This window comes from Yersinia similis, assembly GCF_001053095.1.
Lineage (GTDB): Bacteria > Pseudomonadota > Gammaproteobacteria > Enterobacterales > Enterobacteriaceae > Yersinia > Yersinia similis.
In genome coordinates, this window is sequence record NZ_CGBP01000019.1 from 1 (window position 1) to 57,671 (window position 57,671).

The following is a 57,671-nucleotide window of genomic DNA, read 5'->3' on the forward strand; positions in this document are numbered from 1 at the left end:
GGGTCATAAGGCAGGGGCGCGAACCGACTCAGGCCGTAAGCGTTCAGAAACCCTTCCCTGTGTCGCAGATACAGCCCATTGCCATCTGCCCGGCTTTCAAATCGTTCTCCGGCCTTTATCCAAGCCCGAATCTACATGTCTGTGAGTTTTGCCATAACGACTACCTGAACATTGAATAGAAGGGTGTACCCAAAATGATGTACACAAAACGCATTGGGTACACCTTTGTGTACACGGTAATCATGCGCTTTAATGCGTCTTTATGATAGCTCATGATAATAAAAAAGCCCGTCTATATGCGGGCTTTGCTGGTTTTTTGCGTTCTAGTGATAGCTTGTGAAACCTTACTCGATATTTTGAATCTGTTCCCGCATCTGCTCAATCAACACTTTCAACTCAATGGCGGAGTTAGTGACCTCGGCATTGATGGATTTTGATGCCAGCGTATTCGACTCGCGGTTGAATTCTTGCATCATAAAATCAAGGCGGCGGCCAACGGCTTCTTTCTTCTTCAGAATGTTGTATGTTTCTTTGACGTGCGCTTCCAAACGATCTAGCTCTTCGGCCACATCGACACGCTGTGCCATTAACACCAACTCCTGCTCCAAGCGGGTATTTTCCAACTGAACTTGCGCTTCTTCCAGTTTGTTCAGTAAGCGCTCACGTTGCCACTGCAAGATATTTGGCATATGAGCGCGGACTTTAACCACTTCAGCGCTGACACCCTCTAAACGCTGCTCGATAAGCGTTTTTAGTGCTGCACCTTCGGTTTCCCGGGAAACAATAAAATCGTCTAGTACGGCATCCAGCGACTGCATTAACTCGGTGCTGATCGCATCCAAATCTTGTTCTTCAGCAGACATTACCCCTGGCCAGCGCAGGATATCTACTGGGTTGATTTCGCCTTCATCACTTTGCATCTTGACCCAGTTACCGGCTTCAACTAACTGCTTCGCCAGTTTTTCATTGAGGATCAAAGAGCTTTGTGCGTTGGCATCCAGCTCAAAACGTAAATGACATTCAATTTTTCCGCGTGTCAGACGGCTGCGAATACGTTCGCGGATCACCGGTTCCAGACTCCGGAATTGTTCTGGTAAGCGAATGTACGTCTCTAAATAGCGTTGGTTAACGGAGCGCAGCTCCCAGGCTGCGTTGCCCCATTCACCCTTAATATCACGTCGAGCGTAGGCGGTCATGCTGCGGATCATCGTTGCGTACTCGTTTTAAAGAAAAGATGGGGGGATTATAGCTTCGCAGGTGCGGGCAGGATAGGCATTACATCACGAAGGCCGTATAATGCGCGACCAATATAGATTTCAAGCCGGAGAAAGCCCATGCGTCCAGCAGACCGAGCAGCTCAACAAGTCCGCCCACTGACTTTGACCCGTAATTATACGAAACACGCTGAAGGTTCAGTGTTGGTTGAATTCGGCGATACCAAAGTATTGTGTACCGCCACGGTTGAAGAGGGTGTTCCACGCTTTCTGAAAGGCCAGGGCCAAGGGTGGATAACGGCAGAATATGGCATGTTGCCCCGTTCGACCCATAGCCGTAATGCGCGCGAAGCCGCAAAAGGTAAACAAGGTGGGCGTACTCTTGAAATCCAACGTCTGATTGCCCGTTCTTTACGTGCTGCGGTTGATTTGAAGAAGTTAGGTGAATTTACCATCACCTTAGACTGCGATGTATTGCAAGCGGATGGTGGTACCCGTACCGCCTCAATCAGTGGTGCTTGTGTGGCATTGGCTGACGCGCTGAACAAACTGGTTGCTAATGGTAAATTGAAAGCTAACCCAATGAAAGGTCTGGTTGCTGCAGTATCTGTCGGGATAGTTAAAGGTGAGGCTCTTTGCGATCTGGAATACGTGGAAGACTCTGCGGCAGAAACAGATATGAATGTGGTGATGATGGAAGATGGCCGGATGATTGAGGTGCAAGGCACCGCTGAAGGTGAGCCGTTCAGTCACGAAGAGTTATTGGCGTTGCTGGACCTGGCCCGGGGGGGGATAGAAACCATCTTCCAGGCGCAGAAGGTGGCATTGGAATCATAAATTTATTAGGCGACGGATAGTCGCCTTTTTTTTACCCGCTAACCTGGAATGTCAAGCATTCGCGCATTTATTTCAGTGATGAATCACGTTAGCCATTGGGTAATAAACCAAATTTACACATAACGTTATTAACGAAAGTAGTCACAATCTGGAGAGGAGAGGTACCAATGAAAGCCTATCAGCGCGAGTTTATCGAGTTTGCGCTTAACAAGCAGGTGTTGAAATTTGGTGAATTTACCCTGAAGTCTGGGCGTATTAGCCCTTACTTCTTCAATGCCGGGTTGTTTAACACCGGGCTGGATCTGGCAAAACTGGGGCGTTTTTATGCTGCCGCTTTAATGGATTGTGGCGTCGAGTTCGATCTGCTGTTCGGGCCAGCATACAAAGGTATTCCTATTGCGACAACGGCCGCCGTAGCATTGGCGGAGCATCATGAGCGTGACGTGCCTTACTGTTTTAACCGTAAAGAAGCGAAAACTCACGGTGAAGGTGGCAATCTTGTCGGTAGCCCATTACAAGGGCGGGTGATGCTAGTGGATGATGTGATAACCGCCGGTACCGCTATTCGTGAATCAATGGAGATTATTAATGCGCAGGGTGCGATCCTCGCAGGTGTGATGATTTCACTGGATCGCCAGGAACGTGGGCGTGGTGAGATTTCAGCGATTCAGGAAGTTGAACATGATTATCACTGTAAGGTCGTTGCTATCGTGACGCTGAATGATGTGATTCGCTATCTGGAAGATAAGCCAGAGATGGCTGAGCATTTGGTAGCGGTGCGGCAGTATCGCGAGCAATATGGGGTTACCCTTTAGCTGTAACGCCGCTAATGACATTGGATAATCTCGAATAAAAATACGCCAAGAGGGCGGTTTGCCCTTTTGGCGTAGCTTGATTCGCTATTCTCTCTATGTCTTACGGAAAAGAGGAAAGAGAGCGTTGTGATCCTGCGTTTTATTGCAACTGGGCGACAATCAACGGCCAGCGGGAATCAAACTCTTGTGTTGGACAGTAACGGAATTCAGAACGAACGAAACGTGAAAGCATCCCTTCGCAAAATGCCAACAATTGGGTGGCCAGTAGCGCTTCATCATGGATAAAGCCTTGTCCATCACGCAGCTTTTTCTCACGCAGGACTTGGCGCAACTGCATTTCAATTCGTTCAAATAGCTGGTTAATCCGCCCTTGTAAGCGATCCTGCTCAAACATGAGCGCATGCCCGGTCATGATTCGGGTCAGTCCAGGGTTACGCTCTGCAAACCCTAATACCAACAGCAGGATCAAGCGGAGGCGATTAAATGTCTCTTTTTCATCTTGCAGAATCAAATTAATGCGGGACATTAGACTATCTTCAATAAACTCGATCAGGCTATCAAACATCCGCGTTTTACTGGGGAAATGCCGATAAAGCGCTGCTTCAGAAACCCCCACATTAGCGGCGAGTTTCGCGGTAGTAATGCGTTGGCTGCCATCGCTGGATTCCAGCATTTGTGCTAAAGCCTGCAATATTTCCTCGCGCCTGTTCCTTTTCGTATTTTCTTTTTCTGCCATGTCCGAGTAGACCCTTGCTAAAAATGACTTAATAACAAAAACCCAAACACCGGCCGCTCTGGGAACAATGCCCAGGCGACTTATGTGATAGCTTTTTTACGGTATTGGGGTCTAGGGTTGGTTATTGGCGTCCAGAATGACCAAAACCACCGGTACCACGTACACTGTCGGTAAAGTCTTCAACCAGGTTGAACTCTGCTTGTACCACAGGAACAAATACCATCTGAGCGATACGCTCACCGGGTTCGATGGTGAAAGGCTGCTGGCCACGGTTCCATACGGATACCATCAATTGCCCCTGATAGTCGGAATCTATAAGGCCCACTAAATTACCTAATACGATCCCGTGTTTATGCCCCAGACCTGAACGAGGTAAAATAACCGCGGCAAGTGCACTATCACCAATGTGGATAGCCAAACCGGTTGGCAACAATGTTGTTTGCCCAGGCTGTAGCTCTACTGCGTGATCCAAACAGGCACGTAAATCCAGCCCGGCAGAACCTTCTGTGGCATACGTGGGTAATGGAAATTCGTTGCCAACACGTGGGTCCAGAATTTTAATGTCGATTTTTTTCATCATAACGGCTGACAATCTCGTCTATTAAATGCTGACTGAGAAGATATTTATCACTGAGTGGTAAATGTTTCTCTCCAGTCGACCAAAAAAGGTGCAAGGCATTGGTATCACTGTTAAAACCATGCTCTGCGAGTGATACATCATTAGCGCAAATCAGATCTAAATTTTTTCGCGCTAGCTTTTGTCGTGCGTATTCTTCCACATTCTGGGTTTCAGCCGCAAATCCAACAACAAATGGGCGATTTTTAGTCATTGAGGCCACGCCTGCAACAATATCTTTATTTTTCACCAACTTAAGTGTGATTTCGTCTCCTTGTTTTTTTATTTTCTCGTCAGAAACATGTTCAGCACGGTAATCCGCTACTGCGGCACAAGAAATAAAAATATTCTGCTGCTGTGCTATTTTTTGAACAGCATGTTGCATCTCAAGAGCAGTAATCACATCAATGCGTTTTACACCTTCAGGTGTTGATAAATTCACAGGACCAGCTATCAGCGTGACGTTAGCCCCTCTTGCAGCCAATGCCTGGGCAATCGCGAAGCCCATCTTGCCCGAACTTTGATTGCTGATAAAGCGTACAGGATCAAGTGGTTCGCGTGTTGGCCCGGCGGTAATCATGACACTCAAATGTTGCAGATCTTGCTTTGCAGAGAAATGATTGTGCACTAAGGCCACGATTTCTTGTGGATCTAACATTCTACCCGGACCGATATCGCCACAAGCCTGGCTACCGTTGTCTGGCCCCCACAGTAATACACCCCGTTGGGACAAGATTTGTAAGTTCTCCTGCGTGGCTGGTGCACGGTACATTTGCTGATTCATTGCCGGTACTGCTGCAATAGGTGCAGCGGTTGCCAGACAAACGGTTGTCAGCAGATCGTTGGCCATTCCAACTGCCATTCTGGCCAGTAAATCCGCCGTAGCGGGGGCAATAATGACTAAGTCAGCCCATTTACCCAGTTCAATATGCCCCATAGCAGCTTCTGCCGCGGGATCGAGCAAATCATCAGAAACAGGGTAACTCGAGACTGCCTGTAGCGTGAGTGGCGTAATGAACGCTTTAGCTGCGTGGGTCATCACTACTCGCACATCTGCACCTTTGTCGCGCAAACGGCGTACTAACTCAGGAGATTTATACGCGGCAATACCCCCGCTTATCCCGAGCACAATATGCTTGCCGGAAAGTCCCGTCATCATGATTGTCCGAATGAAAGCTGTAAGAAGCGATATTTTAGCATAACCGTTGAACAGATTAGCTATCAGGGCACTCTCTGAAGCGACCAATCGTAAAATTTGCGAGACCTCACGCATGCCGTCAAGCGCGAGATCGTGGTGTGTGAAACCCTATGTCATGCTACTTGCCTAGTTCAGGGATAACAGGAGCTAAGGAATGGATGAGTGGTATGGGCAGGTGGCCCCAAGGGAGAAATTACTGAAATATGGTGCTGCGGTACTGACAGATGCTGAGCTACTCGCTATTTTTTTGCGTACGGGTATGCCTGGGATGCATGTAATGAAGATGGCAGAGCACTTAATTGAGACATTTGGCTCACTGCATGGGTTGATATCTGCAGATTATCAAACGTTATGTACCCATAAAGGGATTGGTGTATCCAAATATAGTCAGATTCAGGCCATTGGTGAGCTGGCCTGTCGTTGTTTTTCATCTCACCTGATGCGGGAAAGTGTCCTGCTTAACCCCGGTATCACACAAAAGTTTCTGCAAAATATACTGTCTCACCGTGAACGAGAGGTCTTTTTAGTAGTATTTTTGGATAACCAGCATCGTGTTATTCGCCATGAGGAGATGTTTACTGGTACCATCAGCAGCGTTGAGGTCCATCCGAGAGAAATTGTGCGTGAAGCGCTGAAGGTTAATGCCGCCGCGCTGATTCTGGCGCATAATCATCCCTCTGGTAAGGCTGAACCGAGCCAAGCTGACCGTTTAATAACGACACAGGTGATAAAAGCCTGTTCATTATTAGATATTCGGGTGCTCGATCATTTAGTAGTTGGCCGGGGTGAATGTGTCTCATTTGCTGAACGAGGATGGCTTTAGAGCAATATTTATTGATCCTTTTCGGGATCTTTAGCTGTTCGGGACTTGAGCACTTACGCTTCAGAGCGTATACTACGCCACCTTTGAGAATCTTGGGTTTGGCGTGAAGAGCCTATCTCAGCAGGTTTCTAGCCTGGTGACAGGGGTTTCTGACCTGATGACAGTGAGTCTTCTCAGTGAATTTGCTGAGATGGGCTCTAAAGCCTGACGAGGCGGCCATACCCTATACGAAGCTCGAGCTGATTTGATTTTTGGAGAATAGACATGTCCCGAGTCTGCCAAGTTACTGGCAAGCGCCCGATGAGCGGTAACAACCGTTCTCACGCAATGAACGCGACCAAACGCCGTTTTCTGCCGAACCTGCACTCTCACCGTTTTTGGGTTGAGGGCGAGAAGCGCTTTGTAACTCTGCGTGTATCTGCTAAAGGTATGCGTGTTATTGATAAAAAGGGTATTGAAACGGTCTTGGCCGAAATTCGTGCCCGCGGTGAGAAGTATTAAGGAACTGAATCATGGCTAAAGGTGTTCGCGAGAAGATTAAGCTGGTTTCTTCTGCTGGTACTGGTCACTTCTATACCACTACGAAGAACAAGCGTACTAAGCCGGAAAAATTGGAATTGAAGAAATTTGATCCAGTTGTCCGTCAACACGTACTCTATAAAGAAGCTAAAATTAAGTAATTTTAGCTGACTAAGAAAACCCGGCCTCGGCCGGGTTTTTTATTATATAAAGTACAGTGAGATACGTTGAGAGGAGGTGAAATGCCTGAATTGCCAGAAGTTGAAACCAGCCGCCGCGGGATCGAACCTTATCTTGTCGGCCAGACAATCCTTTATGCCGTGGTCAGAAATGCCCGTTTACGCTGGCCGGTATCCGATGAAATTCTAACACTTAGCGATCAACCAGTACTGAGTGTTCAACGCCGAGCAAAGTATTTACTGTTAGAGCTGCCTAAAGGTTGGATCATCATACATTTGGGCATGTCAGGTAGCCTGCGCGTATTATCTGAAGAAACTGTGGCTGCAAAACACGATCATGTCGATTTGGTGGTCAATAACGGCAAAATATTACGTTATACCGATCCACGACGTTTTGGTGCCTGGTTGTGGGCAAAAGACCTTGAAACTAGTAACGTATTAGCCCATTTAGGGCCAGAACCACTAAGTAATGAATTTACTGCGCAATATCTGTTCGATAGATCGCGTAATAAGCGCACATTGATTAAACCGTGGTTGATGGATAACAAAGTGGTTGTCGGAGTGGGTAACATTTACGCGAGCGAATCACTGTTTGCTGCTGGGATTTTGCCAGACCGCGCTGCGGGTTCATTGGCTGACGCTGAAATCGCATTGCTGGTAGCAACGATAAAAGCCGTGTTATTGCATTCTATTGAGCAGGGCGGCACCACATTACGTGATTTTCTGCAGTCGGATGGTAAGCCAGGGTACTTTGCGCAAGAGTTGCAGGTATATGGGCGGGCGGGTGAACCATGTCGGCAGTGTGGGCATCCCATTGAAATAGCGAAACACGGGCAGCGCAGTACGTTCTTTTGCCGCCACTGCCAGCATTGAGAGGTTTAGGCCAATTTGGCTAATAATGCCTTGGTAACCGGTTTTGGCAGGAATGGCGTGATATCCCCACCGTGGCGCGCCACTTCTTTCACCAATGAGGAAGAGATAAACGACCATTTCTCTGATGGCATCAGAAATACGCTTTCCAATTTTGGCATTAAGTGGCGGTTCATATTGGCCAGTTGCCATTCATATTCAAAATCTGATACTGAACGCAAACCCCGTACCAAAATATTCGCATTGTGCTTTTTGGCAAACTCAGCCATCAGTTCACTGAATCCCAGAACCTCAACATTCTTTAGCGGTGCAGTCACCTTTTTAGCGAGTGCTACACGCTCATCCAAAGTAAACATTGGCTTTTTGCTGGAACTGTCCGCAATGGCCAAGATCACATGACTGAACATCGCTGATGCGCGCGTCACTAAATCCAAATGCCCATTAGTGATGGGATCAAATGTCCCCGGATAGATGGCTTTGGTGCTCATGAGTTCTCGCTTTTCTGATATTGGTGGCTCAATGCCCACAGCGCTGCATATTTATTAAAGGTATATTGCGCGTTGACTACTGCCAGTAATAGTCCTTGCTTACCATCAAGGAAGCCAGCACGTAGTAACCACGTTTTACTGAATGCCCCAAGAGTATGGCTGATAATGGAAAAATAACTGCAACTTTTGCCTTGCTGATGGCGTTGGATGGCCCACGCCTCGGCATAACGGAGCTGTTTACGTTGAAAGGCAAAAAAATCGCGGCAAGTCAGATGTAATAAATCACCATCCAGTGGGATGACTTTTGCGGAGCCGCTATCGAGTGATTCATGGACTAAATTATCGTTGTAGCGATATTGGTGATGAGGATATAACCGAGTCACCCTATCTGGATACCAGCCACTGTGGCGCATAAAGCGCCCTAAAAAGAGATTCCGGCGCGAACAGCTATAAACGGCACCCTCTTCTGGTGCTAGCAGGACAGATTCAATCGCAGTTTTAAGCTCTGGGGTCACCCGCTCATCAGCATCTAACATCAAAATATAGTCGCCGCTGGCATATTGTTGAGCGAGTTGCCGCTGTTTACCATAACCGGGCCAGTCGACGTTGCTGTAAATTTTAGCCCCGTATTGCTGAGCTAATGTCAGTGTTTCATCTTCACTGCCAGAATCTAACACGATTATTTCATCCGCCCAGGCCACGGATGCCAAACAGTCCGTCAGCAGAGAGGCTTCATTCTTGGTTATCATTACCACCGACAGACGTTTTTTTGTACCCATTTAGTGGCTCCGTTGTGGCAGATAAGGCTCCAACAAATGTAATAACCGTTGCAGTGCACCCTGATTTTCATGTAAGACATCAACCGCGTGGCGGCCATAGTAGAGGCGGCAATCTTCATCAGTCAGTAACATCGTGATTTCTTTTACCAGCGACAGAGTATCTGTCACGGTAATTAACCCTTCAGCTTGCTCCAGCTTGGCGCAAATATCTTTAAAATTAAAGGTATGTGGGCCCATCAACACGGGAATAGCATGAGCCGCAGCTTCCAGCGGGTTATGACCACCACGTTCAACCAAACTACCGCCAACAAAGGCCAGATCGGCAATACCGTACAGCAGCATCAGCTCGCCCATAGTGTCGCCAATGACGACTTGGGTGCTACTCGAGGGTACTTCACCTTTACTACGTAATGTATAACTCAAGCCTATCTTCTGTGTTAATTCAACAGCCTTTCCGAATCGTTCAGGATGGCGAGGTACCAGAATCAGTAACAAGGTTGGGAATTGTTGTAGTAACTGCCGATGGGCTTCCAACAAGATAGTTTCTTCACCGTCATGAGTACTAGTCGCAATCCAAACGGGGCGATGCGGTGCCCATTGGCGGCGTAGTGTCACAGCTCTGGCTGCCAACTCCGGTGTGACAGAAATATCAAACTTCAGACTACCAGTCACGGTGAGCTGGGAACGTTTAAGTCCCAGTTCGATGAAGCGATCGCCATCCTCTTGATTCTGTGCCGCAATCAACGTGATACGTTGCAGCATATTGCGGATAAAACTGCCAATCTTCTTGTAACCTGCCGCAGAGCGGGCAGAAAGCCGTGCGTTGGCAATAACCAGTGGGATCTTACGGCGATGCAGTGTGTTGATCAGATTAGGCCAAAGTTCAGTTTCCATGATGATAACCAGTTTGGGATTGACCTGGTCAAGGAAACGGTTCACAGAACCGGGGAGATCATAAGGTAAATAAACGTGATGAACGTCTTTACCAAATGCAGACTGGACGCGCTCTGAGCCAGTAGGCGTCATTGTGGTCACCGTGATAGGCAACGACGGGTAACGGTGGCGTAATGCTCTGACCAATGGGATTGCAGCCAGTGTTTCTCCGACTGAAACGGAATGCAGCATGATGCCGCCAGCGACGACTTTACCGGCACAAAAACCATAGCGTTCCCCCCAACGCTTGCGATAAGCGGGGGCTTTACGGCTACGTAACAGTAAACGTAGCCAAATCAGGGGTTGAATAAGGTAGAGGAGTACCTGGTATAAACGCAGCAGCATTCTATCAATTTCATTTATATGGATTATTAAGAATAATACCATATCTGAGCAAGAAAGGCTCTTTCCAGCTAGGAGGGAGGATCACCACATTGGGCCGTGGTTATTCATCGGAAGAATATAATATCTTGTTCTGAGTGATAAAAGAGAGGCTATTTATTGAATTTTCTCATTAAAAATGAGAATCATTTTCATTTCCTGTTGATTTGGCTAAAAAATTGGCCGGGTATGGGATTAAAATAGTTAATTGTGCTGTGTTAAATTGATAAGTAAATTTTCTCTGAAATCTTATCTTTAGAGCTGCGGTGGTGCTATTTATTGGAATAATATCTCTTAATTTCATCGACTCTGATAATTATCAGAGTCGATGAAAGTTTTATATCGGATGTTTATTAACTCACTCTTTCAGCAACAATAAAGCACCGCAAATAAATAATGGTACCTTATGAAATGAGTGTTTCTAATCGCGCCATAATAGTGGCCGCAGAGAGGGTATCCATTCTTTTTTGCTCGGAAATCATGGCAATTTGGTTTTTCCCATAGCCGCCAATTAAACCGGGGTCAGTGGGGCCAAACAGTGTGATGTTCGGGCGATCCAGTGCGGCGGTCAGATGGCTGAGGCCAGTATCGACAGAGACTACCGCTTTTGCCCCCGCCAGAACCTCGGCGACCTGTTGAAGACTGAGCTTAGGCAGAACCTCTACGTATGGAAAATGTTCAGCTAATCGTAAAGCGCGCTGATGCTCATGTTCTGCGCCCCATGGCAGTTTGATTTTTAAACCTGTGGGTTGCACTAACTCAATCAATTGTACCCAATGACTTTCGGGCCAGTGCTTGTTGTCACGGGTCGTCGCATGAAGGAAAACCAAGTACTGACCGGCATCAGCCGGTAACTTTTTTAAAAAGCGTTGTGCGATGGCATAGTCGCCTTCACTTTCCGGTTTGTCATAGCCGAGGCTTTTAGCGAACAGTTGGCGTATACGTTCTACAGCATGTTGTTTGGTATCAATTTCATGACGGCAGTTATAAAACCAGCTGGCAAACGGCTCACGGGCACTTTTACAATCCGGCCCGTGCTTCGTGCCTTTCGCCATCCGGGTTATCAGCGCAGCGCTTTTAATCAGCCCTTGGGCATCAATGACCAGATCATAACTGCGTTGTTGTACCACACGTTTAAAATCACAGCGTTCCTGCCGGGTATCACTACCAAACCAGTTTTTACGCCAACGGCGGATGGCCACCGGGATCACTTTATCCACCGCCGGATGCCAACTGGGGATTTGGCTGAACCCTTCTTCTACCACCCAATCGAAGCGAATACCGGGTATGGCATTCATGGCATCAGTCAGCGCGGGTAAGGTATGTAAAACATCGCCCATTGAAGAGGTTTTAACGATCAATACGTGCATTAATCGCCCCCTTTGGCTGAGCATTTTTGCGTGACTAATTGCTTCTCAAGAGCGGCCATCACTTGTTCGGGTTGGATATCAATCAAACTTTGATGATAGCCCTGTGCAGAATCGCCCTTGCGGACTTTGTGATAGCCGGTAATCAGGCGGATTACCGTGGCTTTCTCTGATAGTGGTGGCGTGAAGTCTGGGCTGCTCGGGCCGTACAATGCCACTAATGGTTTGTTGAGTGCTGCCGCGACATGCATTAAACCAGAATCGTTACTCACAACAGCACTACAGGCGGCGATGAGAACGACAGCTTGTTCCAGTGAGGTTTGCCCCGCCAGATTGAGGCAATATTCGCGATCTGTATCGCTCAATGCCAGACGTATATCTTCACCAGCTTCATTGTCTTTCGCAGAGCCAAATAAGACGACCTGATAGCCATCATCAATCAATTTTTGCGCCAGCGTGGCGTAGTGATAATGTGGCCAACGTTTCGCTGGCCCAAATTCTGCACCGGGGCAGAATCCAATAATGGGCCGGTTATCCGTCAGGTTGAATGAGGCAGTCGTCTCTGCAATTTCTTCGTCGCGTACTTGCAATTGCGGCCACAACAACGGTTGTGGTAAATCTGCCGCTGAACGAATACGTTCTTTATCATAGGCCAATGCGACGTAGCGCTGGACCATCATCGGGAAGGCTTGCTTATCCAGAATACGGAGGTCATTGAGCAGGAAGTAACGCATTTCGCCGCGCCAGCCAATACGTCGTTTGATCCCTGAAAAGTAAGGGATCAGCGCAGATTTAAATGAGTTGGGCAACACGTAAGCACGATCATACTCGGTTTCACGTAAGGCCAGACCCAAACGGCGACGCTCCTCAAAGGCAAATGTCCCATGGCCTAATGGCATTGGGATTGCGTGACGGACTTCTGGCATTCTGGTCAGAAGCGGGCGGCACCATGCGGGTGCCATCACATCAATGTCTGCTGCCGGATATTCGGCCTTCAGGGTACGGTAAAGACTTTGCGACATCATCATATCGCCAACCCATGAAGGGCCGATGACCAGTATTTTCATACCGTTTATCAATTCCTTGCAGCAAGTGATTTAGACTGAGCGATTGAGCCAGACCAGATATTCTTTGACGCCTTCAGCGACCGTTTTAAACGGCTTACCATAACCGGCAGCCCGTAATTTAGTGAGATCGGCTTGCGTGTATGCCTGATAGCGGCCTTTCAGTTTTTCAGGAAACTCGATGTATTCTACTGGCCCACTTTGGTGATAATCCACCACTGCATCAGCGACAGCCTGGAAGGATTCCGCCCGGCCAGTACCGCAGTTGAAAATACCCGATACGCCGTTTTGCCAGAACCACAGATTAACGTCAGCAACATCACCCACATAGATGAAATCACGTTTAAAGTTTTCGCTGCCCGCGAATAACTTAGGCCTTTCTCCCGCATTAATCTGGTTATTTAGATGGAAAGCGACACTGGCCATGCTGCCCTTATGGCCTTCACGTGGACCATAAACATTAAAATAACGGAATCCACAAATCTGTGAGTCTGCTTGTGGCAGAATTTCACGCACATACTGATCAAACAAGAATTTGGAATAGCCATAAACGTTAAGTGGCTGTTCGTACTGACGGTCTTCAATAAAGTTGTCAGTGCGCCCACCGTAAGTGGCGGCAGAAGAGGCATATAAGAAAGGAATACCACGGTCCAGACAGAAGTGAAGGATATCTTTAGAATACTGATAGTTGTTATCCATCATGTACTTGCCATCCCACTCAGTGGTGGAAGAACAAGCGCCTTCGTGGAAAATAGCATCGATATCGCCCATGTCATCACCAGCAACAATACTGGCGACAAAATCTTCTTTATCCATGTAATCCGCGATATCCAGATCAACCAGATTGACGAATTTAGTGCCGTCTTTGAGGTTATCAACTACCAGAATATCTTTGTAGCCAATATTATTCAGAGACTTAACTATATTGCTGCCAATAAAACCTGCGCCGCCTGTGACGATAATCATCGTATTCACCCTTGCTAATTTTCTTGGTTGGGCACAATACCCCACACTCTATTTGGCACTATCATAACATTTCATAGGATAGCGCACAGCGGGAAGGGGGCTAATCTCGCTGTTTTCTAGCCACTTTAGGATAGTTTGCCGTGATATATGCTACATTTTTGACAATATAAGATAAGGTTTCTCGTCAGTTTGCCCACCAAGCAGTAAAATATTGTGTGCAATTGCCAATCTTGGAGATAACCGAAATGTCCCTACCTTGTAACAAGCACCCCTTTTATCAGCAATTAGAACAACAACTCGAAACGACTCGTGCTGAAGGGTTGTATAAAAACGAACGCATTATTACTTCTGCACAGCAAGCTAATATCGCTGTTGCTGATGGCAGCTGGGTGATTAACTTTTGCGCTAATAACTATCTGGGGCTGGCAAACCATCCAAAACTTATTGCAGCCGCTAAAGCCGGCATGGATACCCATGGGTTTGGCATGGCTTCAGTCCGTTTTATCTGTGGTACCCAAGACATACATAAAGAGCTGGAGCATAAGCTCGCCAATTTCCTTGGGATGGAAGACGCTATCCTGTACTCCTCTTGCTTTGATGCTAACGGCGGGCTATTTGAAACCCTGTTAGGGCCTGAAGATGCCATTATTTCCGATGCGTTGAATCATGCCTCAATCATTGATGGCGTACGGCTATGTAAAGCCAAGCGTTATCGTTATGCCAACAATGATATGACAGAGCTGGAAGCGCAGCTAAAACAAGCGAAAGCGGAAGGGGCCCGCCATATCATGATTGCCACCGATGGTGTGTTCTCCATGGATGGTGTGATTGCTAACTTAAAAAGGGTGTGTGACCTTGCTGATGAATATCAGGCGCTGGTTATGGTCGATGATTCACATGCTGTGGGGGTGATTGGTGCGAATGGGCGGGGGACTCATGAATACTGCGAAGTGATGGATCGCGTTGATATTATCACTGGTACCTTGGGCAAAGCACTCGGCGGTGCATCCGGCGGTTATACTGCCGGGCGCAAAGAGTTGGTTGAGTGGCTGCGCCAGCGTTCACGGCCTTATCTATTTTCAAACTCACTGGCTCCAGCGATTGTAGCCGCGTCCATTGAAGTCTTGTTACTGCTGGAAGAGGGAGGCGCATTGCGTGATCGTCTATGGGCTAATGCGCGCTTATTCCGTGAGAAGATGAGTGCTGCTGGTTTCACTTTGGCAGGTGCTGATCATGCCATTATTCCTGTCATGTTGGGTGAGGCTAAACTGGCGCAGGATTTTGCCAATGCCTTGCTGAAAGAAGGCATTTATGTCACCGGTTTCTTCTTTCCGGTCGTGCCGAAGGGGCAGGCCCGTATTCGTACCCAGATGTCTGCGGGCCATACCACTGAGCAAGTTGAACGTGCTATCGAGGCATTTGTGCGTATTGGTAAGCAACTTAATGTTATTGCGTAAGGGATTTTCATGAAAGCACTTTCTAAACTGAAAGCAGAAGAAGGCATTTGGATGACCGATGTGCCACAGCCAGAGCTGGGTCACAACGATATCATGATCAAAATTCGCAAAACGGCTATCTGTGGTACTGACGTACATATCTATAACTGGGATGAATGGTCACAAAAAACCATCCCCGTTCCAATGGTCGTTGGTCATGAATATGTCGGTGAAGTTGTGGCCATTGGGCAGGAAGTTAAAGGTTTTAATATTGGTGACCGGGTGTCTGGTGAAGGCCATATTACATGCGGTCACTGCCGTAACTGCCGTGGTGGTCGTACCCACCTTTGTCGTAATACGGTGGGTGTTGGCGTGAATCGCCCTGGTTCGTTTGCCGAGTATTTGGTGATCCCTGCTTTTAACGCGTTCAAGATCCCAGACAATATTTCTGATGAGCTTGCGGCTATTTTTGACCCCTTCGGCAATGCGGTTCATACCGCGTTATCTTTTGATTTAGTCGGCGAAGATGTGTTGGTCTCCGGCGCTGGCCCAATTGGTATCATGGCCGCCGCAGTCTGTAAGCATGTGGGCGCTCGCCATGTTGTCATCACCGATGTGAATGAATATCGCCTTGATCTGGCCCGTAAAATGGGCGTGACCCGTGCCGTTAACGTCAGCAAAGAGAATCTGAATGACGTTATGACGGAATTGGGCATGACCGAAGGGTTTGATGTGGGCTTGGAGATGTCAGGTGCTCCCCCAGCTTTCCGTTCATTACTTAATTCAATGAATCATGGCGGTCGTATAGCGATGCTGGGAATACCGCCGTCCGATATGTCGATAGACTGGAATCAGGTTATCTTTAAAGGGCTGTTTATCAAGGGGATTTATGGCCGTGAGATGTTCGAAACCTGGTACAAAATGGCCGCGCTGATTCAGTCTGGTTTGGACCTAACCCCAATTATTACCCACCGTTTTCCTATTGATGAATTCCAGCAAGGGTTTGACGCCATGCGTTCGGGTAAATCGGGCAAAGTGGTATTAAGCTGGGATTAGTTATACCCTTCGGACTTGGCGTTAAAGGTGGACTTGGCGTGGCAAAATTGCCAGATATGACATCAAGTCCTTGTCATGATTAAGTTTTTTGTGCGCCGTACGCCTTCCCGCCACTTGATATTTATATCAGTGATTAAAATAAAGCGAGCTACCGATTATTGTGCTGCCTTAGTGGGTGGCACTTTTTCCGTATTTTTAATCGCTTTCGGTTCATCAACAGGTGCTGCCGGTTGCGCTGGCGTAAAATATTGTTGCCAATGTTGCTGAATAAATATGACCGCCGGGTTTTGCATCAGGCTTTCGCCCAATAAGATAAACAGCTTATCAGCGTAGACTTTCTCAGGCACATAGCTGGCTTTCGCTTTACATAGCTTGATGGCTTGCAGACGTTGACCTTCCGCTGGCTCACGTGGTTTTGTTTTGCCCGAAGAGACGACGCCACTGTTATTTTGCACCGATTCATTCAGCAGCGCACTGGGTCTGACTAAGACGATATCGGCAGGTAACTGAGGCAACATTTGTTGCAATACTTTAATGGTCGCTGGGTGGGGGTGCCCGATAGCAATCGCTGAGCCATTACGGCGTGCCAATTCTACCGCCCGGTTAAATTGTTGACGGATCGCCGCTTCATTTTGTGAGTCATCTAAAAAAATTTTTCGCTTGATCACTTTGACACCGGTGCCTTCGGCGGCTTTACTCGCCTGGCTATTACTAATAGTCACACTGTCGAGGAAATAGAACTGGTAACTTTCCAACGCCTGCATCACTTTCTGCATACCCGGTAAACTTGAGGTCATCGCACTGCCCATATGGTTATTCATGCCTTTCGCATAAGGGACGTTATTCACTGCCTGGCGGATGATGCGCTGAATTTCCTCGCTGCTCATTGAAGGCTGCAAGGTATCACGCTCCAGTGGCTGTTTACTCTGCGGGGCCATCGGCAAATGGATCAGGATTTCACGCCCCTGATTATGGGCTTTGGTTGCCATCTCTCTGGCATAAGGAGCATTAGGCAGAATAGCCACTGAAATGGGCAGGGGCATCTGTAAAATCTTATTTTCGTTTTGGGGGCGATAACCAAAATCGTCAATAACAATAGAGAGTTTGCCGGCCTGTGCTGCGCTGGCGATGAATAGAGTGCTTACGATGATAAATTGGCGTGTGTTGACGTAGCGCAATACGTGTTCCCTAACGTTGTTCCCTATCTTCCTAACCAGGGTTGTGGGTTAACGGCTTGTCCCTGACGGCGGATTTCGAAATAGAGCGATGGCTCGCCCTGCCCACCGCTGGTACCAACGAGTGCGATAGGCTGGCCCGCTTTAACCTGAGCGCCAACATTGACTAAGGCACTTTGGTTGTAGCCATACAAACTCATATCCCCTTTCCCATGCTCAATAACCACCACCAAGCCATAACCTTGTAACCAGTCAGCCAGTAAAACACGGCCATCTGCGATGGCTTTTACTTCGCTGCCTTCTGGTGCGGTGATAACCATCCCTTTCCAGCGTAGTTCGCCTTGTAAGGGGTCGCCGAAACGGTGGGACACGTTACCACGAACGGGCCATAGGGCCTGACCACCAGGACGGCCCAAGCCACCGGTGCGCGCCATCAATGAGCGCTCACTTTCACTAGGTTTATAACTGGTACCGGTCTTCTTCGCTTGCTGCTCTTTTACTTTTATCTTTTCACGCACACGGGCCGCTTCTTTGGCCTCCCGTTCCGCCCGAGCTTTGGCTTCCCGTTCCGCTTTGGCGATTTGGTCGCGTAAACGGCTTTCGTTCAATTTTAACTCCGCCAGACTCTGCTGATCTTTCTCCAGCGAAGCTTCCAGCGATGTCAGGGTTTTTTGGCGGGCAATACGCGCTTGTTCCAGCTTCTGTTGCTGCGCTTTTTGTTCATCCAGCAATGCCTTGTGTTGATTCTGTTTTTGCTCCAGTGTTTTTTTCTCCGCGGACAGCGTGGTACGTGTCTGCTTCAACTCTTCAATGGCTTTTTGCCTGGCTTCATTCAGGTAACTGAAATAAGCCAGAATACGCTCACTGCGCTGACTCTCTTCGCCACTTAAAATAAGTTGTAAGCTACTGTGCTGACCTTGTTTAAACGCCGCTGCAAGTTGTTTAGAAAGAATATTTTGCTGTTGCGACTGCTGATTTTGCAGTTTTTCAATCGAGGTAGTGAGACTGGAAACATCTTTACTCAGTTCAGCCAGGGTAGCCTGGGTCTCGTGCAGGCTGCGGCTGGTCTGAGCAATTGTATTTTCTTGCTGTTTTAGTTGATCCAACAATGAATTGCGTTGCTGTTTTTGCTGCTGAACACTTTTTTCTTTTTCAGCGATATCCTGCTGAAGGGTTTTGAGTTGGTTTTTATTATCTGATGCTTTGGCCGCGACAGGTGTTTCGGCAGCCAGACCAGAAAATGGCAATAACAGTACGCCAGCACAAAAAGCGCTGGCATAGAGTGTTGACCACGGCAGACGGCCCAACTTATCTGACAGCAGAGAGGGAGACTCTCTACTGTCAGAGACGGCATCTTTCGTAGTTATTGATTTTGCCAATAACTCTCTATCCTTCATAGCGAAGGATTATTCCACGATGAACAGCGGCTTACCAGTCATCTCTTGTGGGATTTCCATTTCCATCAGTGACAACATGGTTGGTGCGATATCAGAAAGCTTACCACCTTCAACAGCTTTAACGGCTTTGTTACCTACGTAAATCAGGGGTACAGGCAGGCTGGTATGGGCGGTGTGCGCCTGGCCAGTTTCCGGGTCACGCATTTGCTCGGCGTTGCCGTGGTCAGCGGTGATCAACAATTGACCATCGGCTGCTTTCACTGCTGCAACCACTTGTTCGATGCATTTATCCAGTGTTTCAACCGCTTTCACTGCCGCATCGTAATCACCGGTATGGCCGACCATGTCGCCATTCGGATAGTTACAAATGATCACATCATATTTACCGCTACCGATGGCGCTGACCAGTTTTTCCGTCAGTTCTGCTGAACTCATCTCGGGTTGCAGGTCATAGGTGGCTACTTTCGGTGAGTTGATCAGAATACGGTCTTCGCCTTTAAATGGTTCTTCAACGCCGCCGTTATAGAAGAAGGTAACGTGAGCATATTTTTCAGTTTCGGAAATGCGTAACTGGGTTTTGTCATGCTTCATCAACCATTCACCGAATGTATTTGTTAGTGATGCGGATGGATAAGCACAGGCGACTTTAATATCCGCAGCATATTCGGTTAGCATGATGAAATCGCCGAAGTTAACCACTTTATCTCGCTTGAAACCATCAAAGTCAGCATTAACAAAGGTGCGCGTAATTTGGCGGGCGCGGTCAGCACGGAAATTCATAAAGATTAATGCATCACCATCGTTCATGGCAGCATCGGTTTCGCCAGTTGCTTGAATCACGGTTGGTTTAACAAATTCATCATTTTCACCACGGGCATAGGCCGCTTGCAGGCCCGCAACCGCGTTATCTGCAGTAAATTCGCCTTTCGCTTGGGTCAGTAAATCGTATGCCAGTTGCACGCGATCCCAACGGTTATCACGGTCCATGGCATAGTAACGGCCAATAATCGACGCGATACGGCCATGACCCAGTTCAGCAAACTTGGCTGTGAATCGTTCCAGTGATGACTCGGCACTGCGTGGTGGGGTATCACGTCCATCGAGGAAGGCGTGCAGATAAATGGCAGCTGCACCGCGTTTAGCGGCCAACTCAACCATTGCCATAATGTGGTCTTCATGACTGTGTACGCCACCGGCAGATAATAACCCCATAATATGAACAGCTTTACCTGCTTTAACGGCTTTATCAACTGCAGCAGTCAGGGTTGGATTCGTGAAGAAGTCACCGTCTTCGATCTCTTTGTCGAGGCGGGTCAGATCCTGATAAACAATGCGCCCAGCGCCCAGATTGACGTGACCGACTTCAGAGTTACCCATTTGCCCATCAGGCAGGCCTACATCCAGACCAGAAGCGGCGATCAACGTGTGAGGCTGTTGCTGCCATAACACGTCTATTACCGGGGTTTTGGCATTCAAAATAGCATTATCCTGCTGTTCTTCACGGTGACCGTAACCATCAAGAATCGTCAGAACCAGTGGTTTTTTAGTGCTCGACATTGCATAACCTCTTTCTTATAAGTCCAAGTGTTAAATAGCAGCGAACATCACCCTGTAAAGGAAGGAGAATGATATGCGCGGCTATGTACACTCGGTATCCCCTTTGTACTTGGCATGACAACATTGCTGGGATACCAATGACTTTAGGGATGTGTACCGAGGCGGTAATTTACTACAAAACGGGTTAAAAATAGCCCAGAGAGATCAACATTGATGTGGGGTTTTGTGCAATTGTCATCATTTAACCAACAAAACTTCCCGAGATTGTTCGCAGTTTCTGCAATAGCGTTTGCTTATTGGCTGTATTTGCCGCAACGCGCAGGTATACTCTGTGACCTTGAATATTATCCCCTAACTAACGGGAGTTTTTACCCCCATGTTGCAAGAAATTATGCAATTCATTAGCCAGAATCTAGTTTTGAGTCTGGCTTGGGTGTTGTTGTTCGGTGCTGTAATTTTCACCAGCTTCAAAAGTTCTTTCTCTAAAGTTAAAGAGGTCACCCGTGGTGAAGCGACGCGCCTGATTAATAAAGAAGATGCGGTTGTGGTTGATATCCGCACACGTGAAGATTATCGCAAGGGCCATATCGCCAGCTCAATTAACCTGATCCCGAGTGACATTAAAAATGGTAATTTGGGCGAGTTGGAAAAGCACAAAACACAGCCTATTATTGTGGTTTGTGCGATGGGAACAACGTCCCGTGCCTCGGCAGATATACTGAGTAAAGCCGGTTTTGAGCGGGTATTCACCTTGAAAGAGGGTATTTCCGGCTGGAGTGGTGAGAACTTACCACTGGCGCGTGGTAAATAAACATAAAAGCTTGTGCGTCTGCTATATCGATATTCAGTATATCGGTATTCAGTTGTATAAATGTTTGTTATAAAAATTCGCTATATCAATAGATTGTAAATTTAACTGAGGTGTATCCATGGCGAAGATTGAGATGTATACCAAAGCAACATGCCCGTTCTGTCATCGTGCTAAAGCACTGCTGAACGCCAAAGGTGCTGCTTTCCATGAAATCGCAATAGATAATGACCTGGTCAAACGTGAAGAGATGATTGCTCGTAGCGGGCGGACGACGGTGCCTCAGATATTTATTGATGGGCAGCATATCGGTGGCTGTGATGATTTACATGCCCTGGATGCGCGCGGTGGGCTAGATCCACTGCTTTAACTCGTCAGTGGGCCCCATGACATCAATGGTGGGAAAAGTCCACGACGGAAGAGCTGTTTAATAAGGACGTCTAACTAAGGGTATTTATACACATGTCAGAACAAAACAACACCGAGATGGCTTTTCAGATCCAACGTATCTACACCAAAGACATCTCCTTCGAAGCACCTAATGCTCCGCAGGTTTTCCAGCAGGATTGGCAGCCAGAAGTTAAACTTGATCTAGATACGGCTTCCAGCCAACTGGCAGAAGATGTATATGAAGTGGTACTGCGTGTGACTGTAACAGCTTCTTTGGGTGAAGAAACGGCCTTCCTATGTGAAGTTCAGCAGGGTGGCATCTTCTCCGTTGCAGGCATCGAAGGCACTCAACTGGCGCATTGTTTAGGGGCATATTGTCCGAATATTTTGTTCCCGTATGCTCGCGAATGTATCACCAGCTTGGTCTCCCGCGGTACTTTCCCACAGCTGAATTTGGCACCTGTTAACTTTGATGCTCTGTTCATGAATTATCTGCAACAGCAGGCTGAAGGTGAAGTTGAAGGTGTTGAACAACGTCAGGATGCCTGATGAACACCAACCATGCTTCAATGGCTGTTATCGGTGCCGGATCTTACGGCACCGCATTAGCTATCACACTGGCGCGTAATGGCCATCAAGTCGTGTTATGGGGCCATGACCCTAAACATATTCAACAGTTGCAACAAGACCGCTGTAACCATGCTTTCCTGCCTGATGCTTCTTTCCCAGATACATTGCGATTGGAAACTGACTTAGCATGTGCGTTAGCTGCCAGCCGCGATGTGTTGGTCGTCGTGCCTAGCCATGTCTTTGGTGCTGTTTTACATCAGTTGAAGCCTCTTCTGCGTAAAGATGCACGTATCGTCTGGGCAACCAAAGGGTTGGAAGCTGAAACCGGCCGTCTGCTACAGGATGTGGCCCGCGAAGTCTTGGGCGAGGCCATTCCGCTTGCCGTGATTTCTGGTCCAACGTTTGCCAAAGAATTGGCCGCGGGCTTGCCTACGGCGATTGCGTTGGCATCGATCGATATGCAATTTAGCGAAGATCTGCAACAGTTATTGCACTGTGGAAAAAGCTTCCGAGTTTACAGTAATCCTGATTTTATCGGGGTACAGCTTGGTGGCGCAGTGAAGAACGTGATTGCTATCGGTGCCGGTATGTCTGATGGCATTGGTTTTGGTGCGAATGCCCGTACTGCTCTAATAACCCGCGGGTTAGCGGAGATGACGCGCTTAGGTACTGCGTTAGGTGCTGATCCTTCCACTTTTATGGGCATGGCAGGATTAGGCGATTTGGTGCTAACCTGCACAGATAACCAATCCCGTAACCGCCGATTTGGCATTATGCTGGGTCAGGGGTTGGGGGTGCAGGAGGCGCAGGACAACATTGGTCAGGTGGTTGAAGGTTACCGTAATACCAAGGAAGTTCTGGCATTAGCACAGCGTCATGGCGTCGAAATGCCAATAACTGAACAAATTTATCAGGTGTTGTATTGTCATAAAAATGCTCGTGAGGCGGCTCTGACGTTGTTGGGGCGGACCAAAAAAGATGAAAAAATCGGCATTTGATAGATTAGAAGAGTAGGTTAGCTGGCTGAAATAAAATAATTGCTACGTGCCCAACGTCATTGGAGTTGCAGCAAGGCAGCAAACGAGCCGAACCCGATGAACTGATCTAAGTCAGTGATTCGGGTGAGCGGGAGCCGCTAACGTTAATTATAACCAAATCAAGAGTAACTATAATTAATCGTAACAGTGCTACAGCTTGAAGGAATAAGGGCATAGACACTTCGGTCGTTCCCCGGAGTGACTTGTTTATGGGCAGGGGTACATGATGTCGTCAGAAGAGTTAGAACAGGTCTGGAGCAACATTAAATCAGAAGCAAGGGCACTGGCTGAATGTGAACCGATGCTGGCTAGCTTTTTTCATGCAACATTATTGAAGCATGAAAATTTGGGCAGTGCGCTGAGTTATATTCTCGCTAATAAGTTAGCTAATCCTATCATGCCAGCGATAGCCATCCGCGAAGTGGTTGAAGATGCTTATCGTTCGGATGCACATATGATTGTTTCCGCTGCCCGCGATATTCTGGCCGTACGGTTACGCGACCCGGCCGTTGATAAATACTCCACACCGCTACTGTATCTCAAAGGTTTTCACGCTTTGCAGGCTTATCGTATCGGCCATTGGTTGTGGGCACAGGATCGTAAAGCGCTGGCGATTTATCTGCAAAATCAAGTCTCTGTCGCGTTTGGTGTGGATATCCACCCTGCGGCAACCATTGGTTGTGGCATCATGCTGGACCACGCTACCGGTATCGTTATCGGTGAAACGGCTGTGGTTGAGAATGACGTGTCTATTCTGCAATCTGTCACGCTTGGGGGGACGGGCAAAACCAGTGGCGACCGCCATCCAAAGATCCGTGAAGGTGTCATGATTGGCGCAGGAGCGAAAATTCTCGGCAATATTGAGGTGGGCCGTGGCGCGAAGATTGGTGCCGGTTCAGTTGTACTACAATCGGTACCTGCTCACACGACGGCGGCGGGTGTGCCTGCCCGTATTGTCGGTAAACCAGAGAGTGATAAACCCTCTTTGGATATGGATCAGCATTTTAATGGCATCATTCAGGGCTTTGAATACGGCGATGGTATTTAACCGTATATCCTTCCTGTTTTGCTGTAACGCCAATTGCACTGGAGATGCCCCTAATATGGGGCTGATTAGCAACTCCAGCTACGGCTGACACTTTCTCTCTGCGTAAGAAAAATCACTCTTTCAGTAATGCACCTGGATAGCCCAATTGACGCCAGGCCTCATACACTACGACTGAAACGGCATTTGACAGATTCATGCTCCGGCTATCGGCTTGCATGGGGATTCTAATTTTCTGCTGAGCGGGTAACGCGTCCAGAATATAAGCCGGTAAGCCGCGGGTTTCTGGGCCAAATAACAGGTAATCATTCGCCTGATAATTCACTGCACTATGAGCAGGAGTCCCCTTAGTCGTCAGCGCAAATAAGCGGGCCGGTTGTGTGCCATCGAGTTTTTCACTGTCCAGGAAGGCTTGATAATCATGATGATGTTTGATGTCGGCAAACTCATGGTAATCGAGGCCCGCACGGCGTAAGCGTTTATCGTCCCAAGTGAAACCCAAAGGTTTAATCAGATGAAGCTGACAGCCGGTATTCGCACATAACCGGATAATATTGCCGGTATTTGGCGGAATTTCGGGTTCAAATAAAACAATGTTAAGCATATGTCCCCCAATAATGAGGGGCGCAGGATACCAGAAACACCCGTTCAGTGCAGCGGTTGCCCATAACGGTGGTGTAAAACAAAAATTTAAAAGCAAGAAGCGGAGTGTATGAACAGTTGCATCTTTTATATGCTGGTTGCCACAGCCAATAGTAATGGGGTATTTATCATGACATCAGTGGGGTATTCATGAATAACGTAAAAGACCCTCGCTGGGCCGCGATTATCAACCGGGATAAAACCGCCGATGGCCAGTTTGTGTACGCGGTAAAAACGACGGGTATATATTGCCGCCCCTCTTGCCCATCCCGTCGAGCCAAAGCAGAACACATTGAATTTTTTATCAATAATACGGCAGCAGAGCAAGTGGGTTATCGGCCTTGTAAGCGTTGTCAGCCAACTCAATTATCGCGGGCGCAACAACATGTAGAAAAAATCAGTCAGGCATGTCGATTGATTGAACAGGCCGAAACACCCCCTAAGCTGAATGAATTAGCAACACAACTGGGCCTCAGTGCTTTTCATTTTCACCGGCTGTTTAAAGCTATCACTGGTCTGACTCCCAAAGGATATGCCAGCGCGACCCGCAGTGAGCGTATTCGAGCACAACTGCCTCATGGCGGCCGTGGCTCGGTCACTGACGCTATCTTTGAGGCCGGTTATAACTCAAGTAGCCGATTCTATGCGCAATCACGGCAATTGCTGGGTATGACACCAACCCGTTACCGCAAAGGGGGTTGTGATGTCAGGCTGCATTTTGCCGTTGGGGAGAGTTCTCTGGGCGCGATTTTAGTGGCGAAAAGTGAGTTGGGCGTCTGTGCTATTTTGCTGGGTGATGATCCAGCGCGGTTAGTGCAGCAGTTACAGGATAAATTTCCACAGGCAAATTTAGTCGGCGGTGATACCGAGTTTGAGCAATGGGTGGCGCAGGTTGTGGGGTTCGTTGAGGCACCCAAACTTGGATTGGACCTACCGTTGGATATCCGTGGCACTGCATTCCAGCAGCGGGTATGGCAGGCTTTGCGGGAGATACCGATAGGTGAAACCGCCAGTTATGCAGATATCGCGAGCAGAATCGGTTCACCTACTGCGGTACGTGCTGTCGCAGGCGCTTGTGCTGCCAACATATTGGCAGTTGCTATCCCCTGTCATCGAGTCATTCGTCAGGATGGGGCGTTATCGGGTTACCGTTGGGGCGTAGAGCGCAAGAGGCTTTTGCTGGAAAGAGAGGAAAAAGAGGCGGATGACCATTGATTATCGTTTATCTACCCGATCCACATTGATCAGGCAGATAAACGAGATCGGGCAGATAGATGACAGATTAAGATTTAAGCGGATGCAGTGGTAGCCAAACTGTCAGACGTAAGCCACCTAATGGGCTATCTTCGGCCTTTACCCACCCTCGATGCTGACTCACCGCGGTTTCAACAATTGCCAGGCCCAATCCAGTTCCTCCCGACGCCCGATCTCGGGCTTCATCAGTACGATAAAATGGCCGGAATATCTGCTCACGGTCTTCTGGGCTAACGCCTGGACCATCATCATCAACAATGATAGTGACGCCCTGATTATCTGAGCTGAATGCCACCTCAATGTGATGATGGGAGTAACGCAGTGCATTACGCACGATATTTTCCAGCGCACTGTCAAGGGCCGCAGGATTGCAAAATAAGGTCCATGGCCCCGGTGGTGCCGTTACTGCCAGCGTTTTACCCATCTGGTCAGCTTCGAACTGTGCATTCTCCAGCACATCGGACCAAAGCTCATCGGCCTTAATGGGTTCGCGGTGTAATTCATTTTTATGCTGGCTACGTGATAACACCAGCAGGTCATTAATCATGCTATCTAAGCGCTGTGCTTCCATTTCGATACGCTCTAACTCTTTCCCTTCACCATGACGGCGGCGCATTAACGCGGTGGCCAGTTGCAGCCGGGTCAGTGGTGTGCGCAACTCATGGGAAATATCTGAAATCAGCCGTTGCTGTGCGACGACCATTCTGTCTAACGCACTGATCATCTGGTTGAAACTGGCACCTGTGGCTAAAAATTCCTGTGGACCGGATTCCAGTTCAGGATGCTGTTTCAGGTTGCCTCGGGCCACATCATCAGCCGCATTTTTCAGCTTGCGGGCGGGTTTCGCCAGACTCCATGCCAACCAAAGCAGCAGCGGTGCACTGATCAACATGGTCGCAATCAAGAGCAGCAGCGGGCGGTCAAACATCAGATTAATAAAATCAGATTGAGGGCTATTGGCGGGGCGTATTAGATAAAGCTGATAGTTATCTTCACCGTCCCTGATGGAAAAGGGGCCGACCATTTCTACCCGGCCATATTTTTTCTTTTTCGGCTGATCGGCGTTATCCGACTGACCGATAAAATTACGCACAATTTGCATTTCTTGGCGCTGCGCGCCAATGACACGGCCTTCTGAGGTTACCAAAACCAAATGTTGCCCAGGCGGCGCCCATTTTTCAATGGCGCGGTATAGCCTACGCCACCACATGAGGTCATTGGCAGGATCGCTGGCCAGTTCAGCTTCAATATGTTGCTCCAGCATCGTTCCTTGACGCTGTTCGCTGTCGAGTAAAATAGTCAGTTGACGCGAATCAAGCTTTGGCACCATGAGTACCAGCATGAGTACCAACGCTAAGGTAAACCAGAAAATGGCAAAAATTCGCGTCGTTAAACTGTTTATCATGTTTCTGATACCATCAAGTAGCCGCGGCCACGCAATGTTTTAAACCACGGTAGCCCATCTTTGCGGTCCGGTAACTTACGGCGTAAGTTCGAGATGTGCATATCAATAGCGCGGTCAAAGGGGGTCAATCGTTTCCCCAGAACCTCTTGGCTAAGGTGCTCCCGCGACACCACTTGACCAAGGTGTTGAGCCAACAGATAGAGTAGGGTGAACTCAGTACCGGTTAGTTCCAGTGGTTGGCCTTCAAAGCTGGCTTCCTGACGACCCGGATTCAATTGCAGGTAATCAACTTCCAGTGTAGGTGCGCCTTGCTCGGCATTTTGTTGCTGTTCACTCCAATTGGAGCGGCGTAAAATAGCGCGGATACGAGCAACCAGCTCACGGTCATTAAACGGTTTTGCCAGATAATCATCGGCCCCCAATTCCAAGCCAAGCACCCGATCCAACTCACTACCACGGGCAGTCAGCATAATCACCGGGGTCTGATGGTGTTGGCGTAATTCTTTCAAGGTTTCGATACCGTTTTTACGCGGCATCATAATATCAAGCAATAACAAATCGATAGAGCTATCCAGCTGGCTTAATGCTTGTTCGCCATCATAGGCAACCACAACATTGAAACCCTCCATTTCCAGTAATTCTTTCAACAGAGACGTCAGTTCACGGTCATCATCAACTAATAGGATTTTATGCATGGTTATTTCTCCTCTCTGACGCAAAATACGTTATCAACTGCCGGTATTCCATGACTTTACTCAGCTTTACATGCCCTGACCCCAGTTTTACATCCACTGACGCTTGTTTGCAGGTAGGCCGATAGAATGCCTCCCATTGAATCACATAGCATATTGAACTCTGGGAGTTAACGATGCGTAAAGTTATAACATTAGTTATGGCGTCAATGTTCGTTCTTGGTTCTTCAGCCGCCTTTGCTGCCGACAATACTAAGGCCACTGAGGATTACCACGGTGACGGTAAGATGATGAACAAGAAAGGCGACCGCGGTCACCATAACATGTTTGATGGCATCAACCTCACTGAACAGCAGCGTCAGCAAATGCGTGATTTGATGCGTCAGTCTCACCAAAGTCAGCCGCGCCTTGATCTTGAAGATCGCGAGGCAATGCACAAATTGATTACTGCCGATAAATTCGACGAAGCTGCTGTAAGAGCTCAGGCTGAGAAAATGTCTCAGAACCAGATTGAGCGCCATGTCGAAATGGCCAAAGTTCGTAACCAAATGTATAACTTGCTCACACCAGAGCAAAAGGAAGCATTGAACAAAAAGCATCAGGAACGTATTGAGAAATTGCAGCAAACACCAGCAGCACAACCTTCTTCTGCCCAGAAGTAAGTAGTACTAGTAACACCCTGTTTTCCTTGCCATAGACACCATCCCTGTCTTTCGCCCTCCATGATGGAGGGCTTTTTTTATCAGTAAATTAGAAAATTCTTTTAAATCCTTCCCCCCTTGTAGCCGCCAGAAGCGGCTACAAGGGGGGAAGGATTATCAGCGTAGTCAACGTGTAGTCAAATTGCTACTCCTCCCCCCAACAGATTTAACGTTATTGCATGTTGCAGATAATCAGGTACCAAGTGAGCATAAGCCATGGCCTGTTGTATGCTGGCATGACCTAAAATTTGCTGCAATGCAATGCAATGCAATGCAATGCAATGCAATGATGTGATGTGGTGTTTCTTTCTGCGGCTCCAGTCCTTAGTTATCGCCATAAACTGAATTATTGTGTCTCTGGAGCTACAAATGACGACTCTCTATCGTTTGAAAATATCGCTCATTGTACAATTCTGTTAGACAACTGGGTGAAAAACTAAACTAGCATGACTTAACGGAGCGCTAGTGTCTTTCTTAGAGAGACTTAAATAGCTAAAGTGAATCAATAAAAATCTCACAATTTATATATCAATACGCCCTCTTAAATTACATTTTTTTGCTTACAAACATGCCATATAGCATTGCTCTATAGCTGGGCGTTGTGTATAATTTAATCATAATTAATATAGAGGAGGCTCAACATGTCACAGGGCACCATTTTTACAAACAATCGTACTCAAAATGTACGTTTACCGGTGGATATGCGCTTTCCGGAGAATGTTAAATCAGTGACTGTCAGAGCTGTAGGGAATGAGCGTATTTTGTCACCCGTTGAAAACTCTTGGGATAGTTTTTTCTTCAGTAGTCCGCGTGTTTCAGACGATTTTCTGACAGAACGTGCAGAACAGCATCAATCAGAGCGTGAGTTATTTTAATGCATAAGTACATGCTCGATACGAATATCGTTATATATGTCATTAAATGCCGGCCTATAGAAGTGTTAGGCCGGTTTAACGCTAATACTGGCAGAATGGTTATTTCTTCCATCACACTTGCTGAGTTGTTGCATGGTGTAGAGAAAAGTACGGCACCTGAACGCAATTTGAATGTTGTAGAGGACTTTATTTCACGCCTTACTGTACTGAATTATGACGATAAAGCTGCAATTCACTATGGTTCTATACGTGCAAGTCTGGAGCAAAAAGGGACACCCATTGGTGTTAATGATTTACATATCGCAGGTCATGCCAGAAGCACTGGATTAATATTAGTGACGAATAACCGCAAAGAATTTGATCGTGTGCCTGGACTCATTGTCGACAACTGGTTAGGAGAATAATTCGAATTAGAACAAAATTGTAGTAGCTCTTACTTCTGAGTTTTGACACTCACATTTAGGCACTTTGGTGCCGTAAAAGTTGGAGTATTCATTTTATTATCCCTGGCGCGGACGCTTTACTCCCCTACCTATCCTCACCGTTTCAGATCGAGTCATCGGGGTTTGTCAGCAGTCTCGCCCATCCATGATGGAGGACTTTTTTTATTCCATTTCCGTTATACTGATAGCCCTTAAATATAATTTGGGATGAGTTATGGATCCACAATACGCGCGTTGGGTTAAAGCCGCCGCGCTCAGTGCTACCGTATTAGCATCAATCTTACTGATCATTAAAATTTTTGCCTGGTGGCATACAGGATCGGTGAGTTTGTTGGCTGCGTTAGTTGACTCTTTGGTGGATCTGGCTGCCTCTCTGACAAACTTATTTGTTGTACGTTACTCTCTGCAACCTGCTGATGAAGAACATACTTTTGGTCATGGTAAGGCGGAGTCATTGGCGGCGCTGGCCCAAAGTATGTTTATTTCCGGCTCCGCTTTATTTCTTTTCCTGACCGGTTTTCGGCATTTGGCCTCACCGGAGCCATTGCAAGATCCTGGTATAGGTATCGGGGTAACGTTAGTCGCATTGTTCAGTACACTGATATTAGTCACATTTCAGCGTTGGGTAGTACGAAAAACACATAGTCAGGCGATTCGTGCCGATATGTTGCACTATCAATCTGACGTCTTGATGAATGGTGCTATTCTTATTGCGTTGGCATTGAGTTGGTATGGTTTTCGTCGGGCGGATGCACTGTTTGCGTTGGGTATCGGTGTTTATATTCTTTATAGCGCGTTACGTATGGGCTATGAAGCGGTGCAGTCCTTGCTGGACCGTGCGCTGCCTGATGATGAGCGGCGGCAGATTATCGATATTGTGACGTCATGGCCGGGTGTGATCGGGGCGCATGACTTACGTACCCGCCGGTCAGGGCCAACACGTTTTATTCAGCTACACCTAGAGATGGACGATATGATGCCGTTGATGGAAGCGCATGTGTTAGCTGAACAAGTTGAACGCGCTTTACTGTACCGTTTCCCAGGGGCAGATGTGCTTATTCATCAAGACCCATGTTCTGTTGTACCTAAAGAGCGTCATGCACACTGGGAGTTATAATTGCTTCATCAATAGCCGATATATTGTGGTGACGTTTATGGTAGGGCAGTGAAAAAATACCGCCAAATGGCATGACTTGAATCAATTCAGCTTGGCGTTTTTGCTATAATATCCGATATTAATCCCATAAAGCTGATTTTCTGTACGGTCTCTCCGTGCAAAGATAATCGGTAGATAAAGAATTCTACAAAATCGCATTTACAAGTTCAGAGGTAGTCATGGTTAAGAAAATTGGTGTCCTAACAAGTGGTGGTGATGCACCCGGTATGAATGCTGCTATTCGTGGGGTTGTTCGTGCCGCTTTGTCAGCAGGGTTAGAAGTTTTCGGTATTGAAGATGGCTATCTTGGCTTATATGAAAATCGCATGAAGAAGCTGGATCGCTATAGCGTGTCAGATATGATTAACCGTGGAGGTACTTTCCTCGGATCTGCTCGTTTCCCAGAATTCCGTGATCCAGAAGTGCGTAAAGTTGCCCTCAAGAATATGCATGAGCGTGGTATTGATGGCTTGGTTGTTATCGGTGGTGACGGTTCTTATGCTGGTGCAGACCTGCTGACGAAAGAAGGGGGTATTCACTGTGTTGGTTTACCGGGCACTATCGATAACGATGTGGCGGGTACTGACTACACCATCGGCTTTTTCACTGCACTGGAAACGGTGGTTGAAGCTATTGACCGCTTACGTGATACCTCTTCTTCCCACCAACGTATCTCTATCGTGGAAGTGATGGGCCGCTATTGCGGTGATTTAACGTTGGCAGCCGCGATTGCCGGTGGTTGTGAGTTTATCGCGATCCCTGAAGTTGAATTTAAACGTGATGATCTGGTTGCTGAGATCAAAGCAGGCATCGCGAAAGGTAAAAAGCACGCGATTGTTGCTATTACTGAAAAGCTGGATGATATCGATTCATTGGCTAAGTACATTGAGAAAGAGACGGGCCGTGAAACTCGTGGCACCGTGTTAGGCCATATCCAACGTGGTGGTGCTCCGGTGGCTTATGACCGTATTCTTGCTTCCCGTATGGGGGCCTATGCTGTCGATCTGCTGTTACAGGACCACGATTACAAAAAAGGTGGTTTCTGCGTCGGTGTACAGAATGAGAAGATGGTGCATGAATTAATCTCTGTGTGTATCGCACCAGAGAATAAGAAAAGTAAATTTAAAGAAGATTGGTACGATACGGCGAAGAAACTGTTCTAAAACGGCAACTCGACCGTTCATCAAGCCCTCGAAATTGAACTGATCCCAAAAAGTTGGGCAGTTTACATTGCGAGGGCTTTTTACTTTTAGTCCTCATATATTTCGTATTGATATAATCAAAAATTTTTTATTCTTTAATAGGATGGAAAGTTTCTGGCACGCTCTGTATCAAGCCAACCAATTAGGTTGATTACAATAATTTTTGAGGGGTGGGTCGATGCGTAAATGGGGTGTAGGTCTGTCATTACTATTGCTGGCATCAGGTGCCATGGCAAAAGATATTCAATTATTGAATGTGTCTTATGATCCGACGCGAGAATTTTATCAGGAATATAACCAGGCATTCAGTAAGTATTGGCAACAGCAAACCGGGGACAAGGTGACAGTACGTCAATCCCATGGCGGCTCTGGCAAGCAGGCGACCTCGGTGATTAATGGTATTGAAGCTGATGTTGTGACATTAGCACTGGCTTATGATATCGATGCTATTGCTGAGCGAGGTCGAATTGATAAAAACTGGATTAAGCGCCTGCCAGATAACTCGGCACCTTATACTTCAACGATCGTTTTTCTGGTGCGTAAAGGTAATCCGAAGCAGATCCATGACTGGTCTGATTTAGTAAAACCAGGCACGTCTGTTATCACCCCCAATCCTAAAACCTCCGGTGGTGCGCGTTGGAACTATTTGGCGGCCTGGGGGTACGCACTAGAGCATAATAATAACGATCAGGCCAAGGCGCGGGAGTTCGTGAATGCTCTGTATAAGAATGTGGAAGTATTGGACTCCGGCGCTCGCGGTGCGACCAATACCTTTGTTGAACGTGGAATTGGTGATGTGTTGATTGCCTGGGAAAACGAAGCGTTGTTGGCAGTGAATGAAGTGGGTAATGGTCAATTTGATATTGTGACGCCAAGTGTGTCTATTTTGGCGGAACCGACGGTATCTGTGGTTGATAAAGTGGTCGATAAACGCAGTACCCGTGATGTTGCCGATGCTTATCTAAAGTACCTGTATTCACCGGAAGGCCAGACTATTGCAGCTAAAAATTACTATCGTCCACGTGACCCTGCAGTTGCTGCTAAATTTGCCAATGAATTCCCGCAACTGAAACTGTTTACTATTGATGAGATTTTTGGTGGTTGGACTCAAGCTCAGAAGATACATTTCGCCACCGGCGGGGTGTTTGATGAGATAAGTAAACGCTAAATTAGCGTTCTGACCGTTGCCGCTAATTCTGTGCCCATGCCTGCGAACATCATCCCGGTTGCCTGAGGTTGGATTGGTCAAGCAAGTGGTTGCAGCAAATACTGGGATTACCGGAATTATCTAGGGTATATAGAAAAACCGGCGCTTTTATTTACGCCGGTTTTTGTGTTGTACCCAGAATTAGCTTAAAGCGTGGATTACGCTTTTTTAGCTTTAGCGGCTGCTTTCACGATAACTGCGAAAGCGTCTGCTTTCAGTGATGCACCGCCAACCAGTGCGCCATCAATATCTGGCTGAGTGAACAATTCTGCTGCGTTTTTATCGTTAACAGAACCGCCGTACTGAATGATCACTTGTGCTGCAACCGTGGCGTCTTGCTTGGCGATATGGTCACGGATAAATTTGTGAACGGCCTGAGCCTGCGCTGGAGTTGCTGATTTACCGGTACCGATAGCCCAGATTGGCTCATAAGCGATAACCGCACCTTCGAACGCTTTAACGCCTAGGGTATTCAGCACTGCGTCCAGTTGTTTGGCGCATACTGCTTCAGTTTGACCCGCTTCATTTTCTGCTTCGGACTCACCGATACACAATACTGGGATCAAACCGATCTCTTTCAGTACGCCAAATTTCTTCGCGATAAATTCATCACTTTCGTTGTGATAAGTACGGCGCTCAGAGTGACCGATAATAATGTATTGCGCACCGATATCTTTCAGCATTTCAGCAGATGTTTCACCGGTAAATGCGCCAGAGAGGTTCACATCGACGTTTTGAGCACCCAGAGCAATACGGCTACCAGCAAGCTCATGTTTTGCCTGATTTAGATAGATTGCCGGTGGGGCAATGGCAACGCCACAGCCATCAACGGTGCTCAATTCTTTACGCAGGCCAGCGATAAGCTCGTTAACCATATGAGTACTACCGTTCAGCTTCCAGTTACCCATAACTAATGGATGTCGCATGTTTCTTCCTCCAACTAGGGAACGCGAGGGTCAATAATAATGACTGCCTGACAGGCAGTTTACCTGTCCAACAGTATAGAGATGATTAGTCGTCATGGCTTTGCTTTTCGTCATTAATTGCGGTGGGATTATGCTTCAGATAGCGACAGCTTAATCGGTTCAACTGCGAAGGTAAGCCCTTTTTCTCCGTTATCTGCCACCACATAGCGGATTGCGCCGATTGGATGGGCATAGAAAGGCGAGCCTTTGCCTGCTGCCAGCAGCTTTTGCACGTTGGTGAGGCTTTGCTCTACTGACAATGTCGGCTCAAATTGACGCATCAGGGCGGCCATGTAATTGACTGCCAGCAGTTTAGCGGTTTTCTCTTCATTACCTTTTATCGGTAAATAGGTAATTTGTAAGGTTTTAATCTTACCAGTACCTTTCTCCAGTGCCGTTGAGGCATAAAGGTTCTCATTAATTTTACTGGCAGCTCGCGTCAGTGGCGGTGAATCTTCTTTTACCGTGATGGCATGAAATTCGTTGATTGGTAGCGTCGGATTGGCACGATTATAGCTTTCGCGGAATTTAACCAAGGTCAAATCAAACGTTGGAGCGTTGAAAAGCAGGTAGGGCGCAATTGGCGGAGCCTCTACCGTTGGCTGGTTACTGTCATTGGCAGGATCGGCATGAGCGTGGTTGATCGTTGTTATAAACATAAATGTTATTAATAACAATGCGAGCAGCAACAATATTATTCGCATTGAAGCGATTTCTTTTCTCATGACTTAGGCCGCCGTTAGAAGTGTATAGAGAAGATTAAAGCGGTAATCAGTAGTCATTGTCAAAATTCACCGCAAAAATTATTGGTTAGTTGCGACCTTGAGTTACACTTTGCCGAAATTATGTTGGGTAAATGGATCTGTTCATCAATGACAATACAGCAGTGGTGTTTCTCATTTAAAGGCCGCATCGGACGGCGAGATTTTTGGATCTGGATGGGTCTGTGGCTACTGGCAATGTTGATTATTTTTACGTTGGCGGGGAAGGAGTGGTTACCGATTCAGTCAGCCTCGTTTGCGCTTGTTTTCTTGCTGTGGCCAACGGCTGCCGTCGTCGTCAAGCGGCTGCATGATCGTAATAAAGCAGGTTGGTGGGCATTGTTGGCGGTGCTGGCCTGGATGCTGATGGCTGGCAATTGGCAGATGCTGACACCTGTTTGGCAATGGGGGGTTGGGCGATTTATCCCTACTCTTATTTTTGTCATGATGTTTATCGACTGCGGTGCTTTTCTCGGGACGGAAGGTGAGAACCGTTTCGGCCCGGAAGCCGTACCAGTGAAATTTTTCGCTGATAAAGCGAAGTAACATTTTTAGGTTAATAACTAAATTGAAGTTAATAACTAAATTGAAGCTAATAACCCAATTGAGGTTAATGACCAAATAGTCGTGGCGTCGTGGCAGAGAGCAGGCAGTGCGTAATTGTAAAATAAGCACCCCTATCGGCTTGAACCGCGCTACTGTGGCGCGGGTGCTTTACGCTTCTGCCGCTCCTCACTGCTCGATATTGTGTCATCGAGGGCCAGGCGTTTGAGCACGCGGTGACGTTTTTTCTGTTTAAAAACAGTTTGTTACTGCAATTTATCGTCCGCTGCTAGTACTACCGCCCACCACCAATACTGTCTGTCACCAATACTGCTCGCTGGTCATATGCCCTGGTTTACGGCGCAGATGTTTACGCATTTCGCGCTGTTCTTTCAGTAATTGCTGGGTATCACGTACCATTTGTGGGTTACCACACAACATGACATGGCTATCTTTTGCATCAATTTTTAGGCCAACTGCCGCTTCCAAAGCACCATTTGCAATCAGTGCTGGTACCCGCCCAGTTAAGGAGCCGGGTGATTCTTCGCGGCTCACGACGGTCTGGATACGCAGCTTGCCGTCATAGCGTTGCTCAAGCTGTTGCATCAGAGGCAAATAGCTGAGGTCGTGGGCAAAGCGTGCGGCATGTACCAGTACCAAATGTTTGAAACGATCCAAATCTTGCCCTTCCTGTAAAATCGACAAATAAGGGCCAATGGCGGTACCAGTTGCCAGCATCCACAAGGTATCGCAGTCGGGAATTTCTTCCAGTACGAAAAAACCTGCGGCTTGCTTGGTGATCATCACTTCCCCTCCCACTGGTAGTTGATCCAGGCGTGGGCTGAGTTTTCCTTCCGGTACCGTGACCAGATAAAACTCCAGATTATGGTCACTCGGTGCATTCACGTAAGAGTAGGCACGCTGTACACGCTCACCATTAATATCCAACGCCAGTTTGGCAAACTGACCGGCGGTAAACGGATCCACGGGTGCATTGACCTGGATACTAAACAGCGCGTCAGTCCAGTGCTTGATGTGAGTAATTTTGCCACTAACCCATTCAGCCATAATTATGGTTCCCGTTATTTACATACTTGTTTTATGTACATGCTTGTTTGAAGTTATATCCGAATCATCTAACTGATGTAAACTTTACGGCGCTTTTACGAGCGCCGTGCAGGATAAAAATGATTGCTAGCCGGTTTATAGTAAGAATTCGTGCAATGCCGGGTCTTTGCGATCCAGGAAATGGGTCGAGCGAATGCGGCGGATAGTACGTGATTTACCCCGGATCAGCAGTGTTTCAGTGGTCGCCATATTCCCTTTGCGATAGATACCTTCTAGCAGGTCACCTTTAGTAATGCCAGTGGCAGAGAAGATGACATTATCATTACGGGCCATATCACCGAGTTGCAGCACGTTTCCAGCTTCAATACCCATTGATTTACAACGTAATAGCTCTTGCTCACCGATACGGCGGTTATCTTCGCTATCGCCCTTCACTTGATGGCGCGGTAACAAGCGGCCTTGCATATCGCCATCTAGCGCGCGGATCACCGCAGCAGAAATCACCCCTTCAGGTGCGCCGCCAATGCAGTACATCACGTCCACTTCGCTTTCTGGCATGCAAGTCAAAATTGACGCAGCAACGTCACCGTCTGGAATAGCAAACACTTTTACACCCAGTTGCTGCATTTCAGCGATGATGCCGTCATGGCGCGGTTTAGCTAAGGTGATAACGGTCAAATCAGCCAGCGGTTTATTGAGTGCGGTGGCGATATTGCACAGGTTCTGCTCCAAAGGTAGATTAAGGTTGATAGCCCCCTTTGCTGCCGGACCAACCACCAGTTTTTCCATATACATATCAGGTGCATGTAAGAATGTGCCTTGGTCTCCGACAGCCAGTACTGCCAGCGCATTGGCTTGGCCCATAGCCGTCATTCGGGTCCCTTCAATCGGGTCAACCGCGATATCTACCGCATCACCCTGGCCAGTACCGACATGCTCGCCAATAAACAGCATCGGGGCTTCGTCGATCTCGCCTTCACCAATAACAATCCGCCCATCAATATTGACTTGATTGAGCATAATGCGCATTGCCTGCACCGCAGCACCGTCGGCCGCATTTTTATCGCCCCGACCCAGCCACTTATAACCTGCCAATGCGGCAGCTTCAGTCACTCGGGAAAACTCGATGGCTAATTCACGTTTCATGGTTAGACCTGTTGATTGCGGAATAGAAGAACTGAATATAGGTAAGAATTCTATCACCTTTCTAACTTGAAGCCGCAAGGGTGTTAGCTGTGCTCGTTTTACCCGCATGACTGTCGGTCATATTTCTTCACAACTAAAAACGCGCCATCGGGGGACGATGGCGCGTTGGGTGGTTTAAACAGGCTCAGTTTAAAACCGGTTCTGTTTAAAACAGACTGGCTAAAACCGGCGGGCTATTTACTCGTCGTGCTCTTCCCAATCCCGGGCGCGGGCCACTGCTTTTTTCCAGCCCTTGTAACGGATATCACGCTCTGTGGTTTCAATCCCTGGACGGAATTCGCGTTCAATACTTGCTTTACTCTTCACCTCATCGAGGTCATTCCAGAAGCCGGTCGCCAGACCTGCCAAGAATGCAGCGCCCAATGCTGTACTTTCACGAATAGCAGGGCGCTCAACACGGGTACCCAGAATATCGGCCTGGAACTGCATCAGGAAGTTATTGGCTACTGCACCGCCATCAACGCGCAGTGATTTCAGCCGTGCGCCGGAGTCAGCTTGCATTGCATCCAATACATCACGGGTCTGATAAGCAATGGATTCGAGTGTTGCGCGGATAATGTGGTTGCTGTTAACACCACGGGTCAGGCCGAAAATCGCACCACGGGCATACGGGTCCCAGTAAGGGGCGCCCAGACCGGTGAAGGCAGGTACTACATATACGCCATTACTGTCTTTCACTTTGGTCGCGAAATACTCAGAATCGGTGGCATCGCCTATCAACTTTAATTCATCACGTAGCCATTGAATGGAAGCACCACCAATAAATACAGCTCCTTCCAGTGCATAATTCACTTCACCACGTGGGCCACAGGCAATGGTGGTTAGCAGGCCATGAGTGGACTGAACCGCTTCTTCACCGGTGTTCATCAACAGGAAGCAACCTGTACCGTAGGTATTTTTTGCCATACCCGGCTGTACACAAAGTTGACCAAACAGAGCGGCTTGCTGGTCACCGGCAATCCCGGCGATTGGAATACGAGTACCACCTTTACCACCGATATTGGTTTTGCCGTAGATTTCGGAGGATGGGCGAACTTCCGGTAGCATGGCGCGTGGAATATTCAGCGCTTTCAACATGCGTTCGTCCCACTCCTTGGTACGGATGTTAAACATCATGGTCCGTGATGCGTTGGTATAGTCGGTGACGTGCACACGGCCTTGCGTCATATTCCACACCAGCCAGGTATCTACGGTACCAAACAGTAACTCACCGCGTTCAGCGCGCTCGCGTGCGCCCTCGACGTTATCGAGGATCCATTTTACCTTTGTGCCAGAGAAGTAGGGGTCTACCACCAAACCGGTGTTGTGGCGGATATACTCTTCCAGCCCTTCTTTTTTTAATTTTTCGCAAATATCCGCAGTACGGCGGCATTGCCAGACAATGGCGTTATACACCGGCTTACCGGTTACTTTATCCCAAACAATGGTGGTTTCGCGCTGATTGGTAATGCCGATACCCGCGATTTCATCAGAGTTGATACCGGCTTTGGCTAGGACTTCAATCAATGTAGAGCTTTGGGTCGCCCAGATCTCCATTGGGTCATGCTCAACCCAGCCAGCTTTTGGATAAATCTGAGTGAATTCACGCTGAGAAACACTCACGATATTTGCATTGTGATCCAGTACTACCGCCCTGGAGCTGGTTGTTCCCTGATCAAGTGCGACAATGTATTTTTTTTGAGTAGTATTTTCAGTTGTCATAATAAGCCTACTTTTAAGTTGCCATTTATACCCTTCGTACTTGAAGCCGCAGGGGGACAGTTACTCTGATTGCTTGGCATCTGCAAGCCACGTTCAAAACGGTTTATAACCCATTTGTTGTGCGTTTGCTGCCTATATGCGACTCCAATGACTTGTGTATATTTTAGTATCTATTTTTATGCTTTACGTTCTGTGGCTATCGTTGTGGATTCTTCATCCTCAGGGGTACACACATCACAGGGTAGGTGGCGGCCAATCAAGGCCCGATAACCAAATGCACCCAACAAAGCACCTACGATAGGCCCGAAGATCGGCACCAGGAAATAAGGAATATCGCGTCCACCAGTGAAGGCAATGTCACCCCAGCCTGCCAGATAAGAGAATGCTTTTGGACCAAGATCACGTGCTGGGTTCAATGCGAACCCGGTCAGTGGCCCCATTGAAGCACCAATAACTGCGATCAGAATACCGATCAGTAGGGGGGCCAGCGGGCCGCGTGGAATGCCGTTACCATCATCAGTCAGTGCCAGAATCAGACACATCAGAATGGCGGTAATGACTGTTTCAACCAAGAAAGCTTGAACGACAGAAATATGTGGATTTGGGTAAGTAGAGAAGATACCCGCCAGTTGGAGGCTCTCGGTGCTGCCACGCACCATCTGGTGAGTTTGTTCAAAATCGACGAACAGGTTGTAATACAGGCCGTATACTAACGCCGCGGCACAAAATGCGCCGGCAACCTGTGCCACGATGTAAGGCAGAACTTTACGGCGATCGAAACAGGCAAATAGCCACAATGCGATGGTGACGGCCGGATTAAGATGCGCGCCTGAAATGGCTGCCGTCAAATAAATGGCCATAGCAACACCCAGGCCCCAAATGATACTGATTTCCCACTGCCCAAAACTGGCCCCTGCCAACTTCAAAGCAGCAACACAACCTACACCAAAAAATATCAATAGCCCAGTACCGAGAAACTCCGCAATACATTGGCCTTTTAAGGTAGAACTAGCGGTTTGGCTCATAATAATGTCCTACAGACAGAGATTTATAGGGTATTTCTTGTTTTTGCCCTTCGAGCAGTGAAGGGGGTAATGTGAATTTATCGTTAACGAGCGAAAACGAGAAGTAGCGAAATCAAAATATGTGTTATTCGTCATGAAATGAGCGTTTTCGCGTAATTTTAGAGCGTTAAGGGACTTTGAAAGTGTGATCGGACCAGTGGTTTTTTATGGAAATGTTAAAAACGTGTATCGTGCTAAAGGGGCGCTCGTAGATATTTTTCAGTCTTTGCTGATAGTCACATGCAGGAAATTGCTACAGAGTGTGGTTTGCACCGGTATGGAGCTAGACAGGGCGGGATTGGCTACATACAATCGGTTTCATAGGGTACCGTTTTTACAGGGCACTGTTTTTACCGAGCACTGTTTTTATAAAGAACCATTTTTATAACGTATTGTTTTTATCAAGTTATCGTTTTCATCAAGCAGTATCACCTTTGTAAAGGTGCGTATTAGGACACCGCGCTTATCATCGTTGTTCGATGAGTAGTTGTTAGATGAGTGTATAGCGCAGTAAGTATTCGCAGCAGTTTCATCCGCCAGTGGTTACGATGAGTTTTTGGCAAGTAATGATGACTGCGCCCAAGAGATGTACGCCTTGCTACCATAAGAGGACCAAAGAATGTCATTTGAAGTATTTGAGAAATTGGAAGTTAAAGTTCAGCAGGCGATTGATACCATCACGTTATTGCAGATGGAAATTGAAGAGCTGAAAGAAAAAAATAACACACTGACCCAGGAAGTTCAGGATGCTGCTGGTAGCCGTGAGGCATTAGTGCGCGAAAATGAGCAACTGAAACAAGAACAACATGTCTGGCAGGATCGTTTGCGAGCGCTGTTGGGTAAGATGGAAGAAGTCTAAGTTCCGATTGACTTCCGTTGCCACTAGAAATCGCTAGCGCGCTTTTGGCAAGGTTGTTTGTTGAACTTGATGGGTTGCTGAGCATAGCGAGGCTAGCCTTAAGTCTGCGGAAATAACCTTAAGTCAGCGGAAATAAAGTAAAGGGCGATATCAGTATCGCCCAGACTGCTGACAAACCCCGATGACTTGATCTTGAACGGTGAGGATAGGCAGAGGAGTAAAGAGTCCGCGCCAAGGATGGCGCGGCTCGAGCCTACATGGATGTATTTACGGCGTCTTTACGATCTGCCTGAACCGCCCCGGTTTTCTTGGAGAGTTTTAAGTCCGGGAACTCAGGCCGCCAGATCCTTGTTCACCAGGGAAGCATAGTACGCTTGCTCTGCTTCAACCGGAGGCACATAGCCGATGCGCTCCAGTAATCGGCGGTTGTTGAACCAGTCTACCCAGTCCAGGGTGGCCAACTCCACATCCTGCCTGTTCTTCCAGCTTTGACGGTGGATCACCTCTGCTTTGTATAACCCGTTGATACTTTCTGCCAACGCGTTATCGTACGAGTCGCCTACGCTACCCACTGATGCCATTACCTCCGCATCTTTCAGCCGTTGCGTGTAGGCTAGTGACACATACTGAGATCCGCGATCACTATGATGGATGACGCCGCTGCCCGGTCTTCTGGCCCACAGCGCTTGTTCCAGTGCATCCAGAACCAGCGAGGTTTCCATTGTTGATGACACCCGCCACCCCACAATAACGCCCGCGAACACATCAATAATGAACGCGACATAAGCGAAGCCCTGCCAGGTGCTGGCATAGGTAAAATCGGCCACCCACAGCTGGTTTGGCCGCTCTGCAACGAACTGACGGTTCACCAGAACGTCTGTTGTGCACCGCACTTTGCCGCTACGGGTTGTTTTCACGCCTTTTCCACGGGTAACCCCTTCTAAGCCTAACGTTTTCATGAGACGTTCTACGGTGCACCTTGCCACCTTGATACTCTCTCGTGTTAACTGGCGCCAGACCTTCCGCACGCCGTAGACCTGCTTGTTCTCCTCGTAAACACGCTGTATTTCTACACAGAGCTCATTGTCCCGTTTATCACGATCACATCGCGTTTCTGGATGTTTGCTTCGCTGCTTGTGCCAGTAAAATGTCGACGGGGCGATAGCCAACTCCTGGCATACCGACTCTACCCCGTGCTGGTTACTCAGGCTGTCTATTAACGGCATTATCTTTTCCAGTAGCGGTCGAGCTCCGCCTGCGCAAAATAGGCTGACGCCTGACGCAGAATATCGTTGCTGCGTCGCAATTCCCTGTTCTCACGTTCCAACTCTTTCAATCGTTGGCGTTCAGGGGTTGTCAGGCTGTTCTCACTGACTTTGGAGCCGGAGTCACGTTCATGCTGACGGACCCAGGCCTTTAGTGTGTCGGGATTACACCCAATTTTAGGGGCGATGGAGTTGAAAGCTGCGTGTTCAGATTTATATTGGCCACGCTGCTCCAGAAGCATTCTTACTGCGCGCTCACGCAGTTCGGCTGGATAACGGTTTGCTGATTTTGATGTCATCTTGGATCTCCTTTCACTAAGAGTTTAGTCTCCAAGATTCCCGGGGCGGTTCAGTTCTCTCCGTCGCGGGCACTTTGTCAATAACCTCAGGCGATATCAGTATCGCCCTTTTCTGTGGTGCGCCGGTGCTTGTGGAGCTGGGGGCAATCTTTTCCTATTCGTGTCCCACTCAGTCGTGCAACGCTGAAAATCCCGTCACGCCTAAATAATTCCTCTGCTTGTTATCTCCGTCGCGGACACTTTATCAATAACCTCACGGTACGTTTATTTTTCCAGATTAATAATACGTTGAGCACTGGCTATCGTTGAAGGACGATGGGCGATAAAAATACGGGTGATCTTCAGTGAAGCTATCGCATTATTGATATGTGCTTCGTTTGCTAAGTCCAGATGACTTGTTGCCTCGTCCAGAAACAGTAAACTAGGTTGACGATACAACGCTCTGGCAATTAATAAACGTTGCTTCTGCCCGCCCGATAAACTGCCCCCGAGCTCACTAATCAACGTTTCATAACCCATCGGCATATGCATAATTTCTTTATGTATATTGCAATGATTAGCACAGGAAAGAATACGCTGCTCATCTTTGTTGACATCAAAGCTGGCAATGTTATCAGCGATAGAACCCGCGAACAGCTTGTCATCCTGGAGCACGCAGGCAATGCAATCACGATAATTATTCAGGCCGACCATTGTTATATCCAGCCCATCAATCAGAATATGCCCCTGTGAAGGTGTCAACAGCCCTGCTATCACTTTCATCAACGTGGTTTTTCCTATGCCCGATGGGCCAGTAATGGCCACACTCTCTCCCGCTTCAACGTGAATGTTCAAATCTGAAAAAATAGGTTTTGACAGATTGTCATATTGAAAAGCAATGTTTCGGGCCTCAAAGACCGCAGGTTGATTGGGTGAAAGTAGTTGTCTGGGGGCCTGTTCTTTTTCGGTTTCGGTGAAAACGATGTCGGCAATACGCTCACTGTGCAAAGCAAGCATACGGAGTTGCAGCACCATATTAATTAGGTTGGTTGCACGATCAGAAAATTGTCCCCGATAAGCATTAAAGGCAACAAACATACCTAATGTCATTTGCCCATCAATCACCATTGACGCGCCTAGCCATAGGATGACAACTTGATCGATGGTGCCGATCAGTGTGTTTACGCCGCCAAAAAACATGTCTAACTTAGTCAGTCGAATATTGGCATTGGTTGTGTCTATGTTTAGATTGAGCCAAAATTGTGAGCGCGTTGATGCCAGCCCCAGGGCCTTAAGCGTACTGATGCCATAAAGTGTTTCCATAAAATGAGAGCTAGCTTTGGCATTTTTTACGATTTGCTCTTCGGAAGCCTGGCGGTATTGATTATAAGTGGCGAGGCGCAGGATCATGTACATTGCGGTAAAACCAAGTACCACCCAAACCAGCCAGCCACCATACAAAAACATCATGATAAACACGCCAATAGACATTAGACCGTCAATGATGCCGTTGACCACATTGTTGGTTAATGTTGAACGTATGATATCTAGGGAGCCGAACCGTGACTGAATATCACCCAGTTTACGTTTTTCAAAATAGGCTAAAGGTAATTTGAGTAGATGGTCAAATAAACCCGCCTTCCATTGCACATCAACTAAAGACCCCATGACCAGCGATGTCCAAGATCGCAACATACTTAAAAACGTGCGGAATAGAATAAAGAAAAGCAGGCCGATACAAATCAATGCCAATAGGTCATGGTCCTCGGCAATGATCACATGGTCCATTACCAACTGAGTTCCTACCGGTAGCAGTAGGTTAATGGCCTCGACCATTAACGATAAGCAAAATATTTTTGTCAGAAAGCCAGGTAAACCACTGATATTACGCATCAGTGATAATAGGCTCAAACGGGTACGGCTTTTTTGGCGGGTAAATTCACTGTCAGGCCATAATTCCAGTGCGACACCGGTAAAATGCTGTGACATCTCACTTAGACTGACGGTACGCCGGCCAAATGCCGGGTCGTGAATAATAAACCGGGTGCCCTTCACTGCAACAAGGACAACAAAATGGCTCATATCCCAATGCAATATACAGGGCGTTTTTAATTGGCGTAACTCATCTAAATCCAGTGATAAAGCGCGGGTTTTAAACTTAAGTTGTGCTGATATATTTATTAACAGAGCTAATGTTGCGCCATGAGAAGAAATACCAAAACGTTGGCGTAAATTAAATAAGTCTATATCCATCCCATGGTAGCGGCATGCCATTACCAGACAGGCAAGTCCACATTCTGCTGATTCGGTTTGAAGCACCTGTGGGACTTTACGACGAAAGCTAAAATTCAGGCGATTTTTTATCTCGTTAAAATGCGTATCATTCATTTACAGGCCCCGTTACACTTTTCTTGATGTCATAAAATGGAGATAGCATCCATTGATAAAGAGGCCTTTTTTCAAGGAATAACGTGACATTAGCTTTAAGGCCATTGGATAGCATTAAAGGTTTAGACTGATAACGAAAATGAATATCGTCTAGTGCCACGATGACTTTATAGTAAGGCTCAATGAGTCCACCGTTTGGGAGCCGCGGTGCAATGTTGTATGAGGCTATTTCTTGTTGTGAAACGGGGACATTAGAGATAGAGATTATACGTCCAGGAAATTGGCCAAACTTTTCAAAGGGGAAAGCGTCATAGCGTATATTGACTCTGTCTCCCGTATTTATATAAGGTACGCTATTGTTTGGCACCCAAAGTACAAGACAATAATAGGGGTTATCGGAAGGTGTCAGTTGAACCAAACTGTCATTTGCATTAACCATCTGCCCTTGGGTCACACTCATATTTTCAATCTTGCCATCGCTTGGTGAATTAATGAGTAACATGCCACTTGCATCAACTTCAGCCAATTGACGCTTTAAATCACTTTTTTGAAATAAATACTGAGAGATATCATTATCGAAATCTGATGCTCGCGTAGAGATTTCACTTTCAAGTTTCGCTATCTGTAAACTTTCTTGTATCAGCTGTGTATTCAGGCTTTGAAAGGCATTTTGTTGTTGATAAAAGAGGGAACGCTGATTGGTTAATTGATCTTTAGTAATCAGTCCCTGACGTTGGTAAGTACCATAACTGGCCATTGTACGCCGCATATCATCCATTCCTTTGCCAGCGTTATCGACCAGCTCTTGGGATTTTTTATGTGCCTTTTGATATTGTGCGAGTTGCTGACTTAAATTAAGTAGCGTAAGTTCTTTATTTTTCTGTGTATTATTGATGATGCTATCAATTTGAGAAATTTGGTTATTTATCGCCTCTAAAGAGTTAAGGCTAACATTACCTGAAAACGTCGTTCGACTGACATCAATTTGATATAAGTGCTGACCTTTACGGACAATATCACCCACTTCTACCCATTTTTTGGTAATGAATCCTTGTTGGGGAGAAAAAATGTTTATGGGATGTGGTTGAGAAATAACCTCACCATTAACGTTTATTCTACGGGTGTATGTTCCATAAATGATAAGAGTAATTAATAACACCAAAAAAATAGTACATAAAGCAGCTATGAACGTTGTGGAATAACCCGAAGTTAACAGCGCCTTCCCCAGCCATTTTGTTCTAATATACTCTACCGCGTCCCGGCGGAATATCTGATTACTGCTCATTCCTCGCTCCGTTATACCCATCATTTCAAATCAACATATCACAAAAAATAGAATGTTTAATTGAATCATTTTCACGTAACTCTATTTTGGTATATTTAATTATTTACGAATTGCAGTTTGATTTTTTATTATTTTGCTATTACATTTTCGTTGAGCGCTTTTATGCTCACCATGAAGAACTAACTTAATTTTATCTATATAGGAGTCTTTCTGTGAAAGAACTTACACAAACGGAAGTGATGGAAGTTTCGGGCGCGGGTATTGTTTCTGATGCAGGTAAAGTGCTGGGTTCTGGCTTTGGTGCTCTGATTGACGCTGGTGCATCTATCTTTGGTATTAAGCCAAATGCTAGCGCAACAATCGGTAAAATCGGCGAAAGCATTGGTTCTGCTTTTGATGCAGGTATTTCCGGAGTTAAACAGTTCTTTGGTTTGTCAGCACCACAGCAGTAATAAGTAAATATGCCAGCGCGAAAGCGCTGGCATATTAATTGAAATGGATATAGAAAGTACGCACTATTAAGTAGTAATGTTTGTAGGGGGGTTTAAAAGAAAAAGCAAAAATAAAAAAAACAGATTTTTCCTATTTTAGATGATGGGGGAAGTAACAAGGCGAAGATTAAAATACAGACTTATCCTATTTAAATCGATAAAGACTGATTCTCTTTTAATACGCTTCACCATAATATGGATATATGCTGTGTTACTACAGTAAGTTTTCTGAGTTAGAAGTTGTCACATTATCTTTCCACTACCAACATGATTTTTTTGTGATTAGAAATTTATTTTCTATCGTCGATGACTTTAGTTTAAAAAAAATCAGTGTCCTACTTAGAACCCTCAATTTTCTCCCTTCTTTTATTTTTTAGTGCTGGTATCTATATAAATAAAGTACGAGGATTAGGTGATTTAAAATCATGAAAAATTTCAGGTGAACATCTTCCTTTATGGGTTAGCAAACAACCCCGAAAAGCGCGTTAAATGGGTAATGGCACGGTGGTGGCGGGTATGAACGCATTATCGTGGATTTATTATTTTCACGGCCCGATACCCACAATGATTATCTATTTCTTAACTTAATTCATTCACATCTTGATGAGGTTTTTTGATGCAGAGAGGCTGCTGTTTTCTCCGTAGTACAACTACCGCTGGAGTGGCGCTGAGCGTTGCCATGACGCTATCGGCATCGGCGTGGGCGATCTCAGAACAGGTAACGTCAGCACGGACTGTGCCGGACAATGATATTGTCTGTCATGTAGCCCACCTTAATGCCCGTTTTGATGATAAAGAGGGGCTATTCGAAGGAGCATCACAAAGCGGTACTTTGCTGATATTACGTAACATTAGCGCTCGATCCTGTCAGGTTAATGCGATGCCAGTGGTTAGTTTCGAAGGCGCAGGTGGCCAGCAGTTGGCCGTCTTTCGCAGAGTACCGCGTGGGATGCGGCAGGAGCCGATACTCTCACCTGTCACGGTCGCGGCGGGAGCTGAAGTCGCGGTGCAATTGCGTTGGGTGGCCGGTGACGTGTTCGATGGGAATAACTGTGTAACACCTGAGAAAGTGGTGGTGACCTTGCTAGGGGGGACATTGCGTTTACCTTTCGGCCGACAGATGTGTGCGGCATCTGGTGACACTGAATTCTTCAGTCAGGCTCCAGTAGGCCCAGTAACCAATGAGGTGCAATGAGTGACAGGGGGGTAACTCCAGAGAGATAAAAATTTTACTCATGAGGATAACATAATGAAAAAAGTACTTTTTTTAACCGCATTATTGGGTGTGTCAACATCAACATTTGCTGCAACGATATTTGAACCGTCGGAAGGTGTGGTGTGTGATAAGAAATCAAATTTTTGCGTAGATAATCAAGGTATATCCATGGGATGGACGAAAGAATATCTTGGTAGCGATGCAGAAGAGAAATTGTCTAAAGAGACCGGAGGAAGTGGCGATATTCATCTCTGGGAATATACATTGAGCAACGGTGTATATTGTGATTCTCATGCAAAACAGTGTTATACCGATCGTTATTTCCCTCGCACGAAGGAAAAACAGGAGAAGAAATACACCGCTAAAATTTTCGGGACTGCTAAATAATTTGGGTAAACTTACGTGTGTGTATTGCGGTGTGGGGGGACAATATTACGCCAGGATCGCAATCACAGTGGATAGGAGAAGGAGGGGAACCTTCTCCTATCTGTACACTTATCCCCGTCAGATGGATATTATTTAGGGTATGTTATTCAATATCCAAGGGATCTTCCGATAAGATAATACCGGTGTTATCGGCATAAAGATGGTCACCTGAGAAGAACGTTACACCGCCAAAATTAACACGGATATCGCTCTCACCTACACCCTCATCAGCAGCCCCAACGGGTATCGCGGCCATTGCCTGAATGCCAATGTCTAACTCCGCCAAGTCATCGACCTGACGCACGGCACCGTAAACAACAATGCCTTCCCACTCGTTTTTCAATGCTAATTCGGCTAGCTCAGCATTGATTAGTGCACGGCGCACTGAACCACCGCCATCAATGACCAAGACACGACCAAGACCATTCTCTTCAAGCAGGTCAAACAACAAGCCGTTATCTTCGAAACATTTTACGGTAGTAATCTTGCCACCAAATGAAGTGCGTCCACCAAAATTGGAGAACAGTGGTTCTACCACATTTACCTCTTCATGATAGATGTCACAGAGATCGGAAGTATCATATTTCATAGGATTAACGTCTGGTTGCGGCTGGGAGATTGAGTATATCCTTTTCTGGCTGCTGTTGGCAAAATCATCAATTGTTAAATTTATTCAAGTTACCTTGAGCCGCTAATGGCTTGGAGACCTTTTTAGATAAACGAGCCGTATTAACTGAATACCAGGCCCACAGCAAATAGGATATTGGTCAGTAAGGCAGCTTTCACCATCTGCTCAAGCATGGGACGCATACCCGTTGCGGTAGGGTCCCGCAAAACAAGCAGCGCATGTTTTCTCAGTAATGGGATCGCCAACAAAAAGATCCAACCATGCCAACTGTGCAGATGCAGAATGCTGAAGAGTGCCAGGCAGAAGATGGCGACACCGATTAACAGCGCATGATAATAGCGTGCTACGGCAGGCCCTAGACGGACTGCCAGCGTATTTTTGCCATTCGCTTTATCATTTTCGATATCGCGTAAGTTATTAATATTTAATACCGCCGTGGCCAGTAAGCCACAGGCCGTGGCGGGCAGCATGACGATGCTATCAAAGTGGCCAGCTTGAAGATAATAGGTCCCAGCGACGCTTAGCCAACCGAAGAATACCAATACCGAAATATCACCCAATCCCATATAACCATAGGGTTTGCTCCCCACGGTGTAAGTAATGGCGGCAACAATCGCCATCAAACCAAGCAGTAAAAACCCAAGAATATCGCTGGGCTTTTCACAGGCGACGGCAATGAGGGCGATACCTGAAATGATTGTTAAGATCACGGTGATAATTAGCGCCACTTTCATTTGCTGGTGGCTAATCATCCCTTTTTGCATACCGCGTAATGGCCCAATACGTTCTTCGGTATCGCTGCCTTTCGCAGCATCGCCATAGTCGTTAGCCAGATTGGACAGGATTTGCAGCAGGCCGGCAGTTAATAGGGCTAATAGTGCCACGGCCGGTTTAAAACTATCGAGCCAGACAGCCAAGGCTGAACCGGTAACGATAGAGGCGAACGCCAATGGTAGGGTGCGTGGTCGTAGGCTTTCCAGCCAAGCCTGGGTTTGGCTGGTGTTGATTGATAGGCTCATTTTTCGCTTCATTCAATAGGGGTCTGGTCCGCCTTAATATCGGCGTGTAAGAAAACGGGATCATGCCAAATGGAAATAATGTTAGTAAAATCATCATGTCAAAAAATTATGACGTTATCAAAATCATAATGCGATCAGAATCATAATACGATAAAAACAAGAGTGGGAGGCGATGCCTCCCACTCGGGATATTCCATATGGATGATTTTATCCAGCCTAGGCTGATAAAGCGAATTATAGGATAAAACGACTCAGATCTTCATCCGCAACCAGCTCATCTAAGTGCTTACCGACGTATTCCGCGTCAATAGTGATAGATTGACCGCTGCTTTCGCTGGCGTCATAGGAAATATCTTCCATCAGACGCTCTAACACCGTGTGTAAACGACGGGCACCAATATTTTCGGTACGTTCGTTCACCTGCCATGCCGCTTCAGCAATTTTACGGATACCTTCGCGAGTAAACTCGATGGTCACGCCTTCGGTCGCCATCAGCGCTTTATACTGTTCGGTTAATGAAGCACTTGGCTCGGTCAAGATGCGTTCAAAATCATCTGTTGTCAGCGCTTGTAACTCTACGCGGATTGGCAAACGGCCTTGCAATTCCGGGATCAAGTCTGATGGACTGGAAACCTGGAACGCGCCGGATGCAATAAACAGAATATGGTCAGTCTTCACCATGCCGTGCTTGGTTGAGACGGTACAACCTTCAACCAGCGGCAGTAAGTCACGCTGCACCCCTTCACGGGAAACATCTGGGCCGGAAGTCTGGCCACGTTTACAGATTTTATCGATCTCATCAATAAACACGATACCGTGTTGTTCAACCGCATCAATCGCTTGCTGTTTCAGCTCTTCTGGATTAACCAGTTTTGCCGCTTCTTCTTCAATCAGTAGCTTGAGTGCTTCTTTGATTTTGATTTTGCGCGGTTTCTGTTTCTGGCCAGCGATATTCTGGAACATGGATTGTAACTGATTCGTCATCTCTTCCATGCCAGGAGGTGCCATGATTTCAACCCCCATCGGGGCCGCAGCCAGATCTATTTCAATCTCTTTATCATCCAATTGGCCTTCACGCAGCTTCTTACGGAAAGTTTGACGGGTGGCAGAAGGCTCCTGTGATTCATCCGGTACGCCCCAGTTATTTTTGGCGGGTGGGATGAGCACATCCAAAATGCGTTCTTCGGCCAATTCTTCCGCCCGATAGCGCATCTTCTCGATAGACTGATGGCGAACCATTTTTACAGCCGCATCGGTTAGATCGCGGATGATAGAGTCTACTTCTTTACCAACATAACCCACTTCGGTGAATTTAGTGGCTTCAACTTTGATGAACGGTGCATTAGCCAATTTAGCCAGACGGCGGGCAATTTCAGTTTTACCCACACCGGTTGGCCCGATCATCAGAATATTTTTAGGTGTCACTTCGTGGCGCAGCTCTTCGTTAAGCTGCATACGGCGCCAGCGGTTACGCAGGGCGATAGCCACCGCACGCTTGGCTTTATCTTGGCCGATGATGTGGCTATCAAGTTCGCTAACTATTTCGCGTGGGGTCATTTCAGACATATCATTCTATCCTTACGCTCTGTACGTTAATTATGCACTGTACATTAATCATGTAGTACGTTTAGTACGTTAATTCTTCAATGGTTTGGAAGCGGTTGGTATAGATACAAATATCCCCCGCAATGCTCAGTGATTTCTCAACGATATCTCGCGCACCTAATTCAGTATTTTCTAACAACGCACGTGCTGCTGATTGGGCATAAGGCCCACCGGAGCCAATGGCAATCAGATCATCTTCAGGTTGAACCACATCACCGTTACCAGTAATGATCAGCGAAGCGGTTTCATCGGCAACAGCCAGTAACGCTTCAAGCTTGCGCAGCATGCGGTCGGTACGCCAGTCTTTGGCTAGCTCAACAGCGGCTTTCGTCAGGTGCCCTTGATGCATTTCCAGCTTGCGCTCAAATAACTCGAACAGAGTAAAGGCATCAGCAGTACCACCCGCAAAACCAGCAATAACCTTGTTGTTATAAAGACGGCGGACTTTTTTGGCATTACCTTTCATCACGGTATTGCCCAAAGTGACTTGGCCATCGCCACCAATAACGACATGACCATCACGGCGTACACTTACAATTGTTGTCACGAGCGGACCCTCGTTGCAGACTGAATGAGTCCCCGTACTGCCTGTTAAAAAACAGTACGGGGTATATTGAGATTATAAATGGGGGAGGATTAAGGCTTTTCAACCCCCAACAGAGAGGGGAATGCATCCTGATTGACCTGCACCTTGCAAACGCTGTAAGGCTTTATCTGCGGCAGCCTTACTATTGTAAGGGCCAAGCACCACGCGATTCCAGCCACCGCCCGAGGTAATACGGCTTTCGATACCCTCAAATGCCAATTGGGCGCGGATAGATTCTGCCTGATCAGCGGCTTTGAATGAGCCACATTGCACCATCCAGCGTTGTGCTTTTTCTTTCTCTTTTTCCACTTTAGGCGGTGTAACGGCCTGAGTCACCGGCGCGGCAGGTTGTGTACGCACGGGGGCTGGTACTTGAGGTTGTGCAGGGGCAGTGGTTTGACGCGGCGGTGTTACCGGTTGCGGTTGCACATTGGTGGCCGGTGGTTTGATGGTTACCGCTGAGCGTGGAACCTGCTGCATACCTTGGTTATAGGGAACCTCTGAAAGTTGCGTCGGTTGTTGACGCATATCTGCCTGCATCTGCTCCAGTAACTGACGTTGCTCATTGGTCAGCTGTGTTTTGGAATTCACGTCACCACCAGCAGAAGGCTCTGTTGGCATGGGTACGCCAATCTGACGATTTTCCAATTCTTTAATATAACGCCAGCGTTCTTCCGGTTTTGGTGGTAGCCCATTCCCGGTACGCGGGTCATGATTTGGTAATAGCGGAAGCTCACCCGGTTTGTTATGAGTGATAAAATAGAGGCCACCAACAAACACCACTAATAGCGCGACAGCCAGTGCCATCACGGTTTTAGATACTATTGGAGCACTGCGTTTTTTCCGGCTGGTGCTTTTGCGCCGCGCTCCTGAGCGCCCTCGGCTTACATAATCTCTTTGTGCCACAATCGTTTCGCTGCGTCGTAATGATGGAGTAAGTCCGTCATGTTACTGAACCCTTGAATATTTGCCTAGTGTTTAGGCGCAGCAGTACTTTCCCTGATGATTAATTCGGTATCTAACAAGCGGGAGCCACTTTGTACTGAATGCCCTTGCAGTTGCTCCAGTAATAGTAACATGGCTTGTTGGCCAATCTGGTAACGGGGTTGTGCGACGGTAGTCAACGGGGGGTCACAAAACTGTGACAGTTTCAGATCGTCAAAGCCAACCAGCGAGACATCCTGCGGGATGCGTAACCCTAATTGCTTCGCCTGCCAGATAGCCCCTACGGCCATGACATCATTGTGAGAAAATATCGCAGTGGGGGGATGGGGCAGCGCCATAAGGGCCGCAAAGGTTTGGGCACCCGCTTCGTAGCTGAAATCCCCGCGTATAATATAGTCATTATCGACAGCAATACCATTACGACGCAGTGCCTGAATATAACCTTGTAACCGATAATGGCTCAGCGGCAGGCTTTCTGGTCCGGCGATACACGCAATGCGTTTATGGCCCAACTCATGCAAATAGTTAACGGCTTCATAAGCGGCGGTCAGGTTATCGATATGTACGGTCGGTAACTCCAACTCAGGAGCAAATTCATTCGCCATGACCATCGGGGGTAAATTTCGTTGCTCTTCTTTACTGGCATCAAACGGCAGATTAGAGCCTAACAGCAGCATGCCATCGATCTGTTTGGTGATAATCAGATTAACAAATGTGCGCTCTTGCTGGGTTTGTTGTGCGCAATCACCAATTAATATCAGATAGCCTTGTTGAGCGGCTGCGTACTCAATGCCCTGAATGACGTCGGCAAAAAATGGGTCACTGATATCGGGTACGATCACCAGAATCGTACGTGATTCATTACGCTTAATATTACGGGACAAAGCATGAGGAGAATAACCAACAGCCAAAACGGCCTGTTCCACTTTTTGTCGGGTCACGGTTGAAACCTTTTCAGGGTTCATCAAAGCGCGTGACACGGTTGCTGTTGATACACCTGCCATTTCAGCAACATCTTTCATCGTGGTCATCGTGAATTCTTTCTTATTTTCCAACGCCCTTCTCCTTACTCTAGCTCCGAGCCAGTAAGCGCGCTCATAGACTTTTATGGCCGTGTTGTTTCGGTTAAATGCTGACTTGCCGTCATTCTATACAGATAGTGGGGGTAATTTGTTACCTAATTTGCATAAAAAATGTGACGTAAGTAGGTTTTTTCGAACTGGCTCGCAGAAAGCAGGGTAAACGATTGCTTCGAGGGGCCGATCAGACAATAAAAGATCTGACTATCCCCTTTTTCTTGAAGCTGCAAGGGATTCGCCATATCCCCTCACCTGAATCACTTTCGCGTCAGTTCATCGGGATTTATTCGCTGTTCATCTACCGCGTTTAATGATTTTGGGTATAAATATCAACTATCGATAGGGTCGACATCTATTGTCCATTTCACTTTGCGCGCCTGAGGTAGGGTACTGATTAATGGCTGAGAGGTTTTAATCAGCCGTTGCAGCAATTGCCGTGAGGGATGTTGTAGCAATAACTGCCAGCGGAAGCGTCCTCCCCGTTTGGCTTGTAACGCCGGAACTGGCCCCATAATCCATAACGCATCATCTTTGAGGGGGCTGGCCTCCAGCAAATTACGTAATTGTTGCAGGAAGAGGGTTGATTGTTGGTTATCGTGGTCTTCACTGCGCACGATAATATGGCTGGTATAAGGCGGTAAAAATACGCTTTTACGCTCTTCTAGCGCTTGCTTGGCAAACGCATCGTAGCCCTGCTGTAACAGAATTTGCAGCAGGGGATGCTCGGGGTGGTGAGTTTGTAAAATCACTTCCCCTTGTTTACCCGCCCGGCCCGCCCGGCCTGAGACCTGCGTATAAAGCTGGGCAAAGCGCTCGGCTGAGCGGAAATCCGCTGAAAACAGAGCGCCATCAACATCCAGTAGCGCCACCAAGGTGACATCGGGGAAGTGGTGCCCTTTGGCTAACATTTGTGTACCAATCAAAATGCGTGCGCCACCTTGGTGAACATCCGCCAGATGTTGCTCCAGCGAGCCTTTACGGCTGGTTGTATCGCGGTCAATGCGGGTTATTGGTGTTTCTGGAAATAGCGGTGCCAGTTCATTTTCCAACTGTTCTGTCCCTACGCCAACGGAGACCAGATGGGTAGAGCCGCATTTTGGACATTGCTGAGGCACAGGCCGTTGGCTGTCACAGTGGTGGCAGCGTAACTGACGGTGGTTTTGATGCAGTGTGTAATAGTGGTCGCAGCGCTGACATTCGGCAATCCAGCCACATTCGTGACACAACAGGGCAGGTGCATAGCCACGGCGGTTGAGGAATAAAATCACCTGATTACCCGCTTGCAGGTGCGTTTTTATCCGTTTCAGCAGTGGTTGAGAGAGGCCGACTTTCAATGGCAGGCCTTTTAGATCCAGCAAATGTTGTGCCGCAGGTTTGGCACTCCCTGCGCGTTTGGTCAGGGTTAGCTGGCGGTATTTACCCACTTGTACGTTATGCAGAGTCTCAAGCGCGGGAGTTGCCGTGCCCATGACGATCGGAATACTCTCTTCGCGGGCGCGAAATACTGCTAAATCCCTGGCATGATAACGCCAACCTTCCTGCTGTTTATAAGAGCTGTCATGTTCTTCATCAATAATGATGACGCCAAGGCGTGAAAACGGCGTAAATAAGGCCGAGCGGGTCCCAATCACAATCGCCGTCTCACCACTACGTGCTCGCAACCAGACGGATAAGCGCTCACTGTCGTTCAAGCCTGAATGGAGAACCTCAACCGGTGCATTAAACCGTTCACGAAAACGGGCGATGGTCTGTGGGGTCAGGCCAATTTCAGGCACCAGAATTAGGGCCTGACGGCCCTGTGCCAGAATATTTTCCAGTACGCTCAGGTAAACTTCGGTTTTACCTGAACCCGTAACACCCGCCAGCAACCAAGCGGCAAATTGGTTATCTTCGCTACGAATAGCCCCGACGGCGGTTGCCTGTTCAGTATTAAGCCGTAGGCGTTCCCCCAGAACTGAAAAGCCGTGACGCCAGTCGGTGGTTGCGGCTTCCTGCGCACACAGATCAATCAACCCTTTACTGCGTAATGCCTGTAATGCACTTTCAGTTAATGCCATTTCATTAATCTGATGGCGATAAACTGGTTTCTGCAACAATGCAGCAAGCGCTTGCTGCTGCTTGGGCGCGCGTTTTAAGCTTTCTGGCGGTGTAGCGCGGCCTTGCTCGGTGACAAACCATTGCCATAACGGTGCTGACTGGGCGGATCTCCCCTGACGTAACAAAATTGGTAGTGCATGAAACAGCACTTCGCCTATCGGATAATGGTAATACTCGGTTGCCCAGCAGAGAATACGCCACAGGCTAGGGGGAAATAAGCTGTGATTATCTAAAATGGCATCAATGGTTTTGAGTTGTTCAAGCGGAAAGGTGCTGGTATCACTGATACCCACGACGATACCAATAGCTTTGCGTTTACCAAATGGCACACTGACGCGGGCCCCTACGACAGGGCAGGCCATG

At 47.4% G+C, this 57,671-nt stretch carries 58 protein-coding genes, 2 pseudogenes and 1 other annotated feature (1 of these 61 running past the window's edge); of the genes and pseudogenes, 25 read left to right on the forward strand and 35 right to left on the reverse strand.

From position 1 onward, the window contains the following. Together AC971_RS25770 and AC971_RS14055 are read right to left on the reverse strand one after the other, a co-directional pair. Positions 1-254 (reverse strand): annotated as a pseudogene (locus AC971_RS25770) (hypothetical protein); the annotation flags it as partial. Positions 255-344: 90 nt separating this feature from the next. Then, positions 345-1,208, reverse strand: coding sequence for a YicC/YloC family endoribonuclease (locus AC971_RS14055; protein ID WP_025382026.1), 864 nt, complete (start codon positions 1,206-1,208; stop codon positions 345-347). A 126-nt stretch (positions 1,209-1,334) separates the two neighbouring features. Between AC971_RS14055 and rph the strand changes: the two genes are divergently transcribed. Further along, on the forward strand, positions 1,335-2,051 hold the full coding sequence (gene rph / locus AC971_RS14060) for a ribonuclease PH (protein ID WP_025382027.1): 717 nt from the start codon (positions 1,335-1,337) through the stop codon (positions 2,049-2,051). 167 nt (positions 2,052-2,218) lie between these two features. Then, entirely contained in the window at positions 2,219-2,866 is a 648-nt protein-coding gene (gene pyrE / locus AC971_RS14065) for an orotate phosphoribosyltransferase (RefSeq protein WP_025382028.1), read from the forward strand. A gap of 139 nt (positions 2,867-3,005) precedes the next feature. Here pyrE and slmA read toward each other — a convergent pair whose 3' ends face one another. The 3 genes from slmA to coaBC form a co-directional block, all read right to left on the reverse strand. After that, positions 3,006-3,602 (reverse strand): nucleoid occlusion factor SlmA, encoded by a 597-nt coding sequence (slmA, locus tag AC971_RS14070; protein WP_002208995.1) that lies wholly within the window; start codon positions 3,600-3,602, stop codon positions 3,006-3,008. Between the two features lie 121 nt (positions 3,603-3,723). After that, positions 3,724-4,182, reverse strand: a complete 459-nt coding sequence (dut, locus tag AC971_RS14075; RefSeq protein ID WP_038402087.1) for a dUTP diphosphatase — start codon at positions 4,180-4,182, stop codon at positions 3,724-3,726. Then, a complete protein-coding gene (coaBC, locus tag AC971_RS14080; protein ID WP_038402480.1) occupies positions 4,160-5,377 on the reverse strand; it encodes a bifunctional phosphopantothenoylcysteine decarboxylase/phosphopantothenate--cysteine ligase CoaBC in 1,218 nt (405 codons plus the stop codon). Before coaBC ends, dut begins: the two co-directional genes overlap by 23 nt. A gap of 193 nt (positions 5,378-5,570) precedes the next feature. Here coaBC and radC point away from each other — a divergent pair, with 193 nt between their 5' ends. The 4 genes from radC to mutM all read left to right on the forward strand — a co-directional run bounded on the left by radC (position 5,571) and on the right by mutM (position 7,810). Beyond that, a complete protein-coding gene (gene radC / locus AC971_RS14085) occupies positions 5,571-6,239 on the forward strand; it encodes a RadC family protein (RefSeq protein WP_025382031.1) in 669 nt (222 codons plus the stop codon). A 264-nt stretch (positions 6,240-6,503) separates the two neighbouring features. Beyond that, complete coding sequence (rpmB, locus tag AC971_RS14090) at positions 6,504-6,740, forward strand: 50S ribosomal protein L28 (RefSeq protein ID WP_002208991.1); 237 nt, start codon at positions 6,504-6,506, stop codon at positions 6,738-6,740. A gap of 11 nt (positions 6,741-6,751) precedes the next feature. After that, the gene (gene rpmG / locus AC971_RS14095; RefSeq protein WP_002208990.1) at positions 6,752-6,919 is read left to right on the forward strand and encodes a 50S ribosomal protein L33; all 168 of its coding nucleotides are present in this window, start codon (positions 6,752-6,754) and stop codon (positions 6,917-6,919) included. An 81-nt stretch (positions 6,920-7,000) separates the two neighbouring features. After that, positions 7,001-7,810 carry a bifunctional DNA-formamidopyrimidine glycosylase/DNA-(apurinic or apyrimidinic site) lyase gene (mutM, locus tag AC971_RS14100; protein WP_025382032.1) on the forward strand — a complete coding sequence of 270 codons (810 nt, stop codon included), beginning with the start codon at positions 7,001-7,003 and terminating at the stop codon, positions 7,808-7,810. 5 nt (positions 7,811-7,815) lie between these two features. On the opposite strand, the gene coaD is transcribed toward mutM, so the two are convergent. The 6 genes from coaD to rfaD form a co-directional block, all read right to left on the reverse strand. Further along, positions 7,816-8,295 (reverse strand): pantetheine-phosphate adenylyltransferase, encoded by a 480-nt coding sequence (gene coaD, locus AC971_RS14105; RefSeq protein ID WP_025382033.1) that lies wholly within the window; start codon positions 8,293-8,295, stop codon positions 7,816-7,818. Further along, complete coding sequence (locus AC971_RS14110; RefSeq protein WP_025382034.1) at positions 8,292-9,074, reverse strand: glycosyltransferase family 2 protein; 783 nt, start codon at positions 9,072-9,074, stop codon at positions 8,292-8,294. Before AC971_RS14110 ends, coaD begins: the two co-directional genes overlap by 4 nt. Continuing rightward, a complete protein-coding gene (waaA, locus tag AC971_RS14115; RefSeq protein WP_025382035.1) occupies positions 9,075-10,352 on the reverse strand; it encodes a lipid IV(A) 3-deoxy-D-manno-octulosonic acid transferase in 1,278 nt (425 codons plus the stop codon). A gap of 440 nt (positions 10,353-10,792) precedes the next feature. Then, the gene (rfaC, locus tag AC971_RS14120; RefSeq protein WP_025382036.1) at positions 10,793-11,758 is read right to left on the reverse strand and encodes a lipopolysaccharide heptosyltransferase RfaC; all 966 of its coding nucleotides are present in this window, start codon (positions 11,756-11,758) and stop codon (positions 10,793-10,795) included. Next, positions 11,758-12,822 (reverse strand): ADP-heptose--LPS heptosyltransferase RfaF, encoded by a 1,065-nt coding sequence (gene rfaF / locus AC971_RS14125; protein ID WP_025382037.1) that lies wholly within the window; start codon positions 12,820-12,822, stop codon positions 11,758-11,760. Before rfaF ends, rfaC begins: the two co-directional genes overlap by 1 nt. A 30-nt stretch (positions 12,823-12,852) precedes the next feature. After that, complete coding sequence (rfaD, locus tag AC971_RS14130) at positions 12,853-13,785, reverse strand: ADP-glyceromanno-heptose 6-epimerase (RefSeq protein WP_025382038.1); 933 nt, start codon at positions 13,783-13,785, stop codon at positions 12,853-12,855. Positions 13,786-14,030: 245 nt separating this feature from the next. On the opposite strand from rfaD, the gene kbl reads away from it, so the two are divergent. Both kbl and tdh read left to right on the forward strand, forming a co-directional pair. Next, positions 14,031-15,242 carry a glycine C-acetyltransferase gene (kbl, locus tag AC971_RS14135; RefSeq protein WP_025382039.1) on the forward strand — a complete coding sequence of 404 codons (1,212 nt, stop codon included), beginning with the start codon at positions 14,031-14,033 and terminating at the stop codon, positions 15,240-15,242. A gap of 9 nt (positions 15,243-15,251) precedes the next feature. Beyond that, a complete protein-coding gene (tdh, locus tag AC971_RS14140) occupies positions 15,252-16,277 on the forward strand; it encodes an L-threonine 3-dehydrogenase (RefSeq protein ID WP_011191451.1) in 1,026 nt (341 codons plus the stop codon). Between the two features lie 155 nt (positions 16,278-16,432). On the opposite strand, the gene AC971_RS14145 is transcribed toward tdh, so the two are convergent. The 3 genes from AC971_RS14145 to gpmM are packed head-to-tail and all read right to left on the reverse strand — an operon-like array spanning position 16,433 to position 20,406. Further along, positions 16,433-17,455, reverse strand: a complete 1,023-nt coding sequence (locus AC971_RS14145) for a divergent polysaccharide deacetylase family protein (RefSeq protein WP_025382040.1) — start codon at positions 17,453-17,455, stop codon at positions 16,433-16,435. Positions 17,456-17,478: 23 nt separating this feature from the next. Next, positions 17,479-18,849: a murein hydrolase activator EnvC gene (envC, locus tag AC971_RS14150; protein ID WP_025382041.1), complete on the reverse strand. Its 1,371-nt coding sequence runs from the start codon at positions 18,847-18,849 to the stop codon at positions 17,479-17,481. A gap of 9 nt (positions 18,850-18,858) precedes the next feature. Beyond that, positions 18,859-20,406, reverse strand: coding sequence for a 2,3-bisphosphoglycerate-independent phosphoglycerate mutase (gene gpmM / locus AC971_RS14155; protein WP_025382042.1), 1,548 nt, complete (start codon positions 20,404-20,406; stop codon positions 18,859-18,861). 376 nt (positions 20,407-20,782) lie between these two features. On the opposite strand from gpmM, the gene AC971_RS14160 reads away from it, so the two are divergent. The 5 genes from AC971_RS14160 (at position 20,783) to cysE (ending at position 24,259) form a co-directional block, all read left to right on the forward strand. Continuing rightward, entirely contained in the window at positions 20,783-21,217 is a 435-nt protein-coding gene (locus tag AC971_RS14160) for a rhodanese-like domain-containing protein (RefSeq protein WP_025382043.1), read from the forward strand. Between the two features lie 118 nt (positions 21,218-21,335). Continuing rightward, positions 21,336-21,584 (forward strand): glutaredoxin 3, encoded by a 249-nt coding sequence (gene grxC, locus AC971_RS14165; RefSeq protein ID WP_025382044.1) that lies wholly within the window; start codon positions 21,336-21,338, stop codon positions 21,582-21,584. 92 nt (positions 21,585-21,676) lie between these two features. Beyond that, complete coding sequence (gene secB / locus AC971_RS14170) at positions 21,677-22,153, forward strand: protein-export chaperone SecB (protein ID WP_002208976.1); 477 nt, start codon at positions 21,677-21,679, stop codon at positions 22,151-22,153. Beyond that, complete coding sequence (gene gpsA / locus AC971_RS14175; RefSeq protein ID WP_025382045.1) at positions 22,153-23,172, forward strand: NAD(P)H-dependent glycerol-3-phosphate dehydrogenase; 1,020 nt, start codon at positions 22,153-22,155, stop codon at positions 23,170-23,172. The genes secB and gpsA overlap by 1 nt, the downstream gene beginning before the upstream one ends. A 265-nt stretch (positions 23,173-23,437) precedes the next feature. Further along, positions 23,438-24,259: a serine O-acetyltransferase gene (cysE, locus tag AC971_RS14180; protein WP_025382046.1), complete on the forward strand. Its 822-nt coding sequence runs from the start codon at positions 23,438-23,440 to the stop codon at positions 24,257-24,259. A gap of 112 nt (positions 24,260-24,371) precedes the next feature. On the opposite strand, the gene trmL is transcribed toward cysE, so the two are convergent. Next, the gene (trmL, locus tag AC971_RS14185; RefSeq protein ID WP_025382047.1) at positions 24,372-24,860 is read right to left on the reverse strand and encodes a tRNA (uridine(34)/cytosine(34)/5-carboxymethylaminomethyluridine(34)-2'-O)-methyltransferase TrmL; all 489 of its coding nucleotides are present in this window, start codon (positions 24,858-24,860) and stop codon (positions 24,372-24,374) included. 188 nt (positions 24,861-25,048) lie between these two features. Between trmL and ada the strand changes: the two genes are divergently transcribed. Next, a complete protein-coding gene (gene ada, locus AC971_RS14190; protein ID WP_025382048.1) occupies positions 25,049-26,113 on the forward strand; it encodes a bifunctional DNA-binding transcriptional regulator/O6-methylguanine-DNA methyltransferase Ada in 1,065 nt (354 codons plus the stop codon). Positions 26,114-26,180: 67 nt separating this feature from the next. Here the strand turns inward: ada and cpxA are convergent, their stop codons facing one another. Continuing rightward, positions 26,181-27,557 (reverse strand): envelope stress sensor histidine kinase CpxA, encoded by a 1,377-nt coding sequence (gene cpxA, locus AC971_RS14195; protein WP_025382049.1) that lies wholly within the window; start codon positions 27,555-27,557, stop codon positions 26,181-26,183. Further along, complete coding sequence (cpxR, locus tag AC971_RS14200; protein ID WP_025382050.1) at positions 27,554-28,252, reverse strand: envelope stress response regulator transcription factor CpxR; 699 nt, start codon at positions 28,250-28,252, stop codon at positions 27,554-27,556. Before cpxR ends, cpxA begins: the two co-directional genes overlap by 4 nt. Before the next feature lie 173 nt (positions 28,253-28,425). Between cpxR and cpxP the strand changes: the two genes are divergently transcribed. Next, positions 28,426-28,911 carry a cell-envelope stress modulator CpxP gene (gene cpxP / locus AC971_RS14205; protein ID WP_025382051.1) on the forward strand — a complete coding sequence of 162 codons (486 nt, stop codon included), beginning with the start codon at positions 28,426-28,428 and terminating at the stop codon, positions 28,909-28,911. A 176-nt stretch (positions 28,912-29,087) separates the two neighbouring features. On the opposite strand, the pseudogene AC971_RS23915 reads toward cpxP, so the two are convergent. Next, positions 29,088-29,213, reverse strand: a pseudogene (locus AC971_RS23915) (site-specific integrase); the annotation flags it as partial. 378 nt (positions 29,214-29,591) lie between these two features. Between AC971_RS23915 and vapB the strand changes: the two are divergent. The 5 genes from vapB to AC971_RS14230 all read left to right on the forward strand — a co-directional run bounded on the left by vapB (position 29,592) and on the right by AC971_RS14230 (position 33,794). Continuing rightward, entirely contained in the window at positions 29,592-29,825 is a 234-nt protein-coding gene (vapB, locus tag AC971_RS14210) for a type II toxin-antitoxin system VapB family antitoxin (RefSeq protein ID WP_005170066.1), read from the forward strand. Further along, positions 29,825-30,229: a type II toxin-antitoxin system tRNA(fMet)-specific endonuclease VapC gene (gene vapC, locus AC971_RS14215; RefSeq protein WP_025382052.1), complete on the forward strand. Its 405-nt coding sequence runs from the start codon at positions 29,825-29,827 to the stop codon at positions 30,227-30,229. Before vapB ends, vapC begins: the two co-directional genes overlap by 1 nt. Before the next feature lie 253 nt (positions 30,230-30,482). After that, entirely contained in the window at positions 30,483-31,385 is a 903-nt protein-coding gene (fieF, locus tag AC971_RS14220; RefSeq protein WP_025382053.1) for a CDF family cation-efflux transporter FieF, read from the forward strand. Between the two features lie 218 nt (positions 31,386-31,603). Continuing rightward, the gene (gene pfkA / locus AC971_RS14225) at positions 31,604-32,587 is read left to right on the forward strand and encodes a 6-phosphofructokinase (protein WP_025382054.1); all 984 of its coding nucleotides are present in this window, start codon (positions 31,604-31,606) and stop codon (positions 32,585-32,587) included. 217 nt (positions 32,588-32,804) lie between these two features. Beyond that, positions 32,805-33,794: a sulfate ABC transporter substrate-binding protein gene (locus AC971_RS14230; RefSeq protein ID WP_025382055.1), complete on the forward strand. Its 990-nt coding sequence runs from the start codon at positions 32,805-32,807 to the stop codon at positions 33,792-33,794. Positions 33,795-33,991: 197 nt separating this feature from the next. Here AC971_RS14230 and tpiA read toward each other — a convergent pair whose 3' ends face one another. After that, on the reverse strand, positions 33,992-34,759 hold the full coding sequence (gene tpiA / locus AC971_RS14235) for a triose-phosphate isomerase (protein WP_025382056.1): 768 nt from the start codon (positions 34,757-34,759) through the stop codon (positions 33,992-33,994). 128 nt (positions 34,760-34,887) lie between these two features. Next, positions 34,888-35,502, reverse strand: a complete 615-nt coding sequence (locus tag AC971_RS14240) for a DUF1454 family protein (protein ID WP_025382057.1) — start codon at positions 35,500-35,502, stop codon at positions 34,888-34,890. A 168-nt stretch (positions 35,503-35,670) separates the two neighbouring features. Between AC971_RS14240 and AC971_RS14245 the strand changes: the two genes are divergently transcribed. Next, positions 35,671-36,105, forward strand: a complete 435-nt coding sequence (locus AC971_RS14245) for a DUF805 domain-containing protein (RefSeq protein ID WP_025382058.1) — start codon at positions 35,671-35,673, stop codon at positions 36,103-36,105. Positions 36,106-36,423: 318 nt separating this feature from the next. Here AC971_RS14245 and fpr read toward each other — a convergent pair whose 3' ends face one another. The 4 genes from fpr to AC971_RS14265 form a co-directional block, all read right to left on the reverse strand. Next, positions 36,424-37,170: a ferredoxin--NADP(+) reductase gene (gene fpr, locus AC971_RS14250; protein ID WP_025382059.1), complete on the reverse strand. Its 747-nt coding sequence runs from the start codon at positions 37,168-37,170 to the stop codon at positions 36,424-36,426. A gap of 135 nt (positions 37,171-37,305) precedes the next feature. After that, positions 37,306-38,316: a class II fructose-bisphosphatase gene (gene glpX, locus AC971_RS14255; protein ID WP_025382060.1), complete on the reverse strand. Its 1,011-nt coding sequence runs from the start codon at positions 38,314-38,316 to the stop codon at positions 37,306-37,308. Between the two features lie 237 nt (positions 38,317-38,553). Next, positions 38,554-40,077, reverse strand: a complete 1,524-nt coding sequence (glpK, locus tag AC971_RS14260) for a glycerol kinase GlpK (protein ID WP_025382061.1) — start codon at positions 40,075-40,077, stop codon at positions 38,554-38,556. A 176-nt stretch (positions 40,078-40,253) separates the two neighbouring features. Next, positions 40,254-41,102, reverse strand: a complete 849-nt coding sequence (locus tag AC971_RS14265; RefSeq protein WP_025382062.1) for an MIP/aquaporin family protein — start codon at positions 41,100-41,102, stop codon at positions 40,254-40,256. A gap of 658 nt (positions 41,103-41,760) precedes the next feature. Here AC971_RS14265 and zapB point away from each other — a divergent pair. After that, a complete protein-coding gene (zapB, locus tag AC971_RS14270; RefSeq protein WP_002208953.1) occupies positions 41,761-42,000 on the forward strand; it encodes a septal ring assembly protein ZapB in 240 nt (79 codons plus the stop codon). Positions 42,001-42,332: 332 nt separating this feature from the next. On the opposite strand, the gene AC971_RS14275 is transcribed toward zapB, so the two are convergent. The 3 genes from AC971_RS14275 to AC971_RS14290 all read right to left on the reverse strand — a co-directional run bounded on the left by AC971_RS14275 (position 42,333) and on the right by AC971_RS14290 (position 47,216). Next, a protein-coding gene (locus AC971_RS14275) for an IS3 family transposase (RefSeq protein ID WP_374700047.1) occupies positions 42,333-43,564 on the reverse strand; the annotation gives its coding sequence in 2 pieces (ribosomal slippage) (positions 42,333-43,264 and positions 43,264-43,564; 1,233 coding nt in all). Further along, positions 43,155-43,271, reverse strand: a sequence feature (AL1L pseudoknot). Its footprint overlaps the gene before it by 117 nt. A gap of 264 nt (positions 43,565-43,828) precedes the next feature. Then, entirely contained in the window at positions 43,829-45,931 is a 2,103-nt protein-coding gene (locus AC971_RS14285) for a peptidase domain-containing ABC transporter (protein ID WP_025382065.1), read from the reverse strand. Further along, on the reverse strand, positions 45,924-47,216 hold the full coding sequence (locus AC971_RS14290; protein ID WP_025382066.1) for an HlyD family secretion protein: 1,293 nt from the start codon (positions 47,214-47,216) through the stop codon (positions 45,924-45,926). Before AC971_RS14290 ends, AC971_RS14285 begins: the two co-directional genes overlap by 8 nt. A gap of 212 nt (positions 47,217-47,428) precedes the next feature. Here AC971_RS14290 and AC971_RS14295 point away from each other — a divergent pair, with 212 nt between their 5' ends. The 3 genes from AC971_RS14295 to AC971_RS14305 all read left to right on the forward strand — a co-directional run bounded on the left by AC971_RS14295 (position 47,429) and on the right by AC971_RS14305 (position 49,310). Further along, positions 47,429-47,668, forward strand: a complete 240-nt coding sequence (locus AC971_RS14295) for a hypothetical protein (protein ID WP_002215873.1) — start codon at positions 47,429-47,431, stop codon at positions 47,666-47,668. Positions 47,669-48,323: 655 nt separating this feature from the next. After that, positions 48,324-48,902 carry a DUF4232 domain-containing protein gene (locus AC971_RS14300; protein ID WP_025382067.1) on the forward strand — a complete coding sequence of 193 codons (579 nt, stop codon included), beginning with the start codon at positions 48,324-48,326 and terminating at the stop codon, positions 48,900-48,902. Positions 48,903-48,956: 54 nt separating this feature from the next. Beyond that, complete coding sequence (locus tag AC971_RS14305; protein WP_025382068.1) at positions 48,957-49,310, forward strand: YcgJ family protein; 354 nt, start codon at positions 48,957-48,959, stop codon at positions 49,308-49,310. 142 nt (positions 49,311-49,452) lie between these two features. Here AC971_RS14305 and rraA read toward each other — a convergent pair whose 3' ends face one another. The 8 genes from rraA to priA form a co-directional block, all read right to left on the reverse strand. Further along, positions 49,453-49,938 (reverse strand): ribonuclease E activity regulator RraA, encoded by a 486-nt coding sequence (gene rraA / locus AC971_RS14310; RefSeq protein ID WP_025382069.1) that lies wholly within the window; start codon positions 49,936-49,938, stop codon positions 49,453-49,455. 140 nt (positions 49,939-50,078) lie between these two features. Then, positions 50,079-50,996: a 1,4-dihydroxy-2-naphthoate polyprenyltransferase gene (locus AC971_RS14315; protein WP_025382070.1), complete on the reverse strand. Its 918-nt coding sequence runs from the start codon at positions 50,994-50,996 to the stop codon at positions 50,079-50,081. 234 nt (positions 50,997-51,230) lie between these two features. Beyond that, positions 51,231-52,562: an HslU--HslV peptidase ATPase subunit gene (hslU, locus tag AC971_RS14320; RefSeq protein WP_002208943.1), complete on the reverse strand. Its 1,332-nt coding sequence runs from the start codon at positions 52,560-52,562 to the stop codon at positions 51,231-51,233. 61 nt (positions 52,563-52,623) lie between these two features. After that, positions 52,624-53,148 (reverse strand): ATP-dependent protease subunit HslV, encoded by a 525-nt coding sequence (gene hslV, locus AC971_RS14325; RefSeq protein ID WP_002208942.1) that lies wholly within the window; start codon positions 53,146-53,148, stop codon positions 52,624-52,626. 99 nt (positions 53,149-53,247) lie between these two features. Continuing rightward, positions 53,248-54,093 (reverse strand): cell division protein FtsN, encoded by an 846-nt coding sequence (gene ftsN / locus AC971_RS14330; RefSeq protein ID WP_025382071.1) that lies wholly within the window; start codon positions 54,091-54,093, stop codon positions 53,248-53,250. A gap of 65 nt (positions 54,094-54,158) precedes the next feature. Continuing rightward, the gene (gene cytR, locus AC971_RS14335; RefSeq protein ID WP_025382072.1) at positions 54,159-55,187 is read right to left on the reverse strand and encodes a DNA-binding transcriptional regulator CytR; all 1,029 of its coding nucleotides are present in this window, start codon (positions 55,185-55,187) and stop codon (positions 54,159-54,161) included. A gap of 122 nt (positions 55,188-55,309) precedes the next feature. Then, positions 55,310-55,453 carry a hypothetical protein gene (locus AC971_RS25645; RefSeq protein ID WP_025382073.1) on the reverse strand — a complete coding sequence of 48 codons (144 nt, stop codon included), beginning with the start codon at positions 55,451-55,453 and terminating at the stop codon, positions 55,310-55,312. Between the two features lie 87 nt (positions 55,454-55,540). Further along, a protein-coding gene (priA, locus tag AC971_RS14345) for a primosomal protein N' (protein WP_025382074.1) crosses the window boundary here: on the reverse strand, positions 55,541-57,671 show its 3' portion. The gene runs 68 nt beyond the window's last position; only the last 2,131 of its 2,199 coding nucleotides appear in the window; the start codon falls outside the window, past its right edge; the stop codon is at positions 55,541-55,543.

Coding starts and splice junctions, on each gene's coding strand:
- AC971_RS14055 (WP_025382026.1), bottom strand. CDS start 1,208: ATGATCCGCAGCATGACCGCCTACGCTCGACGTGATATTAAGGGTGAA.
- rph (WP_025382027.1), top strand. CDS start 1,335: ATGCGTCCAGCAGACCGAGCAGCTCAACAAGTCCGCCCACTGACTTTG.
- pyrE (WP_025382028.1), top strand. CDS start 2,219: ATGAAAGCCTATCAGCGCGAGTTTATCGAGTTTGCGCTTAACAAGCAG.
- slmA (WP_002208995.1), bottom strand. CDS start 3,602: ATGGCAGAAAAAGAAAATACGAAAAGGAACAGGCGCGAGGAAATATTG.
- dut (WP_038402087.1), bottom strand. CDS start 4,182: ATGATGAAAAAAATCGACATTAAAATTCTGGACCCACGTGTTGGCAAC.
- coaBC (WP_038402480.1), bottom strand. CDS start 5,377: ATGATGACGGGACTTTCCGGCAAGCATATTGTGCTCGGGATAAGCGGG.
- radC (WP_025382031.1), top strand. CDS start 5,571: ATGGATGAGTGGTATGGGCAGGTGGCCCCAAGGGAGAAATTACTGAAA.
- rpmB (WP_002208991.1), top strand. CDS start 6,504: ATGTCCCGAGTCTGCCAAGTTACTGGCAAGCGCCCGATGAGCGGTAAC.
- rpmG (WP_002208990.1), top strand. CDS start 6,752: ATGGCTAAAGGTGTTCGCGAGAAGATTAAGCTGGTTTCTTCTGCTGGT.
- mutM (WP_025382032.1), top strand. CDS start 7,001: ATGCCTGAATTGCCAGAAGTTGAAACCAGCCGCCGCGGGATCGAACCT.
- coaD (WP_025382033.1), bottom strand. CDS start 8,295: ATGAGCACCAAAGCCATCTATCCGGGGACATTTGATCCCATCACTAAT.
- AC971_RS14110 (WP_025382034.1), bottom strand. CDS start 9,074: ATGGGTACAAAAAAACGTCTGTCGGTGGTAATGATAACCAAGAATGAA.
- waaA (WP_025382035.1), bottom strand. CDS start 10,352: ATGCTGCTGCGTTTATACCAGGTACTCCTCTACCTTATTCAACCCCTG.
- rfaC (WP_025382036.1), bottom strand. CDS start 11,758: ATGCACGTATTGATCGTTAAAACCTCTTCAATGGGCGATGTTTTACAT.
- rfaF (WP_025382037.1), bottom strand. CDS start 12,822: ATGAAAATACTGGTCATCGGCCCTTCATGGGTTGGCGATATGATGATG.
- rfaD (WP_025382038.1), bottom strand. CDS start 13,785: ATGATTATCGTCACAGGCGGCGCAGGTTTTATTGGCAGCAATATAGTT.
- kbl (WP_025382039.1), top strand. CDS start 14,031: ATGTCCCTACCTTGTAACAAGCACCCCTTTTATCAGCAATTAGAACAA.
- tdh (WP_011191451.1), top strand. CDS start 15,252: ATGAAAGCACTTTCTAAACTGAAAGCAGAAGAAGGCATTTGGATGACC.
- envC (WP_025382041.1), bottom strand. CDS start 18,849: ATGAAGGATAGAGAGTTATTGGCAAAATCAATAACTACGAAAGATGCC.
- gpmM (WP_025382042.1), bottom strand. CDS start 20,406: ATGTCGAGCACTAAAAAACCACTGGTTCTGACGATTCTTGATGGTTAC.
- AC971_RS14160 (WP_025382043.1), top strand. CDS start 20,783: ATGTTGCAAGAAATTATGCAATTCATTAGCCAGAATCTAGTTTTGAGT.
- grxC (WP_025382044.1), top strand. CDS start 21,336: ATGGCGAAGATTGAGATGTATACCAAAGCAACATGCCCGTTCTGTCAT.
- secB (WP_002208976.1), top strand. CDS start 21,677: ATGTCAGAACAAAACAACACCGAGATGGCTTTTCAGATCCAACGTATC.
- gpsA (WP_025382045.1), top strand. CDS start 22,153: ATGAACACCAACCATGCTTCAATGGCTGTTATCGGTGCCGGATCTTAC.
- cysE (WP_025382046.1), top strand. CDS start 23,438: ATGTCGTCAGAAGAGTTAGAACAGGTCTGGAGCAACATTAAATCAGAA.
- trmL (WP_025382047.1), bottom strand. CDS start 24,860: ATGCTTAACATTGTTTTATTTGAACCCGAAATTCCGCCAAATACCGGC.
- ada (WP_025382048.1), top strand. CDS start 25,049: ATGAATAACGTAAAAGACCCTCGCTGGGCCGCGATTATCAACCGGGAT.
- cpxA (WP_025382049.1), bottom strand. CDS start 27,557: ATGATAAACAGTTTAACGACGCGAATTTTTGCCATTTTCTGGTTTACC.
- cpxR (WP_025382050.1), bottom strand. CDS start 28,252: ATGCATAAAATCCTATTAGTTGATGATGACCGTGAACTGACGTCTCTG.
- cpxP (WP_025382051.1), top strand. CDS start 28,426: ATGCGTAAAGTTATAACATTAGTTATGGCGTCAATGTTCGTTCTTGGT.
- vapB (WP_005170066.1), top strand. CDS start 29,592: ATGTCACAGGGCACCATTTTTACAAACAATCGTACTCAAAATGTACGT.
- vapC (WP_025382052.1), top strand. CDS start 29,825: ATGCATAAGTACATGCTCGATACGAATATCGTTATATATGTCATTAAA.
- fieF (WP_025382053.1), top strand. CDS start 30,483: ATGGATCCACAATACGCGCGTTGGGTTAAAGCCGCCGCGCTCAGTGCT.
- pfkA (WP_025382054.1), top strand. CDS start 31,604: ATGGTTAAGAAAATTGGTGTCCTAACAAGTGGTGGTGATGCACCCGGT.
- AC971_RS14230 (WP_025382055.1), top strand. CDS start 32,805: ATGCGTAAATGGGGTGTAGGTCTGTCATTACTATTGCTGGCATCAGGT.
- tpiA (WP_025382056.1), bottom strand. CDS start 34,759: ATGCGACATCCATTAGTTATGGGTAACTGGAAGCTGAACGGTAGTACT.
- AC971_RS14240 (WP_025382057.1), bottom strand. CDS start 35,502: ATGCGAATAATATTGTTGCTGCTCGCATTGTTATTAATAACATTTATG.
- AC971_RS14245 (WP_025382058.1), top strand. CDS start 35,671: ATGACAATACAGCAGTGGTGTTTCTCATTTAAAGGCCGCATCGGACGG.
- fpr (WP_025382059.1), bottom strand. CDS start 37,170: ATGGCTGAATGGGTTAGTGGCAAAATTACTCACATCAAGCACTGGACT.
- glpX (WP_025382060.1), bottom strand. CDS start 38,316: ATGAAACGTGAATTAGCCATCGAGTTTTCCCGAGTGACTGAAGCTGCC.
- glpK (WP_025382061.1), bottom strand. CDS start 40,077: ATGACAACTGAAAATACTACTCAAAAAAAATACATTGTCGCACTTGAT.
- AC971_RS14265 (WP_025382062.1), bottom strand. CDS start 41,102: ATGAGCCAAACCGCTAGTTCTACCTTAAAAGGCCAATGTATTGCGGAG.
- zapB (WP_002208953.1), top strand. CDS start 41,761: ATGTCATTTGAAGTATTTGAGAAATTGGAAGTTAAAGTTCAGCAGGCG.
- AC971_RS14285 (WP_025382065.1), bottom strand. CDS start 45,931: ATGAATGATACGCATTTTAACGAGATAAAAAATCGCCTGAATTTTAGC.
- AC971_RS14290 (WP_025382066.1), bottom strand. CDS start 47,216: ATGAGCAGTAATCAGATATTCCGCCGGGACGCGGTAGAGTATATTAGA.
- AC971_RS14300 (WP_025382067.1), top strand. CDS start 48,324: ATGCAGAGAGGCTGCTGTTTTCTCCGTAGTACAACTACCGCTGGAGTG.
- AC971_RS14305 (WP_025382068.1), top strand. CDS start 48,957: ATGAAAAAAGTACTTTTTTTAACCGCATTATTGGGTGTGTCAACATCA.
- rraA (WP_025382069.1), bottom strand. CDS start 49,938: ATGAAATATGATACTTCCGATCTCTGTGACATCTATCATGAAGAGGTA.
- AC971_RS14315 (WP_025382070.1), bottom strand. CDS start 50,996: ATGAGCCTATCAATCAACACCAGCCAAACCCAGGCTTGGCTGGAAAGC.
- hslU (WP_002208943.1), bottom strand. CDS start 52,562: ATGTCTGAAATGACCCCACGCGAAATAGTTAGCGAACTTGATAGCCAC.
- AC971_RS25645 (WP_025382073.1), bottom strand. CDS start 55,453: ATGGCGAATCCCTTGCAGCTTCAAGAAAAAGGGGATAGTCAGATCTTT.